This is a genomic window from Mycoplasmopsis alligatoris A21JP2, assembly GCF_000178375.1.
In the GTDB taxonomy this organism is placed as follows: domain Bacteria; phylum Bacillota_I; class Bacilli_A; order Mycoplasmatales; family Metamycoplasmataceae; genus Mycoplasmopsis; species Mycoplasmopsis alligatoris.
In genome coordinates, this window is the sequence record NZ_ADNC01000022.1 from 1 (window position 1) to 47,808 (window position 47,808).

Genomic DNA, 47,808 nt, shown 5'->3' on the forward strand with positions numbered 1-47,808 from the left:
AAGAGCATTGATAATAAATCACTTAATAACCCAACAAAAAATCCTATAATAGGTCCAAAAATAAATCCAGTTATTTTTACAGGTAAACCAATAAAACTTATTTTAATAGTTGGTATTGAAACTATAGGTAAAAGTTGATTTCCAATTATTGTAAAAACAACAGCAATAGCAACTAAAATTGCAACAAAAACTATTTTTCTAATTGTTCATCTAGAAAAAATGCTTCATGTTTTTGTACTAGGTAACGCAGGAGGTTTTCTTTTCATAATTTAAAGTATATATATATTTATAAAAAAAATAAACAAATATCTTGTTTACTTACTATTAAAAAATTATTATTTTTTTACTTATTTTACTTATTTATGGTACTTTTTGTTATTTATTATACTAAAACCACGATAAATTTGTTCTGCAACTAAAACTTTAAAAAGTTGATGTGGGAATGTAAAGTCACTGACTTTTATTTTTGTAGCAAAATTGAATTTTTCTTCTATAACACCATCACTTCCACCAATAATAAATGTAATATTATCTTCATTTAAAAATGAAGAAAATTTTACACTATCATAAAACTTACCTTTTAATGAAAATAAGTATACTGTAGAGTTTTTGGGAATTCTTTCAAGAATCAATTCTGTTTCTTTTTCTTTTTTTAATTGTGTATTATTATCTTTTCTTTCTTTAATTTCTATTACGTTTAAATTTACATTAGAAGGTAATTTTGAAATATAAGAATTATATAAATCTAGAAACTTTTTTTCTAAACTTCCAACACTTATTAAATTAATTTTCACTTTTTTTCCTTGTGTTTAGATAAAATAAAATCATTTGAATGTCTGCTGGATTTATTCCGCTAATTCTTGAAGCTTGTCCTATTGTTAAAGGATTTATTTTTATTAGTTTTTGTTTTGCTTCAGTAGCTATGTTAGGAATTAAATTAAAATCAACATCTTTTGGTATTTTTAAGTTTTCTAATCTCAACATTTTAGCTGCATCCATTTTTTGTTTTTTAATATATCCATCTAATCTAACAGCAACAACTAAATCATTTTTAAATTCAAAATCGCCTAAAAAATCACTTGCATCCACTTCTGGTCGAGAAATGACTTTGATTAAAGATACTCCATTTGTAATACCATACTTAATAGCTAAAGGGTCTTTTGAAGAAATAAAAGTATTGTTTAATTCTTCAATTTTTTGTTCAATTTTATTGTATTTATCAACTATAAAATCATAATCACTTTTTTTGATTAACCCTATGTCATAGCCATATTTAGATAATCTCAAATCACTATTATCGTTTCTTAAAAGTAATCTATATTCAGCTCTTGATGTTAACATTCTATAAGGTTCTTTAGTCCCTTTTGTAACTAAGTCATCTATTAAAACACCAATATATGCTTCATGTCTTTTTAAAATAATCTGTTCTTTATTTTCTAAATATAAAGCGGCATTTATTCCCGCAATAAGACCTTGTGCAGCAGCTTCTTCATAACCACTGGTTCCATTTATTTGTCCAGCGCTAAATAAATTCTTAACTTTTTTAGTTTCTAATGTTGGCAATAAATCTAAAGGATTAAGTGCATCATATTCAATTGCATATGCCCATTTTTGAACTTTAGCATTTTCTAAACCAGGGATAGTTTTTATCATTTCTTTTTGAACTTCAATAGGCATAGAACTTGAAAAACCATTAACGTAAATTATTTTTCCATCATTTGTTTCTGGTTCAAAAAATATTTGGTGACGAGTTTTATCTCTAAAACGCATTATTTTATCTTCAATACTTGGACAATATCTAGGACCAACACCTTCAATTAAACCTGAATACATTCCAGATAGAGAAATATTTTTTTCAATAATTTTATGTGTTTTTTCATTTGTATAAGTCAAATAACAAGAAATTTGGTTTGGTAATTTGACACCTGAACGACTAGAAAAACACAGTGCACTATCATCTAATTTTTCTTTTTCAACTTTACTAAAGTCAATACTGTCAGCAAAAACTCTTGGTGGAGTTCCTGTTTTTAGTCTTTGTAAATCAAAACCGATTTTTTTAAGAGATTCGCTTAATAAATTTGTAGTTTTTTGTCCATCAGGTCCTGAATAAGTTATTTCAGAACCTCTTATTATCCTTGATGACATATATGTACCTGTTGTTATAACAACGACTTTTGCAAAATATTCTTCCCCATCTTCTGTTTTTATTCCGATTACTTGATTATTTTGATCTGTTAAAATTTCAACAACAGATTTTTCTACTAAAGTTAAATTTTCAGTTTCCTTAGCTTTTTTTAAAATTATTTGTGAGTATTTTTCTTTATCAATTTGTGCTCTAATCGCCCTTACTGCTGGTCCTTTTGATTCATTTAACATTTTGATTTGTATCATTGCTAAATCAGCAAAATAACCTTGCATTCCTCCAAGAGCATCGATTTCACGAGTAATTATTCCTTTTGCTGGACCTCCTATTGAAGGATTACAAGGCATCATTCCTAAATTTTTTAGATCAAAACTGAACAAAGCGCTCTTGTGTCCTTTATGTGCAAGTGCAAAAGCAGCTTCAATTCCAGCATGCCCTCCACCTACAATTATTGCTTCAAAATTAGTTGTATTTTTCATATGCTTTATTTTATAAAATTTTAAAAATAATGTATGTAAATATTTAATTTAAATTATAATTAAAAACATTAGGAGATAATGTGGAAAAAATAACAAAATACGTTAATGGTAAAGCTTTTTTTGATGAAAATGTTGCTAATAAATATATAAATTATTTAGTAAATTTCATAAAAGATAAAGTTAAAAGTGCAAATTTAAATGGGGCTGTAGTTGGTATCAGTGGCGGAATTGATTCTACACTAGTAGCGGCTCTTGCTAAAAAAGCTTTAGGTCAAAATTTTATAGGTGTTATTATGCCTATTAATGACATGTCACATGACTTAGAGCATATCAAAAAATTAGAAAAGAACCTAGAAATGAATTTTATTAGTGTTAACTTGCAAGAAACTAATTTGGCTATAAATAAGGCAATTAATGTAAAAAATTCACTTGCTATTGCTAATATTATGCCAAGATTAAGAATGACAACTTTATATGCAATTGCACAAGAAAATAATTCACTAGTTTTAGGAACTGATAATAAAGATGAATTTTTTATCGGTTACTTTACTAAATATGGCGATGGAGGAGTTGATATTTTACCTATTTGTCACTTAACCAAACAAGAAGTAAGATTTTTAGCTTCACTTTTAAATGTACCAAACGAAATTTTGGAAAAAAAACCTAGTGCCGGTTTATGAGAAAATCAAAGCGATGAAGCTGAATTAGGATTTAGTTACAAAGATTTAGATTTTTACTTAGATCACATTGAAGATCAAAAATTAATAAAAAAAACATTATCATCTACAACTATTAGTAAAATAGAAAAAATGCACAAAATTTCTCAACACAAAAGAGATGGTGCTTATCAACCGCTTGATGTTGATAAAATAGATTAGGAGAAAAAATGGCTGGACATTCACACTCGGCAAATATTGCACATAGAAAAAACGCACAAGATGCTGCAAGAGGAAAAATATTTCAAAAATTAAGTAAAGAAATATACGTTGCTGCTACTGGACAAGGTGGAGCTGATATAGAAACAAACCCTGCTTTAAAATTGGCAATAGCAAAAGCAAAAGCAAAAAATATGCCTAAAGACAATATCGAAAGAGCTTTAAATAAAGCAAAAGGTGATAAAAACTCATCTGCTTTTACTGAAATAGTATTTAACGCAACAGTACCAGGCGGAGTTACGTTTATGGTTGTAACTTTAAGTGATAATTTCAACAGAGTAACTTCAAATATTACAGCTTATTTTAATAAGCAAAACGCTGCATTAGGAAAAACAGGTCAAACTCCATTTTGTTTTGATAAAAAAGGAATTATTGAAATCTCTAAAGAATTAATTGACGAAGAATCATTAATGTTAGTGGCTATAGAAAACGGTGCTGATGATATTGAAGTTGAAGAAAACAGTTTTGTTGTTTTATGTCAACCTGATGCATTTAGCGATGTAAAAAATGCTATTGAAGAGACTTTAGGAGTTACAACTTTTATTCAATGCGAAGTAACTTATATTCCAAATACTTATACAGAAGTTACCCCAGAAAAACAAGCAAAATTACTTGATTTTATCAATAAGTTAGAAGACGATGACGATGTGCAAGAAGTTTTCCATAATATTGATATAATAGAGTAATATGTCTATTCAAGAAATAAAATACATTTTAAATAACGATAATCTAGCAAAATTTTTGCTAGTTTTAGTTTTTCTTTTAATAATAATTACTATTCCAGTTGCCATTGCTATTGCATTTCCATTACTAAAAAGTAAACTATCTGCTAAAAACAAAATTTACTTATATGCCTTTAGCACAGGTTTTTTCACAGTTTTAGCGCTTTTTGGTTTTATGCGTGAAGCTCTTGAAATATCATCTATATTTTCTGCTAAAACTTTTGGAGCAAACAATACTAATAAAATTTATTTAGTTAACATCGGAGTAGTTGCTGGTGGTGCATTAATGGGATTAATTTTTGCTTATTGTGTCAAGTTTTTTATTTCTTATAAAATACATAAAAAACTTTTAATGAATAAAAAAACTTCAATTTTTGTGCATGAACATGATCTAGGAACTGATTCTCATCACACCCATGAACATGCTGATCATATTTTTAACAGAGATGACTCTATAGAATCAGCAGAAAATGCTTTAACAAAAAAAACTGAAAGTAAATTAAAAATAATTGCCTTATTATTAATTTTAACCCATAGAATTCCTGAAGGATTTATTCTTGGTTATAACCTTAATTTAATTTTTGAAGATAAATCAAGTGGACTAACAATTGCTTTTATTATTTCGCTTATTTTGCACTTAATACCTGAAGAAATGATTTTTTACTACCGTTTAAGAGATTCAGGATTTAGCAAATGAAAATCTTTAGCTTTATCAATTTTATTTTTATTGCTATTTTTCCCATTTATGATGTTTGGTATTTATTTTGGTTCTTCAATAAATGAACACTGATGAATAAGAGCATTAATGCAATCAAGCATTGGAGGAATATTTATCTTTACTTCATTGGTTGAATTTTTCCCAGAGTTTTATCACAATAACATGGATAAGAAAAAATGATACATTACAATTGTTTGACTTTTAATAGGAATTATATTTAGTATATTTGTTTTATCGTTTCATACGCATGGACAAGGTTTATAAAAAATGCAGGAATCCCTGCATTTTAATCTAAACTTACTTTTCTAATACTTGCTAAATCTTGAATTTGTTTTATAACAAGTTCATAACGTTTGCTAAATTCTTGAGCTACACTGTTAAAAAATTCTTTAGAAGTAGCATCAAATCATTTTTTAAATTCAGCGATTTCGTTTTTAAATTGAATTAAATTTTTCTTTACTTCTTCTTTGTTTTTAAAGTTTTTAGTTTCAATGATTTTTTCATATTTTGCTATATCCAAGGTAAATAAAATATTTTTTATTAAAATATTGATATCAATAATAATATTTCCAAGTACATGAGCATGCTCATCTTTTCCATGACCTACATCAGGTATTTCGTTACTTGCATTTAAACGATTTTTTTGTGTACCTTCAAAATATACTTTATTAAAAATATGTCCAATAGTAAAGTTTTTAACTTTTTTTATTTCATCTTGTCATTTTTTATTTTCATTTAGAATTCCCTTTTCAAGGTTTGAATTCAATTCATTTAAACCTTTTAAATTTTCTGATCATTCAGAACTTTCATCAATAGCTTCTTTAATTACTCCAAGAGCATGATTTAATTGAAATACTAATTTTTCTTCAAAATTTTGTTCAAGTTCACCTAATGAATCATTCCATTCTTGTTGATCAACTGAACTTTTTAAAAGTTGATAAGTTCTTAATAATGAATTTGGTACAATTTGTTTTTTGTTTAAATCAGAACCAGTCACTTTAGCAAAAATATCTTTTAGAAAACTATTTTTTCCTTCATTTCATAAATGAATATCAAACAAGTCATTTTTTATATTTTTAATAGTATTGTTTATTTCTAAAATTTTTTCGTGTGAAAGTCTGTCGCTTTCATTTTTAATTGTTACTTGATTATTTGATTGACATGAAGCCACTATTAAAGGTGTAGCCAAAAGTGCTAAAGTAGCAATTTTTAATGCTTTAATTTTTTTCATATAACTCCTTATATTATTTATTAGCAATATTAAATATATTTTAATAGAAAAAACTAAAAACCAACAAAAAATTGGTAATTAAATTTTCACTTTTAGTAAATAAACAAGTCTTTTAAACCAAAAAAAATATTGTCCTTTATAATTATAAATATATTTAGGAGCAATCATGAAAACATACTATTTACATACTAATACAGAATACTCTTTTTTAAATTCAACAATTAAATTAACTGAACTTTTTGAATTGGCAAAACAGAAAAATATTTCAGCTTTATCAATGACAGATATCAATAATATGTTTGCGTTAGGAGAGTTTCTAAATTTATCAAAACAATATCAAATTAAACCATTAATAGGAATTGAAATTGAACAAAAAAATGTAAGTTTTATGGTCTTTGCTAAAAATTATGATGGGTATGTTTTGTTAAATAAAATAGCTTTTGAAGTATCAAAAAATATTGAATTAAATATCGATTTATTTAATTCAAATAACTTAATTATTATTGATCATTTAACAAACGGATTTGTGGCAAAAGGAATAGAAATTCCTTTTAAAAATAATTTTTGATTTAATTCAAAAAAATTATTAAATGACCAAACAATCTATGCTCCAGTCAAAAAAGTTCTATTAAAAAACCAAAATCAAGCTCTTAAAGCATTACAAAGCACTGGAAATAATAAAGTTTATGATTTTGAATATGAAGATTATTTTAATGACAATGACTTTAAAGATGTAAATATTTTAGTATTACAAAACATAAAGAAACTTGTTGAATCTATTGATATAAAAATACCAGATAATTCTTTAAAATTAGCTCAATTTAAAACAGATATTGAAAATGATCAATATTTATATATGTTATGTTTAAATTCACTAAAAAAATTAGAAAATGAATTTGCTTCTTTTGATAAAACTTTTGTTTTAGAACGTTTAAATTTTGAATTTGAAACAATTAAAAAATTAGGTTTTGTCAATTATTTTTTAATTATTAATGATGTTTTAAGTTATGCAAGAAAAAACGGAATTTATGTAGGGCCTGGAAGAGGCTCAGCTGCTGGTTCTTTAATTTCATTTTTACTTGAAATTACTCAAATAAATCCTTTAAAATACAATTTACTTTTTGAAAGATTTTTAAATATTCAAAGAGTTAGTTTACCAGATATTGATATTGATATTCAAGATGATAGACGTGATGAAATCGCTCAATATATAGTAGAAAAATATGGGTATCAAAACACTGCGTTTATTTCAACTTTTCAATCAATTGGCGCAAAAATGGCTATAAGAGATATAGGTCGTTATTTAAATATACCACTAAAAAAAGTTGATAGTATTTCTAAATCCATTGACTTGAATGAAGATTTAAAAACAGCTTCTAAATCTAATCGAAGTTTTAAAGCCGAAATTGAAGAATTGCCAGAACTTTTAGAGCTAGCTTTACAAATTGAAGGCCTACCAAGACAACAAGGAATGCATCCAGCAGGAATTATTATTTGTGATCGAGAAATTACCAATATTGCTCCTACACACGCAAATACAGCTAACATGGCACAAGTACAATTAACTTTAAATAACTTAGAAAAATATGGTTTATTGAAAATAGATTTTTTAGGATTAAAAACATTAAGTATCATTCGTGATATAGAAAGTGTTATTCCAGAAGAATATAAATTTGACTTTTTACTTAAAAATAATCCCTCAATTTTGAACAACAATGATACATTTAGAATATTAAACGAAGGATTAACCGAAGGAATTTTTCAACTAGAAAGTCCAGGTATGAAAAGCGCTATTAAAAAAGTTGAAATTGATTCATTTAATGATTTAGTTGCAATAATTTCTTTATTTAGACCTGGACCAATGCAATTCATAAATGACTATGCCAAAGGTAAAAAAGATTCTAAATTAATCGAAAAAATTCATCCCCTTTACGATGAAATTGTAAAAGAAACATTTGGAGTTATAGTTTATCAAGAACAAATAATGCAAATTGTACAAAAAGTTTCAAATATGTCTTTTTCTCAAGCGGATTTATTAAGAAGAGCTATTTCTAAAAAAGACGAAAATTTAATTCATTCTGGTAAAAAAGAATTTATTCAAAATGGTTTAAAAAACAATATTGAATTAAATGTTTTAGAAAAAATATATAAACGTATTGAAATGTTTGCTGATTATGGTTTTAATAAATCACATGCAGTTGCTTATGCATATTTAACCTATAAAATGGCATATTATAAAACAAACTATAAAAATGTTTTTTATCGTGCTTTAATCACTAGTGCAAATGGTACGCATTTAACTATAAACAAGTATGTTAAAGAAACAAAAAAGATAAATTTACCAGTTGCTAGTCCAGATATAAACCGTTCTAAAAATTATGTTGTAGTATCAGGTGGAATATTATTTTTACCTATCAATATGATAAAAGGAGTAGGTGGAGCAGCTTTAAGTAAAATTCTTGAACAAAGAGATAAAAATGGAGTTTTTAATTCATTTTTTGAAACATATTTAAGACTTAGACTTGCAGGAGTGGGAGAAGCTATTTTATTATTATTAATTAAATCTAACACCTTAAGAATATTTGGAAACTGCGCTGCTTTATTAAATTCTCTATCGCTTGCTAAAAATTATTTTGAAACATTTAAATTAAAAATGACAAGGCAAAAAATTGATGAAACCAACTATGATCAAGAACTATTAGAATTTATAAAGAGTAATGATCTAAGTGATCAAAAACTAATTTTAAGTGATCGTGAAATCGATTTAGAAGCCGATTATGAACTAGAATTACTAGGAAATAAATACAATGCTTTTTTAACTAGCGAATACGAAAACGAAATCAAGTTATTTAATTTTCCAGCTGAAATAGAGCGCAAAATTGCTGTAGTAATTGATAAATTTATCTGTATGCCACAGAACAATTATTGCACTTTATATTTAAGTGACTCAAGTGATCAAGTTAGCTTATTCATAAGTAAATCAGAACAAGGTAACTATATTGATGCACCAAAAAATAGACCAATAAAAGTAAAATTATATAGAAGTTTAAAAAACAAATTTTACATAAAAGAATGAGAGGCAATTTAATGAAAGATAAATTTTTACTAATCGATGGAAACTTGATGCTTTTTCAATCTTTTTATGCGACATATAACCCTAACAATTCGTATGTAATGCAGTCACAAAGTGGCATTACAACAAATGGAATTTACCAATTTTTTAGAACACTTTACAATTTATTAAATAGTGTTAAGCCCAAATATATTTTTATAGCTTTTGATGCTAAAGAAAAAACTAATAGACATTTAATCTATCCAGAATATAAAGCAGGAAGAAGAAAAGCACCTGAAATTATTTTTGAACAATTTCACTATACTAAAGAATTATTATCAAAACTTAATATCCCTTCAAGTGAAATTAATGGCGCAGAAGCAGATGACTTAATTGCTACTTTGAGTAAAATACAAGATGTAGAAAAAATAATTTTTTCAAAAGATCAAGATTTATTACAACTTGTAAATGATGATATATCTATATTATATAGAGACACTTTTTCTAACCAATATTCTAAAATTACTAAAGATAATTTTGAAGAAAAATATCTAATTAAACCAAATCAAATTCCTGACTATAAAGCCATTAATGGCGATAATAGCGATAATTTGCCAGGTGTTAAGGGAATTGGTAAAATTGGTGCTATAAAACTATTAAAAGAATTTGGAACTTGACAAAATATTTACAATAATTTAGACAAACATTCCACAACTGTACAAAAAAAACTGGTTGAATCACAAGAAATGTCAAAACTTTGCTATGACTTAGCAAAATTAAACTATGATGTTGAAGAACTAGACTTAAATTTAGAAAATTATTTTTTAAACATTAATTATCAACAAGCAAAAGATTTATTTTTAGAACTAGGTTTAGAAAATGTTCTAGCAAGATTAGAAAGTATAAAATGATAGCAATTATTGGACAAGTAGCTGCTGGAAAAAGTCTACTTTTACATAATTTAAATAAATTAGGATACAAAACTTTTTCATGTGATGTCTTTGTACATGAGCTTTATGAAAAAGAATTTTTTATTGAACAAATAAATAATTTAATAAATAAAAAAACAAAACACTTAAAAGAAGAAATTATTGCATGATTAAAGACAGATAAAAACAATATTTATAAACTAGAAAATATCGTTTTTCCACATGTTTATAGGCATTTACAAAACAATTCATATGACTTTGTAGAAATACCTGTTTTGCAAAGTTTAAATTGAGATTTTAGCACATTTTTTAAAGCAATTATAAAAGTGGTAATTTCAGAAGAAAAAAGAGAGCAAAATTTAAAATTTCGAAATGTTAATAACTCACTCTATGATGAATTAAATCAAAAAAACCATACTTTTTTAAACAAAAATGAGCTTTTTAACGCTATACCTATTGTTAATATCTCCTATGAAAATGTAAAAACTATACAAGAAAATGATCTTTTTTTTAGGCATATTAAACATTATTTATAAAATATTATTAAACGCAACAAACAAGGAGAATAACTGATGAACAAGATAGTAAGATACCCATTTTTTATAATTGAAAAAGATAATTTAATCAATAACGAAGATTTGAGTAACTTACGTAAGTTTTATCTTCCTTTTTTAGGTTCAAATACAATTGTTTTATATGAATATTTAAAAGATTTATCAAGTAATGTAACTAGATATATTTCGCCTTATGACTTAACTTCTTTATCTTTATATTTAGGGATGTCAAGCCAAGAAGTAGAAAAAGCAAGAATCTTATTGGAATCTGTATCGTTATTAAATACATATCAAAATGATGAAGAAGCTAAAACCGTTTTTGTGCTGCAAAAACCTTTAAATAATGAAACATTTAAGAAAAATCCGTTATTAAGTGTTCATTTAAAAAATAAAATAGGTACACAAAACTATAATCGTTTAGTAGGCAATCTTATTGTTCAAAAAAATAGAAAATACTATGAAGAGATTTCTGCTAATTACTTTGATGTTTTTGATATTCAAGAAGATAAAAATGCAGAAAATGCCTTAACTAAATTATTTATCGAAGCTGGAAAACAGCTTAAATCAAAAGAAGAAGAAAACGCAATGATGAAAAGTGTAAAATTTCAAAACACTTTAAACTTAGAAAATAATGAATACACTAATTTATACGAAGCTGCTTTAAAATTAAGTTCACCTAGTTTTTTTGTGCAATTACTTAAAAGAGATGCAACTGATGAAGAAAAAGAAAAAATTGAACTATGAGAGTGTAAATTATTAAATCAACAAATGGTTAATATTGTTCTTTTATTAAGTTTTTATATCAATGACCGTCTTTCTTTAAGACATACTGATTCATTAGTTAATGAAATAGCAAACAGAAAAATTGATAATTTAGAAGATTGTGAAGCTTATTTAGACAATAAATTTGAAAACGGATATTCAGCTTCTGCTTTTAAAAAGAAATATTTACTAAAAATTTCTTATCTTGAAGGATTAAGAAATGATCAATAAAAATTTAAATAAATTTATAACATTTAATGAAGAATTACCCTTTGAAGATCACGTAAAAGAAACAATATTAAAAATGAGATCAGTGCAAAAATTTTCTTATTTATTAAATAAAAGCAATATTACTGACCAAGAAATAGCAGATAATTTTTTCAAATTTTTTGAATCATATAAAAGCATTCATTTATTTCGAAACCAAGCGCAAATCTTGGTTTTTGCTCGTAATGAACAAACAAAGAAAATCGAATTTAATTTTATTTATAATGACAACGAAATCGGCTTACAAGAAAAAATAAAAAGTCAATTATGGTTAAAAGATCTTTGAAAATTAGACATGAAGGCAGATATTGATTTTATTCACAATACTGCTCAAAAAAAGACTATTTTTAATTATATTAATGATGTTTTTTTGTCATATTTACAAAATTATAAAAATATTCCAACTATAAAGAGTATCTATATAAGTGGTAGTGCTTATTCCGGAAAATCATATATTTTAAATTCTTTAGCTAAAAAAGCTGCCATAAACGGGTTTAGTGTAGTGCTTTTAGAAACGCCACATCTTTTTAATACAATGATTAAAACTTTTAAAGAAAATAATAATTATTCACAAATAGTTGAAGAAAAACTTAAAAATGTTGACATTTTATTTTTAGACAGATTAGGAGATGAATCCAGATCAGAATGATTTATTACCAACTTTTTAATTTCAATTTTAGATTATCGATTAAAAAATAAAAAATTGACATTCTTTGCTAGCGAGTACCCTCTTAAACAATTAGAAAAAAAATATAGAAAAATGTATATCAACGAACCTAATAAAATTAATCGTTTTTTTAAGGCAATAGAAATTTTAATATATAGAGATGTGAGTATAGGAGAAAGTAAATAATGAGAGAAAAAATTAAAATTTTACTTGCTGGAACACCTGTTTTTTCAGTACCTATTTTTGAAGAAGTGATAAATAATTTTGAAGTGGTAGGAATTATTTCACAACCAGATAAACCACATAATCGTGGTTACACTCTTAGTGAAACACCAACTAAAATTTTGGCAAAAAAACATAATATAACACTTTTTCAACCTGAAAAAATTTCCCAAATATACGAAGAATTAAACCAAATGGATTTTGATTTTTTGCTAACTGCAGCTTTTGGCCAGTATATACCAAGTAATATTTTAGAATTGCCTAAGATAGCTTCAATTAACATTCACGGTTCACTTTTACCTAAATACAGAGGCGCTGCACCTATTCAATATAGTTTGTTAAACGGTGACAACGAAACTGGTATTTCATTAATTTACATGACTAAAAAAATGGACGCAGGAAAAATACTAAAAGTTGCTAAAATCCCTATAAACAAGACAGATACATCTGATTCTATGTTTATAAAAATATCAGAACTTGCAACAAAAAATATTACACAATGACTTAAGGATCTATATTATAAAAACTTTACTGAAACTGAACAAAATGAAGAATTAGTAACATTATCACCAAAATTAGAAAAAGAAGATTCACTACTTTTAAATACAGATTCTATGAAAACAAATTTCAACAAAATTAGAGCATTTAGTTCAAATCCAGGTGCATACATTTTAAATAATAATAAAAGAATAAAAATCTATTATGCAACAGATCAAAAAACTAAAAATGTCCCAATAATAGAATGTTCTGATGGACAATTATTCGCTTTAGACTATCAATATGAGTCAAAAAAACGAATAAAATTGTCTTAAATTGTAATTGTTACCATAAAATATTTTTTCAAAAAAATAAATTTATGAACGTTACTTTTATATACATATATAATTAAAAAGTATAATTTTATACACAATAAATATATTTATTAATAAACAAAAATCGAAAGGTTTATATGAAAAAAATCGCAATTAATGGATTCGGAAGAATCGGAAGATTAGTTCTACGTCGTTTATTAGAAACAAAAACAAAGAACTAGAAGTTGTTGCTGTTAACGATTTAACAGACCCAGTTACATTAGCTCACTTATTAAAATATGATACAGCTTTTGGAACATTAGGAGTAGAAGTAGATCTTAAAGAAAACTCTATCGATGTAAAACGTAAAAGAAATTAAGTATATTGCTGAAAAAGACCTGAGCATTACCATGAAAGCATTAAGACTCGATTAGTGTTAGAATGTACAGGATCTTTGTAAAAGAGAAGGAGCTGGTAAACACTTAAAAGCTGGAGCTAAAAAAGTTGTTGTTTCAGCACCTGCTGGAAGTGACGTTAAAACAATCGTTTATAACGTTAACCATAAAACATTAGAAGCAAGTGATGAAATTATTTCAGCTGCTTCATGTACAACAAACTGTTTAGCACCTGTTGTTAAAGTTTTAGTTGATAACTTTGGTTTAGAATCAGGGTTCATGACAACAATTCACTCATACACAGGAGACCAAAGACTACAAGATGCACCTCACCGTGACTTACGTAGAGCTAGAGCTGCTGCAGTTAACATGGTTCCTACATCAACAGGAGCTGCTAAAGCTATTGGTTTAGTTATTCCTGAAGCTGCTGGAGTATTAGATGGTTCAGCAATTCGTGTGCCAACATTGACAGGATCATTAGTTGACTTAACAGTTAAACTTAAAAAACAACCTACAGTTGAAGAATTAAATGCTGCTTTTGCTAAAGCTGCAAATGAATCAATGAAATATGAAACAGCACCAATCGTTTCATCAGACATTGTTGGTTCATCATATGGATCAATATTTGACCCAGAATTAACATCAGTTCTAAAAACAAAAGACGGAAGCCTTTACAAAATGTTTTCATGATATGACAATGAAATGTCATACGTTTCACAATTAGTTAGAACAGTTGATTACTTTGCTAAATTAAAATAATTGATCAAAAAAAATACGGATTCAAACCGTATTTTTTTTATCTTCTTGCCATTCCTTTTTGGTGACAATGTCAACATCTTGCTTCATATTCACTATCGCCTAAAAGATTTTGTTCGTTGGATTTAACTTTCCTGTAGGTAAATGCAGCAGATGAATGACATTTAAAACAAACTGCTTTTAATTTTAAAACTTCATCACTTAAAGCCATAATTGCTGGAACTACTCCAAAGGGAAGTGCCATAAAATCCATATCTAAACCACTAACTATTATTCTGATTCCTCTTGTTCTTAACTCTTGAACAACTTGTATAATTCCTTCATCAAAAAAGTTTAATTCATCAATTGCTACAGCTTTATATGTATTATCAATAGCTTTTAAAATTTCACTTGAATCTTTTACTGCAATTGCTTCAATTTCAGAACCGTTTCTACTCACTATTGAAGTTGCTTTAAATCTTGTATCAAAAGCAGGTTTTATAATTAAAGTTTTAATTTTAGCAATACTTAAAATGTTTATTCTTTTAAGCAACTCCTCACTTTTTCCTGAAAACATTGGTCCGGTTATGACTTCTATTGTTCCATCGTTGTGTTTTAAAAACATTTTTACCCCCTAAATATGTTTATTATTTTAATATATAAGCTAAAAATTAAATAAAAAATTCCTTAAATTCTTAAGAAACTTCTTCTTCAACTTCAACTACTTGTGTAAATATTGGTTTGGCTAATTTTTCATCTTTAAAGTTATTAAAATTTCTTTTTAACAAAATCAATTCTACTATCAAGACAAAAACAAAAAATAATCCAATTAATAACAAAATAAAGTCTTTTCTTAAATCAACTTTTTTAGTAAAAACTAATAAATTTATTACAAAAATTGACATTATTAAATAAAACAAAATACAAAAAAGAGAAATTGTAACAACTAAATTTTTTATTATTATTGTTAAAATTTTTAAAGCCTCTGATGATTCTTCATTAAAGACTATAAAAACAACTAAAGCTACTCCTAAAATAACTGTGGAAAACAAAAATATTGTTGAAAAAAATAATGCTTGTGTTGCTTTTTTTGAACCTTTATCTAGTTCTTCATTAGTTAAATTTAGTATAGCATTATTCATTTTTCCTCCAATTTCGATATGATTATATCAATTTCGACATAAATATTATAAATACGTTAAAATAAAAAAAATAATTGAAAAATTTACCATAAAATTTATTAGCCTATAGTATAGTTAAATAAGTCAATAAAAAAGTCATTGATATGATTAGGTTTTTTAAAAATAATTGATAAAATAATAAAGCATATAAGCAGCAGCTTTTTATAAGCTATTAATAATTTTATTTTGTTTAGATTTGCAAGTAACTTTGCTGTAAAAGTGAGTGCATTGAAATAAAATTAATTACTTAGAAAAAAGCCCTTTAATGCAGAAAGAGGAAATTATGGCAAGATATACAGGCCCAGTGTTCAAAAAATCTCGTCGTTTAGGTTACTCAATCCTTGAAACAGGTAAAGAATTTGCAAAAGGAAAGAAAAGAACTTACGCACCAGGTCAACACGGAAACAAAAGAGTTAAGTTATCAGATTATGGTTTACACTTATACGAAAAACAAAAAGTTAAATATGTTTTTGGAGTAAGTGAAAAACAATTAAGAAAAGCTTATGTAAAAGCAACAAAATTAAAAGGTATTACAGGTACAAACTTATTACAAGTACTAGAAAGCCGTTTAGACAACTTAGTTTATAGAGCAGGATTTGCTCAAACAAGAAGACAAGCACGTCAACTTGTTAACCACAACCACTTTTTAGTTGATGGTAAAAAAGCTGACATTCCTTCAATGTCAATTAAATTAGGTTCAGTCGTTACACTAAAAGAAAAAACACAAAAGAACGTTCAAGTTACAGATGCATTAGCAAATAAACCAGCTGCAGCATGATTAACAAGAAAAGACTTTACAGTTAAATTTGACAGATTACCAGAAAGAAACGAAATGCATGTAGAAATTAAAGATGCATTAATCGTTGAGTACTACGCTAAATAGTATTAAAGGAATAAATATGAAAAAAAATGTACACCCACAATATTTCGTAGTTGAAGCAACTTGCTCAACATGTCAAAAACAATTCAAATTTGGATCAACAAAAAAACAATTTAGTGTAGACGTTTGTTCAGGATGTCACCCAATTTACACAGGTAACAAAGCTCAAGTTAAAGCAACAGGAAGAGTTGATAGATTTAACAAAAGACTTGAAAAGAAAAACAAATAATAATTTAAAAAAAGCCATTTGGCTTTTTCTTTTTTTATTTGTTTATAGAAAAATAAATAATTTAAAAGTATTATTCTTGAACTACTTTATCATCTATATTAATCGGTTCACTAACCATTTGTTCTTTTTGTTTTAATGTTAAGTTTAATAATTTATATAATTTTATTAATCCTACTAATCCTACAATCGGAATAAATAAGCCTACTATTAAAAGAATAAAAATTGATTCACATTCTTTATTTGAAATAAAAGCAATCAGTAAAATAGTCAATATAATTGCAACCAGTCCTAAAAGCCCAAATATCACTACTAAAATATTAGTAAAAGCATAAAATGGTAAGTTTTTAAAAAATTCTTCACCATCAAATTGATTTTTAGTTAAAGTTATAGATAAAATGACTATATAAGCAACAATTAGCATTAGTGAAAAAAATATTGACATTAACGAAAGTATAATAGCTGAATAAGTATATTTTTTTTGTGTATGCAATTTTTCATTGCTTACACTTAATAATTTGTTTTCCATAGATTCTCCTTAATTTATATTATATATAATTAGCAAATTATTATAAAAAAACTTAGTAATTACCACAAATTTAACCAAAAAATAGCAATTTTACTGTTTTGAAAATAAAAAGCCAATTGTTTAAATTGGCTCTTATATTATTTTGCTTTACTATTACTTATTTTTTCCATTGCTATTGTTAATTTTTCAAAATCAATGTTTTCTCTGATTTGTGTATTAATTTGTTTATAAACAACTTTGTTTTCTTTATCTAAAATAAATACACTTCTATTAAATAATTGTAATTCATTAATTAATAAGTGAGTTTCATTAGCAACTCTTTTTGTTAAGTAATCTGAATACATTTTAATTTCACCTACTGGGTGTTCAGTCATGTATGATGCAAGAGCAGTTGGTAAATCTAATGAATATGAAATATAGTTAAATTCAGGATATTCCTTTGAAATTTCAGCTAATCTTAAAATTTGTAGGTCGCAAACTCTAGTATCAATTGATGGCAATGTTGTAAAAACTGTGTATTCGTTTTTAAATTCTGGTGTAGATTCAGTAAAACTTCCTGCTAAAACACCTGTTAGGTCTAATTTAGTACCAATTTTGATGTCTTCACCGTTACTTGTTACTTCTCTTTCTCCAAATAATAATTTTTTCATAAATTCTCCTTTATTTATAATTTAAGATATACAAATAATAACATAAAAAACTTACTATTTTTTGAAAAATACATGTTTTACTAAAAAAAATAAGGCTTTATTTACTTTTTGGATTCATTACATATAAGTATAACTTATCTAAAAGTTCAAAACCTAAATTTAAATACATTTGTTTTGCAATAGGACTATCAGTAAATAAAAGTGGTGTTAATTTTTTGTTATTAACTATGTGATAAACTAAATTTTTTAAACAATCACTAGCATACTTATTTTTACGATATTCTTCTAAGCAAAATACACCCGTTATACATGCAACTTTATCGCTTCATGAATCAGAACTTGCTGAAGCTATAATTTTGTTGTCTTTTTTTATCACATAAGAAATAAAAGTATTATTTTTTAACTTTTCTGTATAGTTTTTCAAATCATCATCCGATGAATTTCCAAGCATCTTAAACTCATTAATCTGTTTTTTTGATTCTAAAAAAGCTGCTACATCTTCTACTAAAAGAGGTTTTGATTGAAAATTCTCTCTAGTAAAATTTTTATAATTAAAAGCTAAAGCTTCTTCAGTTTTTAAGTAATATTTTGTTTTAGAAAAATCTAAATAATTTTTGAATTGTCCTTGTGTATAGTCATCTAAGCATAAAACATTAACTATTTCATGTAAACTGTTTAGCTTAAATAAGTCTTGGTAATTTAATTCAGAAGTTGTGTATATCAATAATGTTTTAAAATAAACCAAATATATAGAATTTATCTTATTATCTTGCTCAGAAAAGTAAACAAATGTATCCTTATGACCTTTTTTTCAATACAATTCTATATCACCAATAATAAAAAAATTGTTAAGTGGTTTTTCGTTAGCTTTTTGTAAAATTCGCTCAATATCTTTTTGCTCTGCTTTTTTCATAATAGTAATAATAGCAAAATATTTTTTATTTTTTTGGGTAAAATGCCCGTTTTTTAGGATTTTTTAATTAAAAATTCAAAATTTAGATATTACTTTTTCATAATATATAATTTATATGTTAGGGAACAAATGTAAAAATAATTATATTTAACATCTTTGCCATTTACGGTTAAATATATTACATACCTAACACTATAGTTTAATCATTGTTGTGTATAAAAAATATTGACTACGCTTGTAAAATATTTTGCCATCGAATCTCATCACTCTTTTAATATTAAATCATAATAAAAACATAAAATAGCTGGTTAAACTGTAGAAAATAAATCATAAATATAAATAAACTAATTCTTTTCCTTATATAGGTCGTTTAGTAAATTAAACATTATTATTTAAATTAATAAAAAAATATAACGTTATTTAATCCTTTGCCTTGTAATTAAATAACCGTTATATATTTTTTTACTCTTTTTATGCAATTGTTTCCAAAAAATTAGAAAAAATATATAATATTAAAGCATATTATAACTAGCCAATTTTGGCTATTTAAAATGCGACAATAATAATATTGGAGTTAAAAAAAATGAAAAAAAATACTTTCGATACACAAGATTATTTAGATAAAGTTGATGCTTGATTTAGAGCAGCTAATTATTTATCTGTTGGTCAAATGTATTTAAGAAATAATCCTTTACTAAGAAGCAAAATCACAAGCGATGACGTAAAAGTCTATCCTATAGGTCATTGAGGAACAATTCCTGGACAAAATTTTGCTTATGCACACTTAAATAGAGTTATTAATAAATATAACTTAAACATGTTTTACATCGAAGGACCAGGGCATGGTGGTCAAGTTATGACATCAAATTCTTACTTAGATGGGTCATATACAGAACTTTTCCCTCATGTTACACAAGATGTAGCTGGAATGAAACATTTATTTAAATATTTCTCATTCCCTGGTGGAACAGCTTCACATGCTGCACCAGAAACACCTGGGTCAATTCATGAGGGAGGTGAATTAGGATATTCTCTTTCACATGCTACTGGAGCTATTTTAGATAATCCGAATGTAATTGCTGCAACAATAGTTGGAGATGGTGAAGCAGAAACCGGACCTTTAGCAGCAAGTTGATTTTCAAACTCATTTATCAACCCTGTAAACGATGGTGCAGTTTTACCAATTCTACATTTAAACGGAGGAAAAATTTCTAACCCTACTATATTATGCAGAAAAAGTAATAAAGAATTAACTGATTATTTTGCAGGTATGGGTTGAGAAGCTGTATTTGTTGAGGGATCAGACGAAAAAGAAATGCACAAAGTTATGGCTCAAAAACTTGACTACGTAATAGAAAAAATTCAATCAATTCAGAACGAAGCAAGAAAAAAACCTGCTAATCAAGCAACAAGACCTATTTGACCTATGATGGTTTTAAGAACACCAAAAGGTTGAACTGGACCTGATTCATGAAATAAAGACAAAATTGTAGGAAGCTTTAGAGCTCACCAAGTTCCTATTCCTGTAAACTCAGCAAATATGGAACATATTGACGCTTTATTAGACTGATTAAAATCATATAAAGTTGATAATTTGTTCGATAAAAATGGAAAACTTGTAGACGAAATTGCACAAATTGCGCCTAAAGGTGATCAAAGAATGGGTATGAATCCAATTACTAATGGAGGATTAAACCCTAAAAAATTAGTAATGCCTAGATGACAAGATTTTGCCTTAAAGTTCTCTAAACCAGGTGAATTAGTGAATCAAGACATGGTCGAATTAGGAACATACTTTGCAAAAATGATGGAATTAAATAAAGATAATTTCAGACTATTTGGACCTGATGAAACTAAATCAAATCGTTTATACAATGTATTTAAAGTTACTAAGCGTCAATGATTAGAACCTATTAGTCCTATTTTAGATGAAGCCTTAAGTCCAGAAGGTCGTGTAATTGATTCACAACTTTCTGAACATCAAGCTGAAGGATTTTTAGAAGGATATGTATTAACTGGAAGACATGGGGTTTTTGCAAGTTATGAATCATTTTTAAGAGTAGTAGATTCAATGTTAACTCAACACTTAAAATGACTTAAAAAAGCAAAAGATGTTCATTGAAGAAATGACTATCCATCTTTAAACGTTATTGCAACTTCAACCGCTTTCCAACAAGATCACAATGGTTATACACACCAAGATCCAGGTTTAATTGGTCATTTAGCTGATAAAACTCCTGAAATTATTCGTCAATATTTACCAGCGGATACAAATACTTTATTAGCTGTAATGGACAAATCATTAAAAGAAAGAAATGTAATTAACCATATTATAGCTTCAAAACAACCTAGAGAACAATTCTATTCAGAACAAGAAGCAGCCGAATTAGTTGAAAAAGGACTAAAAGTTATTGACTGAGCTTCAACTACAAAAGGAAACGAAGAACCAGAATTAGTTGTTGTTGCTGCCGGAACAGAACCAAACTTAGAAGCTTTAGCTGCTGTAACAATTCTTAATAAAGAATATCCAAGCCTAAAAATTAGATTTGTTAATGTTGTAGATTTAATGAAATTAAGACATCCTTCACTTGACCCTAGAGGTTTAAGCGATAAAGAATTTGATGCAATTTTCACTTCTAATAAACCTATAGTGTTTGCATTCCATGGTTATGAAGGAATTTTAAGAGACATGTTCTTTAAACGTAATAATCACAATTTAATTACACATGGTTATAGAGAAAATGGTGACATTACAACATCATTTGATATTCGTCAATTAAGTCATATGGACAGATTCCACATAAGCGCTAGCGCTGCAAAAGCAGTTTATGGAAATAAAGCTCAAGAATTTGAAGATAAAATGATACAAACAATCGATTTCCATACAAAATATATTCGTGAATATGGAACTGATATTCCTGAAGTTAAAGAATGAAAATGAGCTGATTTAACAAGAAAATAATAATCAAAAGCAGAGTCAATAAATTGACTTTGTTTTTTATATTAACTTTTAATATGAAAAAGTTTTTCATTTTAATGAATAGATAATTCAAAATACTTATAATAGTAATTCTAAAAATTTTACCTATTTTGCTATGTGCTAGTTAAATAAGTAAAAAAACACTAATATATTTTTAATACTCTAAATAATATGGTTCAAAATTACAAATAATTAAAAATAAAATTATGTTATGAACTTTTCGTTCATTAAAAGGTGGAATATGAAAAAGAAAATTATTTTGTCAATATTTAGTATTTTTGGACTTTCTTTAAGTGCTTTAGCAATAGCTTGCAATAAAAAAACTGAAGTTCAAAATAATAATGATACAACAGTTAATAAAAACGATACAAGCACTAATGCTTTAAGTAAAAGAGAAGAAATTCTCTACGAAAATTTAGACTTTACTAAAAGAGAAGTAGAGTTTGTAGATAACTGAAAATTTAATTATGGAGAAAAAACTAACGCTCAAAAGAAAAATTTTGATGACTCTGATTGAGAAAACGTAAACTTACCTCATGATTTTAGTTTAAATTTACCATATGAAACAAGCAAAGGTGAAGCTGAAAGTGGTTTTAAACTAGGAGGAGTAGGTTGATATAGGAAAGACTTTACTATACCTGCTGAACTTAAAAATAAAAGAGTTGTAATAAATTTTGGTGGAGTTTATAACAATGCTGAAATATACATCAATGATAAAAAAATAGGTGAACACCCTTATGGATATACACCATTTGCTTTTGATTTGAGTGACTACTTAAATTATGGTGCACAAAACGTCATAGCTATTAAAGTTAATCATGAATTTCCTTCTTCACGTTGATATTCTGGTTCTGGAATTTATAGACATGTAACTTTATCTATTTTAAATGACTTGCATATAGGTAAATATGGAATAATTGCTCGTAGCACAAAACTGGAAGAGCAAAAAGATGGAAATGTGGAATTAAGTGTTTTTACAACCTTAAACAATTCTTCTAATGAAACAAAAAAAGCAATTGTAAAACAAACATTGCTAGATGACACCGGAAAAGAAGTTGCAAACATTTCAAGTGAAGCTGTAAGTATAGATGCAACAAATTCTAATACTATTACTTCAAAATTAAGCATAAATAAACCAAAATTGTGAAGTGTCGATAACCCATATTTATACAAAATAAAAACAGAAGTTTTAATCAACAATAAAGTAGTAGATACAAAATTTACAGATTACGGATTTAGATATTTTAAATTTGACAAAGATCAAGGGTTTAGTTTAAATGGTAAAAACATGAAACTTAAAGGAGTTTCAATGCACCACGATCAAGGTTCATTAGGTGCTAGAGCTTATATTGATGCTACTGCAAGACAAATTGATAAATTAAAAGCTATGGGAACAAACACTATTAGAGTTACTCATAATCCTGCTAGCGATATATTAATTGATTTAGCTAATAAAAAAGGAATTTTAATTATTGATGAAGCTTTTGATACATGAATTCTGCCTAAAAATGGAAATAAATTTGACTATTCAACGGCATTTAGAAAAGAAATCGGATCAGAAAACAAAATCATTGGAAAAACATCTGACAAAATGACATGAGCTGAAATGGACATGACTACAATGATTAAAAGAGGTATTAATTCACCTGCTGCTATTATGTGATCAGTTGGTAATGAACTAATGGAAGGAACTGGTGGGGACAATACAAAATATCCATCAATTCTAAAAGAAATGGTTGGTTGAATGACAAAAACTGACCCAACTAGACCAGCAACAATTGGTGAAAACCATTTAAGACACAGTCCATGAGCTCTTTCATATGAATTAGTTAATGAATTACATAAACTAGGTGGAGTTGTAGGATATAACTATCCAACTGATGGCTTTTTTGTAAGAGATAGAGCAAAATATCCAGATTGAAAAATTTATGCTTCAGAATCAGCTAGTGCAGTTAATAGTCGTGGAATTTATAACGAAAAGTATCAAGGTAACTACTCAGATGCAAGAACATCTTCAAAATATTTAACATCTTATGATAAATCAAGAGTTAGCTGAGGAGATACTTCAGCACAATCATGAGAATATGTTTTAAAAACCGATTATGCAGCTGGAGAAATGATCTGAACCGGATTTGACTATTTAGGTGAACCTACTCCTTGAAACGAACTAGGTCGTGCAAATATTTCTGATAAAACTCCTCCAAAAAGTTCATATTTTGGAATTATTGATACTGCTGGATTTCCTAAAGATCGTTACTATTTCTACCGTTCACAATGAATAGATGATAAAACAACATTGCATTTATTACCAGCATGAAAAGAAGAAATGATAACTAAAGGAAATAATAATGAAGTTGATGTAGTGGTTTACACAAATGCTCATAAAGTTAAATTATTTAAGGTAGAAAATGGAACTGAAACTGAATTAGGTTCTAAAGAATTTACAGAAACAACAACACCACTTGGATATAAGTTGAGATACTACACAGGAAATGATAAAAGTTCAAAAAGTTATGAAAATTTATTTTTCACTTTTAAAGTGCCATTCTTTAAAGGAAAAATCATAGCAAAAGCTTACGATAAAAACAATAAAGAAATCACCGAAACAGATGGAAGAAAAGTTATCGAAGACTTTGGAGTGGCTAAAAAAATTATCACGAAAGTAACAAAAAATAAATTAAATGCAAACAACCAGGATTTAAGTTATATCGAAATGACAATTGTTGATGAACAAGGTCGAGAAGTTGCAAATGCTGCTAATAATATATCTGTAAAGGTGGAAGGAAAAGGAGCAGAATTAGCTGCTATGGATAATGGTTTACAATTTGACCATGAACCATATAACTCAGGCAAAAGAAACGCCTTTAGCGGAAAATTATTAGCAATTTTAAGAGCAACAAATGAGCCTGGAAAAAGTGTAGTGACTATTTCTGGAGAAGGTTTAGAAACAGTAAAAATTGATTTAGAAACAATTTCAAATCAAAAACAAAATATTAAATCAGTAACAATGAAAAAGAATTATTACTATTCAAAAGGTAATAAACTAGAACTAGAAAAAAGTGTTTTAGTAAAAACAAATGATGGTAAATCCATCGAAGATGAAGTTGTATGAGACAAATACGACATTAAACTTTTAGAAAAAGAAAATTCTACATTTTCAATCAAAGGAACAACAAAACAAACTAAAGCAACCGTTAGCACGAATATAAACGTTATTTCTACACCAGTGGCCGCAATGAACTATAGCACAGCGGTTTTAGTAAATGATAAGATTAATTTACCAAAAACCAGACCAGTTATTGGTCCTGATGGACAAATCATTAACATTGAATTTCCTGTTCAATGAGTAGAACTAGACAAAATAAACACTTCTAAACCAGCAACATATCAAGTTAATGGAATTGTTAAAGCATTTAATAAAGAATACCCAGTACAAGCCTTAGTTAGAATTTTCCAAAAGGTTGAAGGCATTGGCGAAAACATAGCTCGTGGAGCAAGATTAACTCAAAATATCGATTCTAACAAACATTCTGATAATTTAGCTGCTATTATAGATGGTACAGAAAATTATCAAGTCGTTTCTGGTGGAGATAATGCAACAATGTGAAGTAATTATAAAAATGCACAAGACAAAAAGCAAGATGCAGAATTAACATTTGCCTTTGCAACAAATGCTTCTGTTAGAAGAGTTAAAATATATGTATATGAAGACTCTTGATCAGCAATTATGCCTGATGACTTGGAATTATATTATGTAACAAATGGAACGGTCGAAAATGCCAAATGAGTAAAAGTTAATGTTAAAAAAACAATAGAAAGTCCAACAAGTCAAAACAAACCTCGTTTAATTCCAGTTATTTTAGATTTTGATCCAATTAACATTTTACACATGAAATTAGTAATAAAAGGTAAAAAAGGTAATGTAGCAAATCAAAGTCATTTCCATGCTACTGCTTTAACTGAAGTTGAAATTTTAAGATCTGAAACATCACTAAAATTAAACAACACAGTTTTACCTGAAAGAATTTTACTTAATGGTGAAGATTTAAATTATTCAGATTTAGAAAAAGAAATTGAATTAGATTCAAATAAATTTGAATTATATGTACAAGACAATTCAAATAATGTCTCAATAACCACCCTACCAGAATTCAATGGAAAAAGAACAATAATTTTCCAATCAGAAGATGGTCAAAAAACTAGTTATATAACATTTAAACTTAAAAAATAATTCTTTAAAAATCGCAATTTACTATTGCGATTTTTTCTTTATTAGTCTTTAACATAGTAAAAAAAGCAATAAATATTCAAAAAAAATTAGTATAATAAATCTAAAATATTTAAAGAGGTAATATGAAAATTAAAATAATAGGAACTGGAATTGCAGGATGTAGTATAGCTAATTTATTTGCTAATGAAGGTTATGAAGTTGATATATATGAAAAGAAAAATCACATAGGTGGTAATTGCTATGATTTAGAGAGTAAATCAGGTATTTTGTATCATTTATATGGTCCTCATATATTTCATACTAAAAATTTAGAAGTGGCAAAATTCGTTCAAAAATTTGCAAAATTTAATTCTTATGTTAATAAACCAGTAGCAAAAATAAGAAATAAATTTATTAATTTACCAATTTCATTTACAAGTATTAAACAAATAGTACCTAATAAATATGAAAGAATAATTAACCAAATTTTAAAAGAATTTCCTAACAGCCAAGAGGTTTCAATATATGATTTAAAATCAAGAATAAAAGATAAAGAAACAAAAAAAATAGTAGATTGAATTTATCAAAATGTTTATGCTTCATACACTTCAAAAATGTGAAACATTAAAATTGATAAAATTGATAAAGATGTTTTAAATAGAGTAAAAATTTTATTAAATGAACAACACAATTATTTTCCAGGAGCAATCTTACAAGGACTGCCTGAACAAGGTTATACTAAAATGCTTGAAAAAATGCTAGATCATCCAAATATTAAATTACATTTAAATTTTGATGCAATGCAAAATCTAGAGTTAAAAAATAATACCATTTATTGAGATAAAGTTCCTTGCAATAACAAAATAATTTATACTGGTCAAATAGAAAACTTACTTAAGTTTAAACATGGTTATTTACCTTACAGATCACTTAATTTTAAATTTCTTGAATTTGATAAATCCAATTATCAAAACTATACAATTATCAATAAACCTCTTCATAAGTCAATAACAAGAACTGTTGAGTATAAAAAAATGACTTTGCAAAAACATACCAAAACATTAATTTCTCATGAGTATCCAGGTCAATATAATCATCTAGATCCAAAATGAAATGTTCCATATTACCCTATAAACCAGGATAATAATATTAAATTATATAATTTATACAAAGAAGAAATTGTCGAATATAAAAACATGTTTCTTTTGGGAAGGTTAGCACAATATAAATATTTTGATATGGATAAAACAATTGAAGAAGCAATAGAATTATTTAATTCTCTAACAAGAAAATTTAAAGCAGTATAAAAAAAGCTTCGTTTGGAAGCTTTTTTATTGTTTTCTAGCTATAGGCGCAGTTGAATATGATTTTTTAAATAAAGCTATAAAAGTTATTGGAATATAAGTAATCATAAACAATGGATATGTAAATAACGATTTACATTTTTGTCATTTAGTAGCGTTTATTCTTTTTGAATTTCTTTTTAAAATAATAATACCTTGAATAAATAAATTTAAATAAATTGTTAAGAGAATAAAAAACGGAGTAGTTGTAATATAAATTATTACTTGTGTTAAATTAAAAGCAGCAAACGCACTAGTATCTGTTAAATAATTATAATAATAATTTAGAAACATTAAAACTGACGTTATTACGTAAAACAATATGTTTATAATAAAAGTATAAATACCGGGAAATAAAGTTAATATATTCATCATTACCGGAAAGTGCTTGAGCTTAGGCTTAAACATCATCTTTACAAGTGATTTTTTATAAAGATTTCAAACTTGTTTAAACCCTACTGATCAACGCATTCGTTGCTTTCAAGAATCCTTAAACTTTATTGGTTGTTCATCGTAAAAAATAGCATCTTCTGAATAATTACATTTTTTTTTGTTTAATAAAATTCACTGGGTAAATTCTATGTCATGACTTAATGAATTAAAATCTCATCATTTAGTTTGTTCTAAAACTTCTTTAGTAAAAGAAAATCCTGTTCCATTTATATATGCACTATGTTGTTTAGATGAACGACCTTTATTATGAACTGTTGATTCTTTTAAAAATTGTATTGAATAAGCGCTAGATATTCAATTATCAGCATAGTTTTTAGAGTTTCGATATGAAGTAACAACATCACTTCCATAATAATCATATGCTTTATTAATTTCACTAACTCAATTTTTATCTAATAAATTATCAGCATCAAACGAACAAAAACAATCATAATTTTCTAATCAATTATTATCCCTTATATACCTTAAAGCATGTTGAATAGCAAAATTACCACCTTTTTGAACATTATTAAATCTTTCTAAAACATTTATTCCAGCTTCTTTACCAATATTATATGTTTGTCTATTATCTGTACAATTATCTGCTACTAAATAAATATCGATTGTTCCTAAATAGTTTTGTTTTTGTATAGATTCAATTAATTTTTTAAGGGTTATGCTTTCATTTCTTGCAGGGATAACAATAGCAAAGCGACGTAACTTTTTAGGTTGATAATCAGCTAAAATATTTTTCTTTTTTCTGCTATTAAAAAAGTATTTTCATTCCAAAGAATATAGTAAAAAGAAAAATAATCCTATACCAATTGTTGCTCAAAAAAAGATATAAAATGCTAATTTTAATTCCATTTTTCTCCTTTAATATTTTCTATTAATTCAAAACGATCACTATTTTCTTCTTTAATTAAAAATAAATTTTTATTCTTTATTGCTTTATTAATATTTATTTTTAAAAGAAATTTTGCAAATGATGAGACATTTTGTAGTAAATAGTTTATTTTAGTTTCGCTTAAATAAACTTTTGTGTTCGTAAGATATAAACCTTTAACAAATTTTGGAAGTAAAAATTTAAAAATAAAAAATTCAGAACTATTTATTTTTTTAAGTGCACTAAAGGCACATTCTTCACTTTTTAATCTTTTTTTAGTTCATCCTGATGACATTGTATTAAAAGGTCTTGTAAACCAATAAGTAGCAGTGATTCTATTAATTACTTTAAATTTTTTAGCTTTACTTAGTAAGTCTAAAAATAAAGGATAATCTTGATATGAAACATTTTCTATTAAATCATCAGCTTGGTAAAAAAGATGAGTTTTAAAAACTATTGAACACGGTATTAAAACTGGTGCAATTTTTTGATTATGGTATTTAATAAACATTTTAGGATTTATAATAACTTTGATTTTATTAAAAATAACTGTTGTTTTTGTTAAAACAAAATCAAGGTTATCCTTATCTATTTTTTTAATTAAAACGTTTAAAAAGTTATTATGTATTAAATCATCGCTATCTAAAATCATCATGTATTTTGAATTAAAAATTTGATTATTTTTAGCATAGTTAATTACAGAACCTCAATTTCCGTTTAATTTTTTATTATACAAATAAATATTTTTATGGATTTTTGCATAATCATTAACCAATTGCTCAGTTGTGTCATTTGAAGCATCATTAACAACATGAATATTTATAAATTGATCATAATTTTTTATTTTTGTAACAGACTCTAATGCCTTGATAATATATTCTTGTGAATTATAAGCAGGAATTAAAATGCTACATAGTTTAAATTCAGGATTGTTCATAATATCTCTATTTATTTTTTTTACATTTGCTTTTTATAAATGCACTTATTTCTTCGTTTAGTGAATCTTCACAAAGTGCATAATCAATATTTGCTTTAATAAAACCTTCAACTCCACCTAAGTCATATCTTGTACCAGTAAAGGCAAAAGCAAAGATTTTTTGTGTTTGCATTAGTTCATCAAAACTATCAACAAGTTGAACTTCTTGTCCTACTCCTGGAGCAGTTTTTTCAAGAATATTGAAAATTTCTGGATTAAATACATATCTTCCTAAAATTGCTCTGCTTGATGGTGCATCTTCTTTTTCAGGTTTTTCAATCGCTCCTATTATTTCAAAAGTTTTATTAGCTCGTTCATCTCTATTCTTAGGAGTTACTATTCCGTATTTGTTAACTTTGTTTCATAAAACTTTTTGAACACCGACAATGTTAGCTCCATTTAATGATTCATAAGCTTCCATAAGTTGTTTTATTGCAGGTTTTGTTCCATCACTTACTTTTACTAAATCATCTCCTAAAATAATTCCAAAAGGTTCATTGCCTATTATGTCTTTACAAACTAATATTGCATCACCCAAGCCTTTTTGGGTTTCTTGAATGACAAATTTTATATATTGATTTCTGTTTGTTTTTTTAACAACTTCTAGTAATTTTTTCTTATTTTTTAATTTTAATTCTTTTTCTAGAGCGTCATTAACGTTAAAATAATCTACAAGTTCTAGCTTTCTTTGACTTATAACTAAAATAATTTCTTCAGCGCCTGATTGAATCGCTTCTTCAACTAAATAATCAATAGCTGGTTTATTTAAAATTGGTACAAGTTCTTTGTGAACGGTTTTTGTCATTGGTAAAAACCTTGTTCCTCAACCGGCACAAGGAATAATAACTTTTCTTATTTTTTTAATATTTTCATTTATTGTTTTCATAATAATGTTAACATTATATACTATGTTTTATTTTTCATATAAATATTGAGTAATAAAACGTAAAAGTAAACAAAAAAAGCCAATTGGCTTTATTTTTGTATTATTTTTTACTATCTTCTTCTACAACTTCAGCTTCCATTGCTTGTTCTTTATGTTCTTCTTGTGTACTTTCTTGAGCTTGTGGTTGTTCTGTAGATGCATTTTGTTGTGCTGTATAGTTAGCAAAATCACGCATTAAGTTTTCATATTGTTCTAATTTTACTTTTAAAGCTTCAATGTCTTTTTTAGCAATTAGTTCATTTAACTCGTCAATCATTTTTTGACTTTCTTGTTTTGATTTTTCGTCTAATTTTTCACCTTGTTCTAACATTGTTTTTTTGATTTGATCTATTAATGATTCTGCTCTGACAATAACTTCTGCTTCTTCTTTACGTTTAGCATCGGCTTCTTTGTTTTCTTCAGCTTCTTTAACCATTCTATTGATTTCATCTTCGCTTAATTTTGTTGAATTTTGAATTGTAATAGTTTGTTCTTTATTTGTCTTTTTATCTTTAGCTGTAACTTTTGTAATACCATTAACATCGATTGAAAAACTAACTTCAATTTGAGGAACACCTCTAGGTGCTGCTTCAATACCACTTAAGTTAAATTGTCCTAATAATTTATTATCATTAGCCATTTTTCTTTCACCTTGTACAACTCTAATTGTAACTTCTGCTTGATTATCAGCAGCTGTTGAGAATAATTGACTTTTTGTAACAGGTATTGTTGTATTTCTTTCAATTAATGGTGTAGCAATTCCTCCCATTGTTTCTATTCCTAAAGTTAATGGTGTAACATCTAATAATAAAATATCATCAATATCTCCAGCTAGAACTGAACCTTGAATTGCTGCACCTATTGAAACAACTTCATCAGGGTTAATTGATCTATTTGGTTCTTTACCTAATGTACGTTTAACCATATCTTGAACCGCTGGCATTCTTGTTGATCCACCAACTAAAAGAACTTCATGCAAGTCGTTTGCGGTAATTTTTGCTTCTTTTAAAGCATCTTCAATAGGTTTTCTTGTTCTATCTAATAATGCGCTTGTCATAGCTTCAAATTCACTACGCTTTAATTCAGTTTCAACGTTAATTGGGCCTTCAGGTGTAACTGCTAAGAATGGTAAATTAATTGTTGCAACTGCTTGGCTTGATAAATCAATTTTTGCTTTTTCTGCTGTTTCTTTTAAACGAGCCATTGCCATTTTGTCAGTTGAAGCATCAAATTTATAATCTCTTTTTATTACTGATACTAATCAATTTACAATTTCATTATCTCAGTCATCTCCCCCTAAGTGGTTGTCTCCAGAAGTTGAAAGTACTTCAAAAGTTCCATTTTCTAATTCTAGAACTGAAACGTCAAAAGTTCCTCCTCCTAGGTCATATACTAAAACTTTCATTGCTTTTTCAGTTTTATCTAAACCAAATGCTAATGCTGCAGCAGTTGGTTCGTTAATAATACGTAAAACTTCTAATCCAGCAATTTTTCCAGCTATTTTTGTAGCTTCACGTTGAGCATTGTCAAAGTATGCAGGAACTGTTATAACTGCTTTTTTAACTTGAGTTCCTAGTTTTTTTTCTGCATAATCTTTCATGTATGAAAGGATCATTGCACTTATTTCTTCAGGTTTATATTCTTTTTTATTTACTTTTATAGTTTGACTTGTACCCATTAATCTCTTAATAGATGCAATTGTATTTGGGTTAGTTTCTATTTGTCTTTTAGCAACTTCTCCAACTATAATTTCATTGTTTTTAAAACTTACAACAGATGGTGTAGTTCTTTTCCCATTTGGGTTTTCTAAAACGATAGCGTTTTTTTCTTCCATTACGGTTACAACTGAGTTTGTTGTACCTAAATCTATTCCTAAAATAATTTCTTTAGCCATAATAGCCTCCTTGATTTGTGTTTGATTTACAATAGTATTTTAGCACATTTTTAGCAATCAACCTAATAAAGTGCTAAATTTTTTTATTTTTTATTTATCGTTACTTGAGCAGGTTTTACAACTCTTCCATTTAGTTTAAATCCATTCATATTAACCTTAGTTATAGCATTATCCATAAATTCTTCATTATTTATAGTATCAATTACATTATGCTCTTCAGGTAAAAATTCATCACTAATATTTGGTTTAATAATTTCAATTTTGTTATCTTCAAGCATTGATTCAAATTGTTTTTTAATCATATTAAAACCAACAACATAATTTTTAACAGCTTGATTTTCAGTATTAGCTGCGCTATTGATTGCCAATTCAAAATTATTAAATGGAATAATAAAATCTTCTAAAAAATTTTGTAGAGCAAATTGCTTAATTTCAGCTTTTTCTTTTTCTATTTTTACTGCATTTTCGCTAAGTGCTTTTTTTAGTTCTTCACTTGCTTTTGCTTGTAAAGTTTTTGCTTTTTCTTGAAGTGAATTTATGTTTATTTTTAATTCAATTTCTTTAAGTTCTAACTGTCCTTTTAATCTTTGAATATCTTTTAAAGATTCTTCATATTTATCTTTATATTCATTTTTAACTGGCGCTTGTTCTTTTTCAATATTTTCAGATTCAACAACTTTTGGTCTAATAAAAATATATTCTTTATTTTCTTTTTCTATTTTATCTACTAATAATGTAATAGTAACATCTTTTCCTGCTAAATCTTGATCTGGATATTCAGGACTAAATTTATAAGGAAGAACTAAAGGTCCATGAATTTTTTTATTTATTATTAATTCGTCAAAACCATCAAATAATTCTTCTTGCCCTATTGTAAAAATTAAACGTTTTTTAAATTTGTCTAACTCTTGATTATTAATATTAATTTTTATTTTTGCATGAATTGTATCACCTAAATGTAATTTTATTTTTAATTTACTTTGCTTAAGATTTTCAATGTGCTCATTAATTTTATTTGCCATTTTAACTCCTTATATTTAATATTCATCATCTTCATCATTTATATTAACGCTAAAAAATCCTTGAAAGTCTTCATCTGAAATTTCGTGATTTACATTACCATTCTTCTTTGTTACTAAATCTTCTAAAAATAAAATCGCACTTCTCATTTTTGCAAAATCACTAACTGTTGAAGTAACAACACTAATTTCTTGAATTGATCCATCAAATGGTAATCTTTTTGACATAATTGAACCACTTTTGTCAATAGATATTTTTAAATTTTGATCTTCAGGAGTTTTTCCTTCAATAATTTCTCAAATTGAATGATTCTCAATTAAGTCCAACATCCTATTTAAATCTTGTCGGTTAATACCTTCACTTAAAATAATGTTGTTTTTTCCATAAACTTTGTTTTGTTTTTTAAATGCAAAATTAAAAACTTGACTTGAAAAGTTTTCTAATAGCTCTTCATAATTTGAAACGCTTTTAGCTAAAAGAGGTTTTAATAATTCAGCTCTTTGAGATAATTCTGTTATCTTTGTATTAACTAATTTTTCTTTAAACAATCTAATTGCTATTCTGATGTCTTCTAATTTATAGTGGTAATTTTTAATATTTAAGATTTTTGAAAAAACGCTTCCGTTGCTTAATATTAAAATAATTGAAGCACTATAATTTGAAATTGGAACTAATTGAATTGATTTTAAAAGTTCATTTGAATCGTCACGACTAGTGATTAAAGTCAATCCAGTTACATCTGAAATTAATTCAGCAGCTTGCTCAAGAGTATCAGTTATATCTAATTTTCTTTTAGCAAAAACTTTTTTTAATTTTTTAGTAAAAATTTCTTGCTGACTTAAAGCTAAATATTCAGAATAATATTGTAGACCTTTAACAGATGGAATACGTCCTGATGAAATATGTGCTTTTTCTAAAAAACCTTTTGTCTCAAGTTCGTTCATCAAGTATCTAATTTTTGCACTTGAACAATCTAAGTTATGTTTGTTCAGCAAATGACTTGATGAAACTGGTTCCATTTCTTCAATATAAATTTCGGTTGTTAATTTTAAAATTTTTTCTAGACTTTCTTTGATTTTTTGCATATTGTTATTATATAGTAAATTTTTTGTTTTTAGCAATTAATTCAATAAAGTGCTAAAAAATTTTAACGATACTCTTTAAAGAATTAAAAAATGAAATTATAGTAAAATATTAGCATGAATTTAGAACAAAAAGTGACAATATTTTTAGAAGCTACTAAAGAAATTACAAAAAATAACTCTAGTGTTACTTCATATTTAATTTTAGCTTTTGGGATTTGTTTTGTATTGTTAGGAATATTTATTTTTATGTTATATCCAAAACAAAAACAAAAAATTAGAAAATATAAAGAAGAACAACTAAAAGTTTTTCATGAAAATAATCCAAAAAAGAAGAATTATAATTATGAATCAAGTGGACTCTTTATTCCGTCCTGAGAAAGAATGAAATTTAATTTACCTATATTTTTAGGTTTAACTTCTATTATTATTGGTGTTTTTATGATTGCTACTAAAATATTAAATTGAGTATAGATATACTTTTTAAAGTTTACTTATGTATCTTGTATATAGGAGAATAAGTAAACTTTTTTTATAAACTTTTGAAAAATAGTATTTTTAAAATTTTCAAAAATATTTAAAATATTTAAAAATATTATTAATATATATTTTATTTATCATATTTAAATTGTTTATAAATAAAGTGAATTATAATTAAAAGGTTGAAAATCAACAATAATACTATATATACGAAAGGAAAAAATGAACACACTTTCAAAAAAGTTTTCACAGCGTAGTGAAAAACAGAAAGCTAAAGATAACAGTGGTTCTGGAAAATGAAGAAAAATTCTTTCTAAAGTTTCTGGTGCATTTATGTTGCCTATTTCAATTATGGCAATCGCTGGTTTATTTTTAGGTGTTGGTGCTACTATTGCAAGTAACGCTGGTGATAATGAAGGTTTAAAAGTTTTTGGTAACTTTATAAAAATGCTTGGTGAACCTGTATTTGCCGCATTACCGTTATTATTTGCAGCTGCCTTTGTAGTAGCCTTTACTGATGAAGCTGGTGTTGGAGTTTTTGCAACCATTGTTGCTTATCTAACATTTACAGCTTTACAATCGGTTTTCATAACAGAATCATGAAAACCATTACTAGACGCTGCTGGTAACCCATTAAGAGAACAAGTTTACGATGCTAATTTAGGTAAATTTGTTGAAGGAGCAAATGATGCTCAAACATTAGAGGGTTATGTTGTCTTATTTGCGCAAGGAGGTAGAGATGCTGCTTCAATGAAGAACTTAGTTGGATCAACATTAGGTTTTAAAGCTCTACAAACTTCTGCATTTGGAGGTATTGTAATTGGATTAATCGTACAATACTTATACAACAGATTCCACACAATTCAATTGCCTTCATTCTTGTCATTCTTTGGAGGTAAAAGATTCGTTTCAATTATTGCTATAGTTGCAATGATTCCTACAGCATTTATCTTCTTATTATTATGACCATGAATAGGAAAAGGATTAAATGCATTCGGAGGATACTTAGGGCAAGTTCCTTATGGATTCGAATCATTTATATTTGGATTTTTAGAAAGATCATTAGTACCATTTGGTCTACACCATGCTTTCTATGCTCCATTATGATACTCTCAAGCTGGAGGAGATTTAAATTCAGCACTTAAAACATTTATTGATGCTAACCCAACATTAGTACAAGGACAATCATTTAAAGATTTAGTTTCTGAAGTTTCAAGCAACATTAACTCATATACTGGTGATAGCTTAATGTCAATTAAATTAGTTGGATTCAAACACAATGAAATCTCATACACATTAAACGGAACTGAAGTTGTAAAACCTTTATTTGATTTTATAGCTCAAGATCTAGGTGTTAAAGTAGGACGTTTCTTAGATGGTAAATTCTCATTTATGATCTTTGGATTACCTGCTGCTGGTGTAGCTATGATATTAGCTGCTCCAAAAGAAAACAGAAAAATAGCAATTGGTGCTGTTGTACCAGCTGCTGTAACATGTATGGTAACAGGAGTTACTGAACCTATTGAATTTACTTTCTTATTCTTAGCTCCATGATTATTCTGAGGATTCCACGCATTTATGTGTGCTGTATCATTCATGTTAGCAAACTTATTACAAGTACATATTCCAATGGCATTTTCAGGTGGATTATTAGACTTAGTAATTTATGGAATTATACCTATGGTTAAAGGAACAAACTGATACTGAACATTTGCTGTTGGTGTAGTTTATGCTCCTATTTACTTCTTTGTATTCTACTTATGTATCAAATGATTCAATTTAGAAACACCAGGACGTGGAGAAAACACAAGATTATTCACAAAAGCTGATTACTTAAAACAAAAAGATTCAGATAAATCACAACCTACAAACTTAGGTAAAATCGATCCTAAAGCTTTAGCAGTAGTTCAAGCTTATGGTGGATTAGATAACATTACAGCATTTAACAACTGTGCATCACGTTTAAGATATGACGTTAAAGACGGATCATTAGTTGATGATAATGCACTTAAAGCTTCAGGAGCTGCCGGAGTTAAACACGAAGGTAATAAACACGTTCAAGCAATTTTTGGGCCAGTTTCTGAACAATTAAACGCTAAAATTAAATCTCAACGTCCATTAATTGCACAATGAGAAGCTGAAAACAAAAAAGCTACACCAGCTAAAGTTGAAGAAACTAAAGCTCCTGTATCTGAGCCTGTTGTGGCAAAAGAAGAACCTAAAGTTGTTCCTGCACCTGTGCCTGCACCTGCAGTAGTAGAAGCTAAAAAACCTGAAGCACCAGTAACTAAACCAAAAGTTGTTGCTAATGAAGAAGAAGGCGTTACTATTACAGCACCAGCTTGTGGTAGATATAAAACACTAGAATCATTAAACGACGGAGTTTTCTCAGAAAAAATGGTCGGTGAAGGATTTGTAGTTAAATTCTCAGCCCAAAAAGAAGCAAGAATTTATGCACCATTTGACGGACATGTTACAATGGTTTATGATACAAAACACGCTTATGGATTAACTTCAAAAGATGGGCTACAAATGTTATTACATATTGGACTTGATACTGTTAAACTAAACGGTGAAGGATTTACTCCTTGAGTTAAAACAGGTCAAAGAGTTAGAGCTGGAGATATTCTAGCAACTATTGATATGGAATTACTAAAATCAAAACGTGTAGTAACAGATTTAGTTGCAGTTGTACTTCCTGAATCAGCTAAAACTAATGTTAAACCTCTTAAATTACACAAAGACGTAATTAGAGTTGCTACAAAAGTTGCAAAAATTTACTAATTAAATTTTGGATAGTGCTTGTCACTATCTTTTTATATCCCTTAAAAAAGGCAAAAAAAGTAGGCACCACCAATGTGATGCCTCATTATTATTTTTATTATAAGGTGCAAAAAAGGAAACAAATTCGTTATATTGAAACATACAATAAATAAAATAACTCTAAAAATTTGCAATAATCTATGATTATTAAGTAAAAAAATTAAAAAATTGATATCGGGAACAGAAAATGAATGAATGAAATCTATTCCCAAATTAATTTTAACACTATGCAAAATTATTAACAAAAAAACTAATTTTTATATATTTATAAACATTTCAATATTTTTTTAATTAAAAAGAAAAAAATTATTCTATATATAAATGTTTTCACAAAAATAAAAAATGTGTTTTTTTATATTTTTAATTTAAAAAATAAAACATGATTTTTTTAAAAAATACATTTTAGGCAAAAAAAGTCTATTTTTTTAAACTTTTCTTTAAATTTTCTAATTTCAATTGTTTAGTAAAAAAACAAAAGTGCTAAAATACAAATATGAAAAAGCAACTTATTATTAAAAAGAAATGACTAACAATTTTAAGCACACTTAGTGCTTTAACTGTTTTAACAACGCTTTCTTGTTCATCAAAGGCAAAACAGAACGAAGAAGCAACAAACAATATTTCAAAAGACAGCAATTCAGATTCTTATTCAAATATCAAAAACAATATCAATAACGAAAAACTTAATCAAATTAGTTTAAATTTAAGACAAGATGCGCAAATAGCTATTAAAAACTTTAACATTAAACTATTCTCTGGTTCTATTACTAAAGATAATTTTTCTAACTACTTTACTTTCAACAATACCGATCAGTATGATTATGAAATTGAAAATATTAAGACAGATCCAAATAATAACAACAAGTTAAATTTTGATGTATTCGTATTTAATAAACAAAAAAGTGAAAAAGGTAAAATTACGCGTTCATTTAGTTTTGAAAACGATATACAAGAAATTATAAATGAAGAATCTAAAAAAGAAGAGTTTGAACACTATATAGAAATAAAAGATACAACTAAAAATCTTTATGCAGCTACTGAATTTTTTAAGAACAAAAATTATACAAATTTAATTAGACCATTACATAGAAGATATTTTACATTTAGAATTAAAAATGTTACAAAAACTACTATGGACAAGGCAAACGTAGTTTTAGAAATGCTTTTAAATGATAAAATAGTTAAAGAATTTAGTGTTACAAGTAGCAACTGAAAAGGTCAAGAATTTTTAAACTTGTCAAATGATAAAAAAAGCAAGTATTTATTGGATAAACATATTGCTAGATATAATGAACTTTTATCATTAAAAGATTTTAAGAAAAAAGCTCCAATAAATTATTCACCTAAAGATGTTGTACTAAGTGATATTTTTAATATTGAACAAATTGACGGATATAAAATAGAAATAGAAAAAGTGTCTAACTCAGAAAACCTAGAAGCAGCTAAATTAAAATACAAATTTAAAATTACTAATCTTAAAACTAATACAGTAACTTATTCTAATCCACACGAATTAGGAGGTTTTGCTAGACCAAATGATCCTACAAATTATGATGACTTTAATGATGAGTATTTTAAAACAACAAGTGATGAACAAAAAAATCAAGACAACACAAAGCTCCAAGAAGATGTCAAAAAAATCAATGGATATAATTTTAATTTAAGAAAAACTGGTGACTTTTCATATTTAGATCCAAGCTTTATGAACTCAAAAAACTTAAGATACTTTTTAGGGTTTACAGGGCCTGAACGAGTTGAAATAGAAGTTGAGGACGAAAATGGAGCAACAGGTAAGAAAAAAATTAAACCTTATAATTACGATAAAGACATTCAAATAGAAGGTGCTAATGAAAGTGGAGTGTCACTTTTAAAACTTCAGAATGATTACTTTTTTGCCTTTTATGATGTTAAAGCAAGCACTTCAAAAGATAATTATAAAACTCAAGGCGGAAATGACGAATTAACATTTAAGCTTGGTTTAATTAATAAAAAGAATCCAAAAATAAAAGCTCATACTAACACAATAAAGTTAGTTAATTTAAAAAATGAAGTTGCTGATAAATATTTTAGAATTGTTGATTTAAACAAAATAACATTAGATAATTTAGAAATAAAAAATTCAGAATTATCTAACATTAGTGTATCAGAATTAATTAGTAAAAATAATTCTCAAGATCTTATAAAAGTAAAGTATGATAAAAACCTTTTTAAATACAAAAAATATAATTTAAAAGAATCTAAATATATTGAAGACTTTAAAATAGTTGCTTCAAAAGAAATTAACGGAAATACCTACATACAATTGGGATTTGATAAAAACTGAAGTACAAAAAAAGATGAAGATAAACAAGAAAAATCATCAACTTGAATAAAAATAAATGGTTTAAAAAATAATGATAAAAATGATTTAAAAATTAATTCTAACTATGAAATTTTAAAATCTTTAGGTATTAATTCTAATCTTCTTAAACTTCAGAATTCACAAAACGAATTTAGCAGATACAGAAAATTAGAATTCAGTTGAAAAAATGGTATTTGAAAAACAAATACAGATAAAAGTAAAATTGAATATTTATTACCTAATGATCACTTTAAAGAAATTTTTGAAAATACTTCTTCTAATGTTTCTGAAAGATTGATACATTTAGATTTACCAATTTTTTTCAATAATGGATTTAAATCATTTGAATTACAATTTTTAAATAAATCTGATAAATGAGCCTATGCAACAATTAATTATGACAAATTAAGAACTTCAAAAACTATAACAATTTCAAATTTAAAGGCTAATGGTCAAGGGAATAAAAAAGATAATACAACAGAATTTAGCTTAAAAGCTACATTAAGGGATGATGGAATATTTATTGAAATAATTCCTTCATATCCAGGACTAAAATTCACTCAAAATTTATTTAAAGATGTTCTTAACGGTTATCCTAAAGACTTTAATTCAAATGAAGATGAAATTGACGAAACAAGAGTTAATAAAGACATAGCAATCTTTTATGATTCACATGCTACTAAAATTGCGCTAAGTTATAAAAATAATATTAAAAACGAAAACTTTATTGACTATCAAACAAATATATTTGACTATGATAAAGTAACATTCACACAAGAAAACCAACCTTTTGTTACTAGAAATAAATATACAAATGAAAATATTTATAAATTTAATTTTAACCAAAATGTACCATATAAATGAAGTGAAGGTTATAAAACTAATTTAGAAGTATTACACGATGACTATGACTTTAAAGAATTTAATGATATAAAGGCTAGAGTTTTCCGTTCAGAAGGAACAACTGGTGGAACATTTACAATGTTTAAAAAATTAAACAACGATAAAAATGATTATAAATTCTATGTAATTACTAATGAGCATGTTGTTGAAGACCCTTTTGATATGTTAAATCGACCAACTAAATATTTAAAAAGAAGTCACTTATTAATGCACAATAATCACTTAACAAATGATTTATATAATGGTGAGAAATTTTATGAAGGACAATACAATTTAGAAACTTTAGGTTTAACTTCATTCTGATACAATAAACAAAACGATCCAAAACGTAATAATCACTATATAGATGTACATATCAGTATAGTAGATATTAAAAATATGATTAATGAAGCTAAAAATTCATCTAGACATGAAATGGCTGCTTGATTAGAAAACTGAATGAACTTAAAAGATTTAGATTTTTCATATGAAACTCTATATGAAAGTAAAAGTAAATCTCACTTAACATACGAATCACTTTATAGTGGATTTCCTCAAGGAAAACTTTATAGTTATATGCATACAAGACCTTGGGTAAATGAAAGTATTATGCAATTTTCAAAAGATGACTTTTTACCAGTTTTTAATAGACCAGGAAATAGTGGAACATCAGTATTTAATAATAATGGTCAATTATGATCGATTATAAATAGTGCTAATTTTGATGTTACAGGTGTTGCATACTTAATGAGCAATCCAAACGTAGATCATTACGGATCTAATGCAAATGGAAATCCTTTATTAAAAACTTATAAATACAGCGTTATAGCTCAATTATATAGAGCAAATGCTTATGATCCATATCAATTTAAGTTATTTGAAGAAAGTAAAGTAAAGTAAAAAAATAAACTTATTTACAATTGTAAGTAAGTTTTATTTTGCTTGTTCATAGGTAAATAAGTAAAAATTAAAACATAAATAAAGTTTTTAATAATCATGTTTAAAATTTAATCTTTAAAAAGCAATAAATAGCAACTAAAATATTAAAAAAATAATAAAAATATAGAAAATTGAAAAAAATTTTGTAAAAAATTTAAAAAAACGTGTGCTTATTTCATAAAAAATGAAAAGTGCTAAAATATTAGTATGAAAAATAAGCTAAATATAAAAAAGAAATTAATTACTATTTTATGTTCTATGGGTGCATTAAGTGTTTTAACAACTCTTTCTTGTACTTCAAACTTAGTAAAAAATACAGATACAAATAATCAAATAGATAAAATAAATAGTCCCGATAAAGAAAACGAAAACAACAATCCTAACAATTCAACAATAGACAAGGATGATAAACCTGAAGAAGTTGTAAATAAAATAATTGCTGAAGAAAAGTTAAAGAAAATAAACTTAAACTTAAGAGAAGATGCAAAAGTTGCAATAAAAAATTTTAATATAAAACTTTTTTCTGGATCAATAACAAAAGATAATTTTAATAATTATTTTACTTTTAATGATGAAGATAAATATGAATTTGAAATAAAAAATATCAACACAAGTTCTGAAGATAATAATAAATTAGAATTTAATGCAGAAGTTATTGATAAACAAAATAAAGAAAAAGGAACAATATCAAGGTCTTTTACATTTGAAAATGATATAAAAGATATAATTTCTGAAGAGTCAAAAAAAGAAGAATTAGAACATTATATAGATATTAAAAATACAACTAAAAATTTATATTCAGCATCAGAATTTTTTGATAACAAAAATTATGAAAATCTTATAAAACCGCTATATAAAAGATATTTTACATTTAGAATTAAAAACGTAGTTAGTTCAACACGTGATAAAGCAACCCTTATTTTAGAAATGCTCCTAAACAATAAAGTTGTTAAGGAAATCACTGTAACAAGTAGCAATTGAAATGGTAAAGAATTTTTAAATTTACCACATGAAGAAAAAAATAAATACATTTTAGACAATCATATATCTAGATACAATGAAATTTTATATTTAAAAGATTACAAGAAAAAAGTCCCTGTTAATTATTCGCCTAAAAACGTTAATCTAAACGAAATATTTAACGTAGAACAAGTTGATGGTTATAAAATTGAACTTGAAAAAAATGAACAATCTGTAAATATAAACGATGGAAGACTTAAATATAAATTTAAAATAACAGATTTAAAAACTAATGAAGTTACTTATTCAGAAGAACATGAGTTAGGAGGTTTTCAAAAAATTAATGATCCGACTAATTATTCAGATTTTAATGACCAATATTTTACAACTGAAAAAGCCGATCAAAAAGGAAATGATTATAAAAATCTTGAAGATTTTTCTAAGAAAATCAACGGTTACAATTTCAAATTAAGAAAAACAGGTGATTTTTCTTACCTTGATCCTACTTACATGAACGAAAAAAATCTTAGATATTTTTTAGATTTTACTGGTCCAGAAAAAGTCGAAAAAGAAGTTTCTAATAATATTAAACCATATAACTATGATGAAAAATACAAATTGATGGAGCTAAAATTAATAATGTTTCTCTATCAAAATTAAAAAACGAATACTTATTTGCTTTTTATGATGTAAAGGGATACACCAGTAATGAATCATTAAAAATACAAGGTGCATCAGATGAAATAAGCTTTAAGTTAGGTTTTATTAACAAAAAAAATCCTAAATTAAAGGGTCACACTGGTGAAATAAAATTAAGAAATCTTAAAAATGAAGTTGCTGATAAATTTTTTAAAATAGAAGATTTAAATAAAATTACACATGAAAGTTTATACATTAATAAATCAGCATTAGCATCAATAAAACCTAGTGAATTAAAGTCAAAATTAAGTAATAAAGATTTAATAAAAGTAAAATATTCAAATAACCTCTATAAATTCAAAAAATATGAAATTGAAAATAAAGAATACTTAAAAATATTTAAAGTTGTTGATGTTAAAGAAGCTGATGACAAAAACGGATCCGCCTATATACAACTAGGATTTGATAAAGATTGAAATAGAAAAAATGATAAAAATAAAGATAATGTCGAACGATCATTTACTTGAATAAAAGTATCTGGTATGAAACAAGATAGTTCAATTAAAACAACAGATAAAAATAATTTTGATCTTTTAAACTCAATTGGATTACCAGAACATTTATTAAAAATACAAAATTCTGAAAATGAATTTAGCAGATATAGAAAATTAGAATTTAGTTGAAAAAATGGTATTTGAAAAACCAACATTGACAAAACCAAAATTGAGTATCTATTTCCAAATGACCACTTTAAAGAAATTTTTGAAAATGATAAATCAAATGTTTCAGATAGATTTATTCATTTCGACTTACCTATATTTTATAACAATAACTTAAAGAATTTTAAAAATGAATTTATGAGCAAAAACGAAAAATGAGCTCATGTTATATTAGATTATAGTAAGTTGAAAAATGAAAAAAGTTTAACATTTTCAAATTTAAAAGCAAAAGGGAAAGGTTTTAAAAAAGAAGCTGAAATAGATTTTACATTTAAAGCTACATTAAATGAAAATGGAATTCATATTGAAATAACGCCAACAAATAAAGAATTAAAATTTACACAAAAATATGATAGCGATGTTATAAAAGGATATCCTAACAACTTTAATTCTGAAAACGAAGAAATAGATGAAACAAAAGTTAATAAAGATATTGGAATTTATTATGATTCACATGCTACTAAAATTGCATTAAGTTATAAAAATAATATTAAGAATGAGAATTTTTTAAATTATGAAACAAATGTTTTTGACTATAACAAAGTAACTTTTACTCAGGAAAATCAACCATTTATTATAAGAAACAACTATACAGATGAAACATTTAATAAATTTAATTTTAATCAAAATGTACCATATAAATGAAGCCAAGGTTATAAAACAAATCTTGAAATTTTACACTATGATTATGATTTTAAAGAATTTAATGAAGTAAAAGCAAGAGTATTCCGTTCAGAAGGAACATCTGGAGGAACATTCACAATGTTTAAAAAATTAAATGATGATAAAAATGATTACAAATTTTATGTAATAACAAATGAACATGTTGCGCGAGATTCGTTTGATATGTTAAACCAACCTACAAAATTTATGAGAAAAACGCATTTATTGATGCACAATAATCATTTATCTAATGATTTATATAATGGTGAGAGATTCTATCAAGGTCAATATAATCTTGAGACATTATATCTAAACACATTTTGATTTAACAAACAAAACGAGCCAGATAGAAATAATCACTATATCGATGCTCATATAAGCATTGTGGATATAAGACATATGATTAATGAAGCAAAAAATTCATCTAGACATGAAATGGCAGCATGATTAGAAAATTGAATGAATTTAAAAAATCTTGATTTTTCATATGAAACTTTTTATGAAAGTAAACATAAATCAAACTTAACCTATGAATCACTTTATAGTGGTTTTCCAAAAAGTAAATTGTATAGTTACATGCATACAAGAGCGTTGGTTTATGACGAAACCATGGAATTTTATAAAGACGAATTTTTACCAGTTTTTAATAGACCAGGTAACAGTGGAACTTCTATTTTTAACAATAATGGTCAATTGTGATCGATTATAAATAGTGCATATTTTGATGTAGGAACTATTGCTTATTTAATGACTAATCAAAACGTAGATCATTACGGATCTAATGCAAATGGAAATCCTTTATTAAAAACTTATAAATACAGCGTTATAGCTCAATTATATAGAGCAAATGCTTATGATCCATATCAATTTAAGTTATTTGAAGAAAGTAAAGTAAAATAAAAAAATAAACTTATTTACAATTGTAAGTAAGTTTTATTTTGCTTGTTCATAGGTAAATAAGTAAACTTAGACTAAATAATTACTTATTTATTTTTAAATTCTCAATCATTTTTATTGTTTGAACTATGATTATTTTTATATTTTTTATCTATATTTATTTCATATCTATCGCTGAGTGCTAAACTTCCTTTAGTAACTCTTTGTTGTTCAATTTCATCACTAAATAATTTATCATAATCATGTTTAGAAAAATCTAAAAAAGAAAGTTTACGATACAGTTTATAACCTTCAAAAAAAACTCATAAATTTTTTTCTTTTTTATATTTTCAAACAAAATAGATTTTTAGACTTAACATATATAAAACTATTAATCCTAAAACTTCAATAATTACTAAAACAATAATACTTGTCATTAGAATATTCTTATCATTAAATAATGTTTTATCAAATGGAGCGATATTTAAGAAAAAACTTATTAACAAATAAATCATTATCGCAATACCAAACAGTATTTTTCCTAACAGTGCAATAAATATCATATTTGAATTTTCAGCGCTTCGTACCGAGTTATAAAACTTCATCATATTTTGTTTATAAAATCTTTGTTTAAAATTTAAGTTGTTCATGAAAGTATTATATAAGAAAAAAATTTTAAAACTTTTTGATTTTAAAACATATTATGGTTGATGAATATGTTTAATATTATTTTGTATAATTTAAACAATATTATGAAAAAAATTAAATTACTTCTTTTATCAGGAATCACTTTAGCAGTAATAACAACAAGTACAGGACTTGGTGTTTATTTTGCTAATGCAAATAAATATAAATTAAGTGATTCAAATATTTTTAATTATGAATATAAAAATCAGTTTATTAAAAACTTTAATAGTAAACAAATAACTGAAATTTCAAAAAATGTTCAAGTTTTTAATTTGTTTGAAAACAATGAGCAAATAGAATACGATAATTTAGCATTTATTAATGAAAAAATTGTATTTAGTACAAAAAATAAAACTATAGTATTAAATCCTAATTCATCTATGAACAAGGAAAATAAAGAAAAAATAAATCTAAATGACTTATTTATTAGTTATGACTTTAGTAAAATGCAAAATGATGCCTTTTATTTAAGTGATATAAAAAAGAAAAAATATAATAATCAACTATTTGTACCTGACTTACAAATTATTATTGATAATATTTTAAGCAGCAAAAACTACTTAAATACTTTTTATCCTAATTGAATTAATATTGAAAGTATACGAAATATAGGTTGAATTAACAATCAAGAACAAAAAATATACATTGAAAACCTTATAAAAATTTACTTATTAGCCTTAAACACTGGTCAAATAGACTTTATTGTTAAAATAAATAATTCCAAAATTATTAATAATTCTGTTCAATTTAATTTAGACATTTTAGATGCTGAAAATAACTCATTAATTGATGAAAAAAATAAAGAAATTAATTTTTATATAAATAATTTTTTAGATTATAAAAAATCATCAGTAATTGGTATTAATTTTGATAATAACGATAAAGAAATTTTATTTAACGAATATTTAAATTTTCCAGTATTAAAATTTAAACAAAATCCATGAAATTGAAGCAATTATGATAATTTGGTTGATGGTGTTGAACTTTTAGAAGAAAAATATAGTGCAAAATCATTTAAATCTTTACTAAAGAAAAATAAAGATTTGCTCTATATAGAAGTTCCAAAAGAT

At 26.0% G+C, this 47,808-nt stretch carries 36 protein-coding genes and 1 pseudogene; 21 read left to right on the forward strand and 16 right to left on the reverse strand.

Annotation, left to right across the window (positions count from 1 at the left end; genetic code table 4):
- The 3 genes from MALL_RS04340 to mnmG all read right to left on the reverse strand — a co-directional run.
- Positions 1-266: ECF transporter S component (locus tag MALL_RS04340; protein WP_005683635.1), on the reverse strand; the 266-nt coding region annotated here is incomplete at its 3' end.
- A gap of 90 nt (positions 267-356) precedes the next feature.
- Positions 357-794, reverse strand: a complete 438-nt coding sequence (locus MALL_RS02275; RefSeq protein WP_005683651.1) for a 23S rRNA (pseudouridine(1915)-N(3))-methyltransferase RlmH — start codon at positions 792-794, stop codon at positions 357-359.
- Positions 784-2,622: a tRNA uridine-5-carboxymethylaminomethyl(34) synthesis enzyme MnmG gene (gene mnmG / locus MALL_RS02280; protein ID WP_005683642.1), complete on the reverse strand. Its 1,839-nt coding sequence runs from the start codon at positions 2,620-2,622 to the stop codon at positions 784-786. Before mnmG ends, MALL_RS02275 begins: the two co-directional genes overlap by 11 nt.
- Positions 2,623-2,702: 80 nt before the next feature.
- On the opposite strand from mnmG, the gene MALL_RS02285 reads away from it, so the two are divergent.
- From MALL_RS02285 to MALL_RS02295, 3 genes are read left to right on the forward strand one after another with little or no spacing between them, the layout of a single operon-like run.
- Positions 2,703-3,500, forward strand: a complete 798-nt coding sequence (locus MALL_RS02285) for an NAD+ synthase (protein WP_005683629.1) — start codon at positions 2,703-2,705, stop codon at positions 3,498-3,500.
- Positions 3,501-3,508: 8 nt separating this feature from the next.
- The gene (locus tag MALL_RS02290; protein WP_005683615.1) at positions 3,509-4,243 is read left to right on the forward strand and encodes a YebC/PmpR family DNA-binding transcriptional regulator; all 735 of its coding nucleotides are present in this window, start codon (positions 3,509-3,511) and stop codon (positions 4,241-4,243) included.
- Between the two features lies 1 nt (position 4,244).
- Positions 4,245-5,261, forward strand: coding sequence for a ZIP family metal transporter (locus MALL_RS02295; RefSeq protein WP_005683631.1), 1,017 nt, complete (start codon positions 4,245-4,247; stop codon positions 5,259-5,261).
- A 22-nt stretch (positions 5,262-5,283) separates the two neighbouring features.
- Here the strand turns inward: MALL_RS02295 and MALL_RS02300 are convergent, their stop codons facing one another.
- The gene (locus tag MALL_RS02300; RefSeq protein WP_005683655.1) at positions 5,284-6,228 is read right to left on the reverse strand and encodes a hypothetical protein; all 945 of its coding nucleotides are present in this window, start codon (positions 6,226-6,228) and stop codon (positions 5,284-5,286) included.
- 166 nt (positions 6,229-6,394) lie between these two features.
- Between MALL_RS02300 and dnaE the strand changes: the two genes are divergently transcribed.
- The 7 genes and pseudogenes from dnaE (at position 6,395) to gap (ending at position 14,626) form a co-directional block, all read left to right on the forward strand.
- On the forward strand, positions 6,395-9,316 hold the full coding sequence (dnaE, locus tag MALL_RS02305) for a DNA polymerase III subunit alpha (RefSeq protein ID WP_005683614.1): 2,922 nt from the start codon (positions 6,395-6,397) through the stop codon (positions 9,314-9,316).
- The gene (locus MALL_RS02310) at positions 9,316-10,194 is read left to right on the forward strand and encodes a 5'-3' exonuclease (RefSeq protein WP_005683640.1); all 879 of its coding nucleotides are present in this window, start codon (positions 9,316-9,318) and stop codon (positions 10,192-10,194) included. The genes dnaE and MALL_RS02310 overlap by 1 nt, the downstream gene beginning before the upstream one ends.
- Positions 10,188-10,745 (forward strand): nucleoside/nucleotide kinase family protein, encoded by a 558-nt coding sequence (locus MALL_RS04280; RefSeq protein WP_005683611.1) that lies wholly within the window; start codon positions 10,188-10,190, stop codon positions 10,743-10,745. The genes MALL_RS02310 and MALL_RS04280 overlap by 7 nt, the downstream gene beginning before the upstream one ends.
- Before the next feature lie 36 nt (positions 10,746-10,781).
- A complete protein-coding gene (locus MALL_RS02320; RefSeq protein ID WP_005683647.1) occupies positions 10,782-11,756 on the forward strand; it encodes a hypothetical protein in 975 nt (324 codons plus the stop codon).
- Entirely contained in the window at positions 11,746-12,645 is a 900-nt protein-coding gene (locus MALL_RS02325; RefSeq protein WP_005683628.1) for an ATP-binding protein, read from the forward strand. The genes MALL_RS02320 and MALL_RS02325 overlap by 11 nt, the downstream gene beginning before the upstream one ends.
- Complete coding sequence (gene fmt, locus MALL_RS02330) at positions 12,645-13,493, forward strand: methionyl-tRNA formyltransferase (protein WP_005683633.1); 849 nt, start codon at positions 12,645-12,647, stop codon at positions 13,491-13,493. Before MALL_RS02325 ends, fmt begins: the two co-directional genes overlap by 1 nt.
- A gap of 137 nt (positions 13,494-13,630) precedes the next feature.
- A pseudogene (gene gap, locus MALL_RS04345) lies at positions 13,631-14,626 on the forward strand (type I glyceraldehyde-3-phosphate dehydrogenase).
- Between the two features lie 37 nt (positions 14,627-14,663).
- Here the strand turns inward: gap and MALL_RS02345 are convergent.
- Both MALL_RS02345 and MALL_RS02350 read right to left on the reverse strand, forming a co-directional pair.
- Positions 14,664-15,227, reverse strand: coding sequence for a thymidine kinase (locus MALL_RS02345; RefSeq protein ID WP_005683617.1), 564 nt, complete (start codon positions 15,225-15,227; stop codon positions 14,664-14,666).
- A gap of 70 nt (positions 15,228-15,297) precedes the next feature.
- A complete protein-coding gene (locus MALL_RS02350) occupies positions 15,298-15,744 on the reverse strand; it encodes a hypothetical protein (protein ID WP_005683657.1) in 447 nt (148 codons plus the stop codon).
- Positions 15,745-16,066: 322 nt separating this feature from the next.
- Between MALL_RS02350 and rpsD the strand changes: the two genes are divergently transcribed.
- Positions 16,067-16,666, forward strand: a complete 600-nt coding sequence (gene rpsD / locus MALL_RS02355; protein ID WP_005683637.1) for a 30S ribosomal protein S4 — start codon at positions 16,067-16,069, stop codon at positions 16,664-16,666.
- A 16-nt stretch (positions 16,667-16,682) separates the two neighbouring features.
- The gene (gene rpmE, locus MALL_RS02360; RefSeq protein WP_005683638.1) at positions 16,683-16,892 is read left to right on the forward strand and encodes a 50S ribosomal protein L31; all 210 of its coding nucleotides are present in this window, start codon (positions 16,683-16,685) and stop codon (positions 16,890-16,892) included.
- Positions 16,893-16,962: 70 nt separating this feature from the next.
- Here the strand turns inward: rpmE and MALL_RS02365 are convergent, their stop codons facing one another.
- The 3 genes from MALL_RS02365 to MALL_RS02375 form a co-directional block, all read right to left on the reverse strand.
- On the reverse strand, positions 16,963-17,418 hold the full coding sequence (locus MALL_RS02365) for a hypothetical protein (RefSeq protein WP_005683619.1): 456 nt from the start codon (positions 17,416-17,418) through the stop codon (positions 16,963-16,965).
- Between the two features lie 137 nt (positions 17,419-17,555).
- A complete protein-coding gene (locus MALL_RS02370; RefSeq protein ID WP_005683656.1) occupies positions 17,556-18,068 on the reverse strand; it encodes a redoxin domain-containing protein in 513 nt (170 codons plus the stop codon).
- A gap of 97 nt (positions 18,069-18,165) precedes the next feature.
- The gene (locus MALL_RS02375) at positions 18,166-18,981 is read right to left on the reverse strand and encodes a GNAT family N-acetyltransferase (RefSeq protein ID WP_005683653.1); all 816 of its coding nucleotides are present in this window, start codon (positions 18,979-18,981) and stop codon (positions 18,166-18,168) included.
- A 583-nt stretch (positions 18,982-19,564) separates the two neighbouring features.
- Between MALL_RS02375 and MALL_RS02380 the strand changes: the two genes are divergently transcribed.
- The 3 genes from MALL_RS02380 (at position 19,565) to glf (ending at position 27,478) form a co-directional block, all read left to right on the forward strand.
- On the forward strand, positions 19,565-21,943 hold the full coding sequence (locus MALL_RS02380) for a phosphoketolase family protein (RefSeq protein ID WP_005683639.1): 2,379 nt from the start codon (positions 19,565-19,567) through the stop codon (positions 21,941-21,943).
- 259 nt (positions 21,944-22,202) lie between these two features.
- Positions 22,203-26,192 carry a sugar-binding domain-containing protein gene (locus tag MALL_RS02385; protein ID WP_005683630.1) on the forward strand — a complete coding sequence of 1,330 codons (3,990 nt, stop codon included), beginning with the start codon at positions 22,203-22,205 and terminating at the stop codon, positions 26,190-26,192.
- A 122-nt stretch (positions 26,193-26,314) separates the two neighbouring features.
- Positions 26,315-27,478: a UDP-galactopyranose mutase gene (glf, locus tag MALL_RS02390; RefSeq protein ID WP_005683646.1), complete on the forward strand. Its 1,164-nt coding sequence runs from the start codon at positions 26,315-26,317 to the stop codon at positions 27,476-27,478.
- A gap of 24 nt (positions 27,479-27,502) precedes the next feature.
- On the opposite strand, the gene MALL_RS02395 is transcribed toward glf, so the two are convergent.
- The 6 genes from MALL_RS02395 to MALL_RS02420 form a co-directional block, all read right to left on the reverse strand.
- Positions 27,503-28,813 (reverse strand): glycosyltransferase family 2 protein, encoded by a 1,311-nt coding sequence (locus tag MALL_RS02395; protein ID WP_005683654.1) that lies wholly within the window; start codon positions 28,811-28,813, stop codon positions 27,503-27,505.
- On the reverse strand, positions 28,804-29,769 hold the full coding sequence (locus MALL_RS02400; RefSeq protein WP_005683658.1) for a glycosyltransferase family 2 protein: 966 nt from the start codon (positions 29,767-29,769) through the stop codon (positions 28,804-28,806). Before MALL_RS02400 ends, MALL_RS02395 begins: the two co-directional genes overlap by 10 nt.
- Before the next feature lie 7 nt (positions 29,770-29,776).
- Complete coding sequence (locus MALL_RS02405) at positions 29,777-30,694, reverse strand: UTP--glucose-1-phosphate uridylyltransferase (RefSeq protein ID WP_005683645.1); 918 nt, start codon at positions 30,692-30,694, stop codon at positions 29,777-29,779.
- Positions 30,695-30,794: 100 nt separating this feature from the next.
- A complete protein-coding gene (gene dnaK, locus MALL_RS02410; protein ID WP_005683621.1) occupies positions 30,795-32,627 on the reverse strand; it encodes a molecular chaperone DnaK in 1,833 nt (610 codons plus the stop codon).
- Between the two features lie 83 nt (positions 32,628-32,710).
- Positions 32,711-33,649 carry a nucleotide exchange factor GrpE gene (grpE, locus tag MALL_RS02415; RefSeq protein WP_005683644.1) on the reverse strand — a complete coding sequence of 313 codons (939 nt, stop codon included), beginning with the start codon at positions 33,647-33,649 and terminating at the stop codon, positions 32,711-32,713.
- Positions 33,650-33,664: 15 nt separating this feature from the next.
- Positions 33,665-34,732, reverse strand: coding sequence for a heat-inducible transcriptional repressor HrcA (locus MALL_RS02420; protein WP_005683636.1), 1,068 nt, complete (start codon positions 34,730-34,732; stop codon positions 33,665-33,667).
- A 114-nt stretch (positions 34,733-34,846) separates the two neighbouring features.
- Between MALL_RS02420 and MALL_RS02425 the strand changes: the two genes are divergently transcribed.
- The 5 genes from MALL_RS02425 to MALL_RS02445 all read left to right on the forward strand — a co-directional run bounded on the left by MALL_RS02425 (position 34,847) and on the right by MALL_RS02445 (position 46,075).
- Positions 34,847-35,203 (forward strand): heme exporter protein CcmD, encoded by a 357-nt coding sequence (locus tag MALL_RS02425; RefSeq protein ID WP_005683627.1) that lies wholly within the window; start codon positions 34,847-34,849, stop codon positions 35,201-35,203.
- A 228-nt stretch (positions 35,204-35,431) separates the two neighbouring features.
- Positions 35,432-37,993 (forward strand): PTS transporter subunit IIABC, encoded by a 2,562-nt coding sequence (locus tag MALL_RS02430; RefSeq protein WP_005683649.1) that lies wholly within the window; start codon positions 35,432-35,434, stop codon positions 37,991-37,993.
- Between the two features lie 532 nt (positions 37,994-38,525).
- Positions 38,526-42,155, forward strand: coding sequence for an MGA_1079 family surface serine endopeptidase (locus tag MALL_RS02435; protein ID WP_005683648.1), 3,630 nt, complete (start codon positions 38,526-38,528; stop codon positions 42,153-42,155).
- A 246-nt stretch (positions 42,156-42,401) separates the two neighbouring features.
- Positions 42,402-43,814 (forward strand): hypothetical protein, encoded by a 1,413-nt coding sequence (locus MALL_RS02440; protein ID WP_005683626.1) that lies wholly within the window; start codon positions 42,402-42,404, stop codon positions 43,812-43,814.
- Between the two features lie 521 nt (positions 43,815-44,335).
- Positions 44,336-46,075: a hypothetical protein gene (locus tag MALL_RS02445; protein ID WP_005683659.1), complete on the forward strand. Its 1,740-nt coding sequence runs from the start codon at positions 44,336-44,338 to the stop codon at positions 46,073-46,075.
- 83 nt (positions 46,076-46,158) lie between these two features.
- Here the strand turns inward: MALL_RS02445 and MALL_RS02450 are convergent, their stop codons facing one another.
- A complete protein-coding gene (locus MALL_RS02450) occupies positions 46,159-46,701 on the reverse strand; it encodes a hypothetical protein (RefSeq protein WP_156785625.1) in 543 nt (180 codons plus the stop codon).
- A gap of 102 nt (positions 46,702-46,803) precedes the next feature.
- Here MALL_RS02450 and MALL_RS02455 point away from each other — a divergent pair.
- Positions 46,804-47,808: MAG3240 family lipoprotein (locus MALL_RS02455; protein ID WP_040545559.1), on the forward strand; the 1,005-nt coding region annotated here is incomplete at its 3' end.